The organism is Mucilaginibacter sp. L196, assembly GCF_009765905.1.
Lineage (GTDB): Bacteria > Bacteroidota > Bacteroidia > Sphingobacteriales > Sphingobacteriaceae > Mucilaginibacter.
The window spans coordinates 288070-345740 of record NZ_LMUO01000011.1; the positions used below are offsets into that span (position 1 = coordinate 288070).

Annotated in this window: 49 protein-coding genes (2 of these 49 only partly in view); 24 read left to right on the forward strand and 25 right to left on the reverse strand. The window is 40.8% G+C overall.

Annotated features, from left to right (window positions below; genetic code table 11):
* Positions 1-374, forward strand: the 3' end of a protein-coding gene (gene lpxB / locus GSQ74_RS08795) for a lipid-A-disaccharide synthase (protein ID WP_158992283.1). The gene continues 739 nt to the left of window position 1, outside the view; 374 of the gene's 1113 nt are visible here — the last part of the coding sequence; its start codon lies beyond the left edge, outside the window; its stop codon occupies positions 372-374.
* Between the two features lie 74 nt (positions 375-448).
* On the opposite strand, the gene GSQ74_RS08800 is transcribed toward lpxB, so the two are convergent.
* The 13 genes from GSQ74_RS08800 to GSQ74_RS08860 all read right to left on the reverse strand — a co-directional run bounded on the left by GSQ74_RS08800 (position 449) and on the right by GSQ74_RS08860 (position 18158).
* Positions 449-610 (reverse strand): hypothetical protein, encoded by a 162-nt coding sequence (locus GSQ74_RS08800; RefSeq protein WP_158992285.1) that lies wholly within the window; start codon positions 608-610, stop codon positions 449-451.
* Positions 611-636: 26 nt separating this feature from the next.
* Positions 637-789: a hypothetical protein gene (locus tag GSQ74_RS08805; protein ID WP_158992287.1), complete on the reverse strand. Its 153-nt coding sequence runs from the start codon at positions 787-789 to the stop codon at positions 637-639.
* Between the two features lie 11 nt (positions 790-800).
* Positions 801-1037 (reverse strand): hypothetical protein, encoded by a 237-nt coding sequence (locus GSQ74_RS08810; protein WP_158992289.1) that lies wholly within the window; start codon positions 1035-1037, stop codon positions 801-803.
* 146 nt (positions 1038-1183) lie between these two features.
* Positions 1184-2389: an MFS transporter gene (locus tag GSQ74_RS08815; protein WP_216846708.1), complete on the reverse strand. Its 1206-nt coding sequence runs from the start codon at positions 2387-2389 to the stop codon at positions 1184-1186.
* A gap of 911 nt (positions 2390-3300) precedes the next feature.
* Positions 3301-4956 carry a SusD/RagB family nutrient-binding outer membrane lipoprotein gene (locus tag GSQ74_RS08820; protein WP_254060836.1) on the reverse strand — a complete coding sequence of 552 codons (1656 nt, stop codon included), beginning with the start codon at positions 4954-4956 and terminating at the stop codon, positions 3301-3303.
* Positions 4957-4978: 22 nt separating this feature from the next.
* Positions 4979-8140: a SusC/RagA family TonB-linked outer membrane protein gene (locus tag GSQ74_RS08825; RefSeq protein WP_158992291.1), complete on the reverse strand. Its 3162-nt coding sequence runs from the start codon at positions 8138-8140 to the stop codon at positions 4979-4981.
* A 40-nt stretch (positions 8141-8180) separates the two neighbouring features.
* Complete coding sequence (locus GSQ74_RS08830) at positions 8181-9428, reverse strand: ROK family transcriptional regulator (RefSeq protein WP_158992293.1); 1248 nt, start codon at positions 9426-9428, stop codon at positions 8181-8183.
* 370 nt (positions 9429-9798) lie between these two features.
* A complete protein-coding gene (locus GSQ74_RS08835) occupies positions 9799-11397 on the reverse strand; it encodes a SusD/RagB family nutrient-binding outer membrane lipoprotein (protein ID WP_158992295.1) in 1599 nt (532 codons plus the stop codon).
* A 23-nt stretch (positions 11398-11420) separates the two neighbouring features.
* Entirely contained in the window at positions 11421-14522 is a 3102-nt protein-coding gene (locus GSQ74_RS08840) for a SusC/RagA family TonB-linked outer membrane protein (protein WP_158992297.1), read from the reverse strand.
* A 39-nt stretch (positions 14523-14561) separates the two neighbouring features.
* Positions 14562-15809: an ROK family protein gene (locus GSQ74_RS08845; RefSeq protein ID WP_158992299.1), complete on the reverse strand. Its 1248-nt coding sequence runs from the start codon at positions 15807-15809 to the stop codon at positions 14562-14564.
* Positions 15810-15982: 173 nt separating this feature from the next.
* Complete coding sequence (gene dinB / locus GSQ74_RS08850) at positions 15983-17095, reverse strand: DNA polymerase IV (protein ID WP_158992301.1); 1113 nt, start codon at positions 17093-17095, stop codon at positions 15983-15985.
* A gap of 254 nt (positions 17096-17349) precedes the next feature.
* Positions 17350-17841: an SRPBCC domain-containing protein gene (locus tag GSQ74_RS08855; protein ID WP_158992303.1), complete on the reverse strand. Its 492-nt coding sequence runs from the start codon at positions 17839-17841 to the stop codon at positions 17350-17352.
* Between the two features lie 8 nt (positions 17842-17849).
* Positions 17850-18158 (reverse strand): helix-turn-helix transcriptional regulator, encoded by a 309-nt coding sequence (locus GSQ74_RS08860; protein WP_158992305.1) that lies wholly within the window; start codon positions 18156-18158, stop codon positions 17850-17852.
* Positions 18159-18250: 92 nt separating this feature from the next.
* On the opposite strand from GSQ74_RS08860, the gene GSQ74_RS08865 reads away from it, so the two are divergent.
* From GSQ74_RS08865 to GSQ74_RS08885, 5 genes are all read left to right on the forward strand, one after another.
* Complete coding sequence (locus tag GSQ74_RS08865; protein ID WP_158992307.1) at positions 18251-18586, forward strand: tRNA-binding protein; 336 nt, start codon at positions 18251-18253, stop codon at positions 18584-18586.
* Complete coding sequence (locus GSQ74_RS08870) at positions 18587-18979, forward strand: SdpI family protein (protein WP_158992309.1); 393 nt, start codon at positions 18587-18589, stop codon at positions 18977-18979. It abuts the gene before it with no gap.
* Positions 18976-19446 (forward strand): nucleoside deaminase, encoded by a 471-nt coding sequence (locus GSQ74_RS08875; protein ID WP_158992311.1) that lies wholly within the window; start codon positions 18976-18978, stop codon positions 19444-19446. Before GSQ74_RS08870 ends, GSQ74_RS08875 begins: the two co-directional genes overlap by 4 nt.
* A 1001-nt stretch (positions 19447-20447) precedes the next feature.
* Positions 20448-21053 carry a superoxide dismutase gene (locus GSQ74_RS08880; RefSeq protein WP_158992313.1) on the forward strand — a complete coding sequence of 202 codons (606 nt, stop codon included), beginning with the start codon at positions 20448-20450 and terminating at the stop codon, positions 21051-21053.
* Positions 21054-21148: 95 nt separating this feature from the next.
* The gene (locus GSQ74_RS08885; protein WP_158992315.1) at positions 21149-22144 is read left to right on the forward strand and encodes a zinc-binding dehydrogenase; all 996 of its coding nucleotides are present in this window, start codon (positions 21149-21151) and stop codon (positions 22142-22144) included.
* Between the two features lie 300 nt (positions 22145-22444).
* Here the strand turns inward: GSQ74_RS08885 and GSQ74_RS08890 are convergent, their stop codons facing one another.
* Positions 22445-22969: a hypothetical protein gene (locus GSQ74_RS08890; RefSeq protein ID WP_158992317.1), complete on the reverse strand. Its 525-nt coding sequence runs from the start codon at positions 22967-22969 to the stop codon at positions 22445-22447.
* Positions 22966-23547 (reverse strand): RNA polymerase sigma factor, encoded by a 582-nt coding sequence (locus GSQ74_RS08895; RefSeq protein WP_158992319.1) that lies wholly within the window; start codon positions 23545-23547, stop codon positions 22966-22968. The genes GSQ74_RS08890 and GSQ74_RS08895 overlap by 4 nt, the downstream gene beginning before the upstream one ends.
* Before the next feature lie 503 nt (positions 23548-24050).
* Between GSQ74_RS08895 and GSQ74_RS08900 the strand changes: the two genes are divergently transcribed.
* Positions 24051-24431: a DUF6249 domain-containing protein gene (locus GSQ74_RS08900; protein ID WP_158992321.1), complete on the forward strand. Its 381-nt coding sequence runs from the start codon at positions 24051-24053 to the stop codon at positions 24429-24431.
* 43 nt (positions 24432-24474) lie between these two features.
* Here GSQ74_RS08900 and GSQ74_RS08905 read toward each other — a convergent pair whose 3' ends face one another.
* On the reverse strand, positions 24475-24990 hold the full coding sequence (locus GSQ74_RS08905; protein WP_158992323.1) for a DinB family protein: 516 nt from the start codon (positions 24988-24990) through the stop codon (positions 24475-24477).
* The gene (locus GSQ74_RS08910) at positions 24980-26191 is read right to left on the reverse strand and encodes a HAMP domain-containing sensor histidine kinase (RefSeq protein WP_158992325.1); all 1212 of its coding nucleotides are present in this window, start codon (positions 26189-26191) and stop codon (positions 24980-24982) included. Before GSQ74_RS08910 ends, GSQ74_RS08905 begins: the two co-directional genes overlap by 11 nt.
* A 612-nt stretch (positions 26192-26803) precedes the next feature.
* Here GSQ74_RS08910 and gltX point away from each other — a divergent pair.
* Positions 26804-28324, forward strand: coding sequence for a glutamate--tRNA ligase (gltX, locus tag GSQ74_RS08915; RefSeq protein WP_158992327.1), 1521 nt, complete (start codon positions 26804-26806; stop codon positions 28322-28324).
* Between the two features lie 593 nt (positions 28325-28917).
* Here the strand turns inward: gltX and GSQ74_RS08920 are convergent.
* From GSQ74_RS08920 to GSQ74_RS08940, 5 genes are all read right to left on the reverse strand, one after another.
* Positions 28918-29547: a gliding motility lipoprotein GldD gene (locus tag GSQ74_RS08920; protein WP_158992329.1), complete on the reverse strand. Its 630-nt coding sequence runs from the start codon at positions 29545-29547 to the stop codon at positions 28918-28920.
* Positions 29520-30320, reverse strand: coding sequence for a shikimate dehydrogenase (locus GSQ74_RS08925; RefSeq protein ID WP_158992331.1), 801 nt, complete (start codon positions 30318-30320; stop codon positions 29520-29522). Before GSQ74_RS08925 ends, GSQ74_RS08920 begins: the two co-directional genes overlap by 28 nt.
* A 61-nt stretch (positions 30321-30381) precedes the next feature.
* On the reverse strand, positions 30382-30873 hold the full coding sequence (locus GSQ74_RS08930) for a hypothetical protein (RefSeq protein ID WP_158992333.1): 492 nt from the start codon (positions 30871-30873) through the stop codon (positions 30382-30384).
* A gap of 136 nt (positions 30874-31009) precedes the next feature.
* Positions 31010-31765 (reverse strand): phosphosulfolactate synthase, encoded by a 756-nt coding sequence (locus GSQ74_RS08935; protein WP_158992335.1) that lies wholly within the window; start codon positions 31763-31765, stop codon positions 31010-31012.
* 174 nt (positions 31766-31939) lie between these two features.
* Positions 31940-33343: a lipopolysaccharide assembly protein LapB gene (locus GSQ74_RS08940; RefSeq protein ID WP_158992336.1), complete on the reverse strand. Its 1404-nt coding sequence runs from the start codon at positions 33341-33343 to the stop codon at positions 31940-31942.
* A 304-nt stretch (positions 33344-33647) separates the two neighbouring features.
* On the opposite strand from GSQ74_RS08940, the gene GSQ74_RS08945 reads away from it, so the two are divergent.
* Both GSQ74_RS08945 and GSQ74_RS08950 read left to right on the forward strand, forming a co-directional pair.
* The gene (locus GSQ74_RS08945; protein ID WP_158992338.1) at positions 33648-35189 is read left to right on the forward strand and encodes an aldehyde dehydrogenase family protein; all 1542 of its coding nucleotides are present in this window, start codon (positions 33648-33650) and stop codon (positions 35187-35189) included.
* A gap of 100 nt (positions 35190-35289) precedes the next feature.
* Positions 35290-36936: a S8 family serine peptidase gene (locus tag GSQ74_RS08950; RefSeq protein WP_158992340.1), complete on the forward strand. Its 1647-nt coding sequence runs from the start codon at positions 35290-35292 to the stop codon at positions 36934-36936.
* A gap of 170 nt (positions 36937-37106) precedes the next feature.
* Here GSQ74_RS08950 and GSQ74_RS08955 read toward each other — a convergent pair whose 3' ends face one another.
* Positions 37107-37952: a capsular polysaccharide synthesis protein gene (locus tag GSQ74_RS08955; protein WP_256366287.1), complete on the reverse strand. Its 846-nt coding sequence runs from the start codon at positions 37950-37952 to the stop codon at positions 37107-37109.
* A gap of 183 nt (positions 37953-38135) precedes the next feature.
* Between GSQ74_RS08955 and GSQ74_RS08960 the strand changes: the two genes are divergently transcribed.
* Entirely contained in the window at positions 38136-39119 is a 984-nt protein-coding gene (locus GSQ74_RS08960) for a pyruvate dehydrogenase complex E1 component subunit beta (protein WP_158992344.1), read from the forward strand.
* Positions 39120-39313: 194 nt separating this feature from the next.
* Here the strand turns inward: GSQ74_RS08960 and GSQ74_RS08965 are convergent, their stop codons facing one another.
* Complete coding sequence (locus GSQ74_RS08965) at positions 39314-40171, reverse strand: transglutaminase-like domain-containing protein (RefSeq protein WP_158992346.1); 858 nt, start codon at positions 40169-40171, stop codon at positions 39314-39316.
* Positions 40172-40212: 41 nt separating this feature from the next.
* Here GSQ74_RS08965 and GSQ74_RS08970 point away from each other — a divergent pair, with 41 nt between their 5' ends.
* Complete coding sequence (locus GSQ74_RS08970) at positions 40213-41001, forward strand: O-methyltransferase (RefSeq protein ID WP_158992348.1); 789 nt, start codon at positions 40213-40215, stop codon at positions 40999-41001.
* Between the two features lie 48 nt (positions 41002-41049).
* Positions 41050-41388 (forward strand): GxxExxY protein, encoded by a 339-nt coding sequence (locus tag GSQ74_RS08975; RefSeq protein ID WP_254060837.1) that lies wholly within the window; start codon positions 41050-41052, stop codon positions 41386-41388.
* A 102-nt stretch (positions 41389-41490) separates the two neighbouring features.
* Here the strand turns inward: GSQ74_RS08975 and GSQ74_RS08980 are convergent, their stop codons facing one another.
* Complete coding sequence (locus GSQ74_RS08980; protein ID WP_158992350.1) at positions 41491-42642, reverse strand: polymerase; 1152 nt, start codon at positions 42640-42642, stop codon at positions 41491-41493.
* A gap of 158 nt (positions 42643-42800) precedes the next feature.
* Between GSQ74_RS08980 and GSQ74_RS08985 the strand changes: the two genes are divergently transcribed.
* The 11 genes from GSQ74_RS08985 to GSQ74_RS09035 all read left to right on the forward strand — a co-directional run.
* Positions 42801-44510, forward strand: coding sequence for a hypothetical protein (locus tag GSQ74_RS08985; protein ID WP_158992352.1), 1710 nt, complete (start codon positions 42801-42803; stop codon positions 44508-44510).
* A 132-nt stretch (positions 44511-44642) separates the two neighbouring features.
* Positions 44643-45623, forward strand: coding sequence for a deoxyhypusine synthase family protein (locus tag GSQ74_RS08990; protein ID WP_158992354.1), 981 nt, complete (start codon positions 44643-44645; stop codon positions 45621-45623).
* Positions 45624-45927: 304 nt separating this feature from the next.
* Entirely contained in the window at positions 45928-47229 is a 1302-nt protein-coding gene (locus GSQ74_RS08995) for a c-type cytochrome (RefSeq protein WP_158992356.1), read from the forward strand.
* 45 nt (positions 47230-47274) lie between these two features.
* Positions 47275-50316, forward strand: coding sequence for a TAT-variant-translocated molybdopterin oxidoreductase (locus GSQ74_RS09000; RefSeq protein ID WP_158992358.1), 3042 nt, complete (start codon positions 47275-47277; stop codon positions 50314-50316).
* A 21-nt stretch (positions 50317-50337) separates the two neighbouring features.
* Complete coding sequence (gene nrfD / locus GSQ74_RS09005; RefSeq protein ID WP_158992360.1) at positions 50338-51810, forward strand: NrfD/PsrC family molybdoenzyme membrane anchor subunit; 1473 nt, start codon at positions 50338-50340, stop codon at positions 51808-51810.
* A 4-nt stretch (positions 51811-51814) separates the two neighbouring features.
* Entirely contained in the window at positions 51815-52354 is a 540-nt protein-coding gene (locus GSQ74_RS09010) for a DUF3341 domain-containing protein (protein ID WP_158992362.1), read from the forward strand.
* The gene (locus GSQ74_RS09015) at positions 52338-52922 is read left to right on the forward strand and encodes a cytochrome c (RefSeq protein ID WP_158992364.1); all 585 of its coding nucleotides are present in this window, start codon (positions 52338-52340) and stop codon (positions 52920-52922) included. Before GSQ74_RS09010 ends, GSQ74_RS09015 begins: the two co-directional genes overlap by 17 nt.
* A 12-nt stretch (positions 52923-52934) precedes the next feature.
* Entirely contained in the window at positions 52935-54188 is a 1254-nt protein-coding gene (locus tag GSQ74_RS09020) for a quinol:cytochrome C oxidoreductase (protein ID WP_158992366.1), read from the forward strand.
* A 48-nt stretch (positions 54189-54236) separates the two neighbouring features.
* Positions 54237-55442, forward strand: a complete 1206-nt coding sequence (locus GSQ74_RS09025) for a cytochrome c oxidase subunit II (RefSeq protein WP_158992368.1) — start codon at positions 54237-54239, stop codon at positions 55440-55442.
* A 124-nt stretch (positions 55443-55566) separates the two neighbouring features.
* Complete coding sequence (locus GSQ74_RS09030; protein WP_371724293.1) at positions 55567-57339, forward strand: cbb3-type cytochrome c oxidase subunit I; 1773 nt, start codon at positions 55567-55569, stop codon at positions 57337-57339.
* A gap of 125 nt (positions 57340-57464) precedes the next feature.
* Positions 57465-57671, forward strand: the 5' portion of a protein-coding gene (locus tag GSQ74_RS09035) for a heme A synthase (protein ID WP_158992372.1). 855 nt of this gene lie beyond the right edge of the window; the window shows 207 of its 1062 coding nt (coding positions 1-207); its start codon is at positions 57465-57467; its stop codon lies beyond the right edge, outside the window.

The window sequence follows — 57671 nt, forward strand, 5'->3', positions numbered from 1 at the left end:
ATGATCTGTTGAAAAATGCGGATGCCGCGGTAGTAGCATCAGGTACAGCAACGCTGGAGACAGCTTTGTTTGATGTGCCGCAGGTTGTGGTTTATAAAGGCAATAACATATCAATCACTATAGCGCGCATGGTGGTGAAGATAAAATTCATCTCCTTAGTAAACCTGATTATGGATAAATTGGTGGTTAAGGAACTTATTCAACAGGATTGCACACCGCAAACGATTGCCGCGGAGCTCGACCTGATTGTTAATAATAATGATTACCGGAAAGAGATGCTCAATAACTATGATGAGCTTGATGACAGGATGGGCCATCCCGGTGCATCAGCCCAAACAGCGGCTTTAATTATAAAATACGCCGCAAAAAAATAAAGCCCTGCAAAAATGCGGGGCTTTATGGTTTTCATAGGTGGTGTAAATTTCGATAGGTAGATGTATATGATTGATCAGGCAGCTTTAAGATTGCGCTGTGCGGGTACCTGTTTGTTGCTTGTTGCAAATTGATCGTTGGTTCTGAAGGCTTTTAAGTCTTCTCTTAATATGTTTAGTAACTCCTCGTCAAAACGGGCAACTAATTTACTGGTGGCTATTTTGTTGTAAGTTTTCATAGGTAGATGTTTTAGGTAGTTTTATATTAAGCTGCAGGTAGTAGGTTGTTATTATTACGGTTGATAAATTGAACTTTAGCTTGTTTCATAGCTTTAAGATCTTCTCTCAATATGTTTAGCAATTCTTCATCAATGCGATTAACTAATTTGCTGGTGGCTATTTTATTGTAAATTTTCATGGTTAAGTAGGTTAAATGTTTTTAGTTTTTGTTGGTTTGTCGTTACCGCCTTCAGTTAAATTCTCTTTTATTCTTTTGGCCTCGTTCAACTGTCTTTGTAACTGCTCCTGGTCACGTTCATCACTTGGTTTTTCAGGGTTCGATGGGTCTTCCCATTGCTTCTGTTCCACTTGCTGATCTTTCTTTCCAATTACCATTTCAGTGTCATTTGATAGGTAGTGCACCAATACAGTGCCAAACTTTGGCATGCACTAAAAAATAATGCATTTTGAACTTAAATTATTTTTTAAAAGTTAAAAATAAAGCCAAAAAGGTACCCGTTGAGCCTGATTTCGCGTGACTTTATTTTGACCGATTGTGCGGAAGAGAACAGTGTGTACGGTATTTAGTAATCCTATGAGATATTGGCCTTTTTTTGCCTGCTACGATGATTTAGCAGATGTACTATAATGGCGATTGATGACAGGATAATTCCTGAAATACATACACCTAACCAGTGATAATTACCCCATAATGCAGTTACCATGAAAGTTCCGGCTGCACCGCCGATAAAATAGGACACCATGTATATGGTATTGATACGATTCCTAGCCTCGGCATTTAAAGAAAAGATGATGGACTGATTGGATATGTGCGTAGCCTGTACACCCATGTCCAGAATTATTACGCCTATAATAAGGCCTGCAATACTATGGGATGAAAAAATAAATACGATAAATGACACTAAAACCAACAGGAGGGTAAAGAAGGAAAGTTTAAATGGATCCATCTTATCACTTAACCTGCCCATTAGCCCGGCTGCTACTGCGCCAAAGGCTCCTACTAAACCAAACAAACCTGCTGCATCGCTACCCATGTTAAAGTTTTCTTTTAATAAAAATACAATGGTGGTCCAGAATGCGCTGAAGCAGGCAAAGCAAAGGGCCCCGCGTAAGGAAGCGAACCTCAGTTTAGGCTCGTTTTTAAAAAGATCAATAAGCGACCCCATTAGTTTTTTATAACTACCGGTATAGTCAGGCTCAACCTCGGGTAAAAATAAAAATATCACCACCCAGGTTATCAGCATTAAAGCTGCCGCGATATAAAACATGGCGCGCCAGCCCCAATGTGCGCCAACAAAACCGCTTAATGTACGTGATAGGAGTATGCCTATTAATAAACCACCCATAACCACACCGATTTTTTTACCCCGTTCGCTCGGATTGGCTAAATGCGCGGCCATTGGTATTAATAATTGCGGTATTAATGATGCTGCGCCAATTAAAAAGCTGGCGAGGATTAAAATATTGATGTTTGGTGCCATTGCTGCCCCTAATAATGCAATAACAACAATAGCTATAATGTATAGCATCATTCTTTTTCGTTTAAACATATCGGCCAGTGGCACAATAAAAAACATACCTACAGCGTATCCTATCTGTGTAATCATAGAAATGCGCCCGGCGGCGCCATTGCTTGCATTGTATGTATGGGCAATATCGCCCAGCAAAGGTTGGTTATAATATATATTTGCCACCACCAAACCGGTTGCAATGGTCATTATCCATAGGGTGAATGTTGTAAGATGAGGTTTTTTTGATGCGGCTGAAGATGTTGTCATTAACTTAATGTATAGTTTACACAAAGGTGATAAAGCTATTTTATGTTTGTTGTTTGCTTAACGTAATATTTTGAATTAGTAAAATACGCGTGACAAAGAGAAAAAAAATAATTAAAAGACAATTTTTTTCGAAATTTTAAGTTTTTAATTGTGAATTGATGTAAATGCTTAAAATTTTAAGTTTTTTTAATTGATTTTTTGGTGTTTTTGATATTATGTGTCAATGTTTTGTTCTTTTTGGAGATAAAAAGTAAAAATTTAGATTTTTAAATGCTGTTTTTTTAAATAATGCTAAAAAGCATTTAGCACTAAAAAAATTGCGATGTTGTTAATTAATTGTTTCATAACTGTCATTATTAATACATATATCTAACAAATGTTAAAAAAAATTAAAAAAAAGTTTTGACGGTATAAAACTTAGTGTTATCTTTACACCGTTGCAAAACATTAAAAAAGTCTTCTCATAATTTAGGTTTATAATTGGTTAGTAAAGGCCTCCTGCCCATCAGGAGGTCTTACTTGTTTTATAGGGTTTCGGTTTTGCCAAATTTCCAATAAGCTTTTTCGGATAGATGTTGCATAATAATTGGTTGGCTATGCATTCACAAGTGTTCGGACGATTAAAAAAAGATGTCATGCTGAGCTAAGTCGAAGCATGACATCCATCTTTTTTATATAAAAACCATTAGAAAAAAGCAAATATCATCTTCGGGACAACTATGGTTATATATTGTGCTATTGGTCATGAAATATATTACAATAAAAAAATCCCCGCTTTTGGCGGGGATTCAATCAACCTAATCAAACAGTGTTCAACCTGTAACCCTCTTTAGTATTATTGTACTGTATATCGTTTATGTAATTTGAGGATTGTTTTTATTGATTAGTTTATCACGATTTTACAGATTTAATTAAAAGTTTGCTTTCGCAACATCCCACCATACTCTTGTTCCACCATTATCCGGGCCACCCAATAATTGAACCGCGGCTTTTACCGCCGCGCCATTTGTGGTATATTCAGCTTGCGGATAAGCTAACCTGCGGATTTGAATTTGTGAGTCGATTGTACCGTTACTGTTATTAGTAACAACTGGAAACAATTTAGGATATCCGGTACGGCGGTATTCTGTCCATGCTTCTTCTCCTTCAGGGAACATGGCAAGCCATTTTTGAGTGATGATACGCTCAAGGTTCTGCTCGTTTGTAGCACCCGCATTCCATGCTATGGTAGCTGTTGATAACGCCGCAGAACTATTAGCGGAATTTGTTGGGTCTGTATAAGCAGCTTGTGTGCTGGTTGCATTTGTAATGTAGTTACCTGCTGATACACCCCATTGTGCCATGGAAGTTTGTATGCCTGTATTGTAATCAGTTTGTGCATCACCTGCGTTTGGCCAGCCGCGTAATGCTGCTTCGGCCTTTAAAAACCAAACTTCGGCAGCTGTCATCATAAGCATAGGCGATGAGGAGCTAACTGCTGTTGATGGGTTTAAGGTTGAATAACTATTATAACTTGGTTTAGCCGTTATTAATGAACCTATACGGATGCCAATATACTGGCCGGTATACGATGCCGGAAGTGCACCTGCTACTTTTGGGTCAGTAACTACAGGTGAAGCATATACCGGTAAACGCGGGTCGTTATAACCTGTAAGGTAAGTTTGTAATGGCGCGCCCAATGATATGTCTGTCCAGCTGGTTGTAATTACAAATAGTGGGTTATGGTATCCACCACCTGAAATGCCTGCATCATCAGACGGTACTGACATTAATCCGCCGTTGGTTGGATCTAATGCTTTCTCAGCTTGTGCTTGTGCGGTTACTGCATCAATTTTGGTTAAGTGCATTGCTAAACGAAGACGTAATGAGTTAGCGAACTTAAGCCATTTACTATAATCACCGCCATAAACCAAATCATATTTATAGAATGGGCTGGTAGAAGGTGTTTGCACAACGCCTGGATTGGCTGCAATGTATGTTTTAAGGCTTGTTACCGCTGTGTCCAACTCAAGAAAAAATTGGTTGTAAACACTTTGCTGGCTATCATAAGGGGTAGCAGTAACAGATTTTCCAACCGCGCTATAAGCAACCGGGCCATATTTATCGGTTACCCTGTGCATGGTTTCTACCTTTAATATTAACGCAATAGCCCAAAAGTCAGGTTGTGAGGCTTTGGTGCCAACACTGGCAATATAATTTATATCAAACATTGATATAGTATAGGCATCGCTAAAAACCTGTTGGTTCCACCCGTCAACCAAACTGTAAGTTAAGTTGTTGATGTTGCCTCTGAACGGATCGGGAGACATCATGTAGCCTGAATAACAATCAGCATTTAAATTCTCATTAAGCTGATAATTGCCTTCTTCGCCAAAAAGCGCTGTTTGTATCCCCTGGAATATTAGCGCTGCAGAAAATTGTGAAGGCTTTAAACCTGTATTATCTGTATTATATTTTTCAAAGTTTTTTGTACAACTGGTAACGGCCAGTAATACACATGCAAGCAAACCCGCAACGCTGAGCCTAAGCTTCATGGTATTGGTTAAATTATAATGTGTTTTCATCATTTTATATTTTAAAAGTGAATGTTTAGAAAGTAGCATTAAGGCTTAATCCGTAGTTACGTGTGGCCGGTTGGTTAAATACATCAACCCCCGATAAGCCATTGCCTGTTGACATGGTAACCTCAGGATCAAACGGTGCTTTCTTGTAGAAATAAATGAGATTTCTTCCTATTAATGAAAGCCTTAAGCTTTTAATCGCACCTGATGTAAACGGAACAGTATAACCTAATGATGCTTCGCGTAAACGAACAACTGTTGCGCTGTACATGTAATTTTCTGAAATACCGGCACGGCCGCCAACTGTACTGTACCAGGTGTAAGGGTCAACACTGGTAACAGGTACGCCTGTGGTGGCATTGACACCATTTATTTTTACACCACCTGCATTTCTGGCAGCGCCTGATGCTGCTGAAACACCGTACTGATCCATAACAGCTTGTGTAAGCGATAATACCTGACCGCCAAATTTTCCATCAACCAAAAATTCAAAATTGAAGTTTTTGTATTTGATGTTGTTTTGCCAACCTAACTGGAATTTAGGATCAGGATTGCCCAAATAGTTATATCCGTTATTGGTTTCCGGGGCACCACCGGCGCCTATTAATATTCTGCCTTGCGCGTCGCGTTTAAAGGTTACGCCATAGATGTCATCGTAAGAGCCACCTTTAGCTAATATTGATTCGTAGCTGTTATTGTTATTAGGTGTTAAAACAACTTGTGAAATGTCTAGTTTTGAGTCAACATCTAATATTTTGTTCCTGTTAGCAGATCCATTGAATGCGGTATTCCATGAAAAATCCGTGGTGTGTATCGCCTCGTATCCTAATGTGAATTCAACACCCGAGTTTTGTATGTTACCGGCGTTAAGGTATCCTTTAGAGAAAGAAGTTGTAAATGCTGGTAAAATAGCAATAGCCTGATCGGTAGTGTTTGATTTGTAGTAGGTAAAGCTTGCACTTAGTTTATCAGCAAAAAAGCGTAGATCGGTACCCAACTCAAATGAGTTAGTTCTTTCAGGCTTTAATAACGGAAATGGTGCTACTGAATTTAATGTAACGCCACCTGTTCCAAAGTGTGTTAATGGGTCTGTAGCATAGGGTATAGAAACAGTGTTACCAACCTGCGCATATGTTCCTCTTATTTTTGCATAGCTGATATCGGTAGGTAAAGCAAGCATTTGACTTAATATCAATGAAAGGCCTGCCGAAGGGTAGAAATAAGATTCATTTGGCGTATATGCCAGTTCTGACGACCAGTCGTTTCTGGCTGTAACTGTTAAATAAGCCCAGTTTTTGTAAGATAAGTTAGCGTTTGCAAATAAAGCCTGATCCTGACTGTGAACAGCTTGTAGGTTTTGTACAGGTGACCCATCAGCCGCAACATCTAAATTTTGCGGTACGAAAACATTAGGAACAATTAACCCATTACCATTGTAATTGTTATTTACATCAGGGCCAATGTTTGTTCCGTCAACATGATCATCAGTTATGCTGCCACCAAGTATACCATCTAATTTAAAATCTGATTTGCCCGGAACGGAAAACGTGATTAACATATCAGCATATTTATGCTCGTTCAGTTGGTTGGTCAACAAAAACTGTCCGTTTGATTTTGCCAATACGCCAATAGTCCCTGCGTATAAGTCCTGCTGGTAGGTGTCATAAGTACGATCGTCAATTCCCCTGGCTTGTATGCTTAACCAGCTGGTTATATCATATTTAGCAGTGGCGTTAATAATGGTACGGTTACGGTTACTGGTATTAGGGTCGCGGTTAGTTATCCACCAAGGGTTTTGCTGTACATCCTCATTAAAAGGCCAGTTTTGCGTTGGCGCGCCGTTGTAGCCTGGTGAACCAACCACAGGTGCTAACTCAAACTGATTTTTGTATGGAGTTATGCTTTGCCCCCTTGGAAATAAGTAAAGACCTGTAAGTGGGTTTAAATAAAAACCTAAGCCCGGACTATTGTCAACATTTTGAGCGATGTAGTTAACATTTGCATCAAGTGTTAACTTGTTGTTTAAGAAATGACCAGTTTCGCGTAAATTGATGTTATTGCGTGATAGTTTATTGCCTGGCTCAATACCTGCGGCAGTAGTATTTGCATAAGAGAAATAGGTTTGCGCTATATCTGATCCTCCGGAAATATTTATCGAGTTGGTATAGTTTGTTCCGGTTTGAAAAAACTGAGATAAGTTATTTGGCGCACCATCGGTTAACTTTGGTCCCCAGCTTTGTGTAGCAGCGGCTGGTGATTGGCCATAGCTGTTTTGGAATTGAGGCTCATAAGCAGCTTTATCAGCAGTAAATGATGATGAAAAGTTAATTACCGCTTTACCTGCTTTTCCTTTTTTGGTAGTGATCAATATAACACCATTTTGTGCCTGGCTACCATAAAGTGCCGCGGCAGAAGCTCCTTTTAAAACAGTAATGCTTTCGATATCATCAGGGTTTAGATTAGATATACCATCGCCACCATCCTGATTTGTGTTGGCAACGCCACCACCACCCTGACCTACAGCTGTACCGTAGGTGCTGTTTGGCTGGCCATTGGAGTTTGATCCGTTGGAAATTGGAATACCATCAATTACATATAATGGTTGATTGCCACCCGCAACTGATTTATTACCACGCAGGATAACTTTTGCCGAACCGCCCACACCTGAGGCGCTTGGGGTGATGGTTACACCAGAAAGCTTGCCATTCAGCGAGTTCATTAAGTTATCAGTAGGTACATCGGTAAGCTCTTTACCAGATACCTGATCTGTAGAGTAAGTAAGCGATTTCTCTGATTTTTTAATACCTAAAGCAGTTACTACAACTTCATTTAAGCTTTTAGAATCAGATGATAGTACTACAGTAAAGTTGGTTTGGTTAGCTACAATAATTTCTTTTTTAGTATAGCCTACATAGCTAAAAACAAGTACATCGCCGGGGTTTGCGCTTAGGCTAAATTTACCGTTTGCATCTGTTTGGGTGCCGGTTGTTGTTCCTTTTATAATTACAGAAACCCCGGGCAAGGTTATGCCTGTTTCATCTTTTACAACACCTTTTATTGGAGTCGCATTATTCACATTCTGGCTTATACCAGTGCTTGTGGGTCTAGTGTTGCTAAAGTTGATATGGTGGTAATTAGCCGCCAAAGCGAAGCAAGGCACTAGTAAGAATAGTGGTAATATTTTTTTCATTTTGTTTGAATTAGTTTAGTGTTAAAGTGTTGTTTGGTGTTTAGCTTTTGTTGTTTTTCTCCATGCTTAATTGTTTATTGGTGATTGAATGATTTTTATTTTCTTTATCAAAGTTTTCCATAACGAGCACAGCAGTACCGATGAGTTCGGCATTAAAACCGAGATCAGAGATAAGCAGTCCGGTGCTGCTGACGAGCCTTGGAATGCAATATTTATTTAAAGCCTGCTGCATCGGAGCCAGCAGTATTTTACCCACGATAGCGCCACGCCCGCTCAGCACGATACTTTCGGGGTTCATGATGTGAATGAGAATAGCTAAGGCCTTGCCTATTTTATACCCTGCATCGGATAAAAGCTCAATAGCGAACTGATCACCGTTATTGGCTGCCTCCATAATGGCGTTACCCACTAACTTAGACTGGTCCTTATCGGTATGCTTCAAACTGGAGATATGTCCCTTTTTAATTCCTTTAATGGCTTTCTCGGCCACTACGAGCATCGAAGCTTCCGCTTCCAGACAACCCCGCTTACCACAGGTACATAAAGCGCCATCCTCAGAAAGAGGGATATGACTAAACTCCCCCGCGAAACCATTGTGCCCGCGGTAGATCTCGCCATTAATGATCATGCCCAAACCAATCCCCCATCCCAGGTTAATGACCATGACATCTTTGTGATTTTTGGCGATCCCAAACTTCTGCTCAGCCAGGGCGATCAAACTGGAATCATTTTCGATATAAGCGGGCACACCGGTCTGTGCAGTAATCAGCTGGGTTAAGCTCTGCCCTGCGGAATCCAGGTAAGTATAGTTGATCCCTTCAGCGGCATCAATAAAACCAGGCATCCCAATACCGATCCCTGCAATTTTATCCTTAGGGATACCACAAGCAGCGATATAGTCATTAATATAATCAATCAGGGTAGAAAGGGCATGGGGGTTAGCGAAGAGCTTGAGTTCATTGAGTGCGATCTCGGCCACGGGATTATTGAGCAGGTCAACCATTTGTATGCGGGTAGAGAGCTGATCCATGGCCACGGTAACAATGTACAAGGCTGAAGGTAAAAGCGCATACATGAGCGGCCGGCGACCGCCGCTTGAAGGGGCATAACCCTGCTCGATAACAAAGCCTTCTTCGATGAGTTCGTTAACGGCTTTAGAAACAGAAGGAATACTTTTATCTAAAATCTCGCTCAGCTCGGCACAAGACAAAGCTTTGTCAAAATAAAGGCGCTTAATAATTATGTTCTTCAATTCGGCGCTTTTAACAATTTTAGTTCTAAGTTCCATTCAATTATTAAAATTATACATTGGTTAAAACAAACTTAAATAAAATAATATAAAATGTACAAATACTTTGTAATTATTTTTAATAAGTATTAAAAGTTAACTAGTTATGCTAAAAAGTGTTAAAACTTAATGTAGAATATAATTTATATTGTTTTAGATAAACAAAAACAATATAAAAGAAATGAATAGATAATAAAATAAATGAATAAGTTGTGTAGCCTTGGTGTTACGAAAGGATTTTCGGCCAAATTTTATATTGGAAATGCGTATTTATGGCAAATAAATGCTTTTGTTGAAAAAGTAGGTGAAAAAAGCAGGTAAAAAAAAATCCCCGCCTAAGCGAGGATTTTTTTTTGTAAATAATTAGATATTAATGGTTAGGGTTTTTATCCCACCATAATTTAGTACCACCGTTATCGGGGCCGCCAAGCGCAGCTACACCGGTAGCCACACCTTTTGGATTAACTTTATTTTCGTTAGTTGTATAAGGCAAACGGCGAACATAGCCTGTTGTGCTTATAGTACCACCACTGTCATTTTCTTTTACTTGAAATTGTTTAGGGTAGCCAGTACGCCTAAACTCAGACCAAGATTCTTCACCATCAGGGTATATGGCAAGCCATTTTTGAGTAATTATGCGTTGCAGGTTTTGCTCAAAGCTTGCTGTAGCATCATAATGTATGGTAATGTTATTTAAAGTTGGGTCGCCAGCAAGTATGTTGTTCGACGCATTAGTAGGGTCAATATAAGGGTTAGCCGTACTTGTAGTATTTGTAAGGTATCCTGCAGGCATAGTAACACCTCTTTCCTGAAATGAAGCAGTTACGCCAGCCTCATAAAAGGATTGCGCTGTACCACCTCCCATGTTCCAACCACGTAATGCACCTTCTGCCTTTAGAAAATAGCTTTCAGAAGAGGACATAATTTGCATTGGGGTAGTAGCAAGTACATTTAATAAAGAAAATTGGGTGTATTCAGCTGTGGTAATATTTAACCCACTGCGTATACCCTCAAATTTTGAATTGTATACAGATGGAAGAAAATATGCGCTTTCGCGAGGATCATTATAGCCCTCGATTATTGATTGCATTGGGGCTCCCATACAAATATCATTATAACCATTGGTAATGTTCCACAATGCATTTTGGTAGGATAGGCCATTTACCATGTTTAAAAGGGCCGGATCATTTTTCGGATCACTTAATAAACCATTAGGATCGGCAACAGCCTTTTCTGCCTGTGTTTTTGCCGTAGCGGCATCAGCATAAACTATACGCATTGCCAAACGTAACCTTAGGGTATTAGCAAATTTTAACCATTGTTTGTAATCGCCACCATAGATTAAATCGAAAGGTTTGAATGGCGTTGCGCCAGGGTTTGCTTTTACATAAGCGGTAAGTGTATTTACAGCTGTATCTAATTCGTTAAAAAAACGTGTGTAAATTGCTTGCTGACTATCATAAGGCACAAAGAAGTTACCGGTACCATATTGTGAGTAAGGGATAGGGCCGTATATATCAGTTACACGATGCATGCCTTCTACTTTAAGAATAAGCGCGATTGCAACAAAGTGCTGATCTTGTGGCCTGGCCAGTGCTTTTACCTGTTGCCAGTTATTCATTATGTGCTGATTGCCTGTATCAAATGCCTGGTTGTTCCAATCATAACGCATAAAATAAGTTGCATTATTCGGGCCAAAACCATAATCAGGAGATGACATATATCCACTAAAAATATCAGCATTTAAGTTTTGCTGTACCTGGTATGTATAATCTACCGGGCTGGCGATGTTTTCTTCCATATCTGGTAAAAATCCACCAATATATTGAAAATCTCCTGCAGCTTGTGCTTGTGTTACTTTGCTTGGGTTTGTGTTTAGCCCTTCAAAGTTTTTGGTGCAAGAGCTCGATAAAAGCAAGCCTAACAGGCCCACCCATAATATCCTGTTTTTTTTATATATCGTTTTCATATTTGCTATATTAATATGTGTTATTAAAATCGTGCTGAAACATTAAAACCTAATTGCCTTGTACTTGGTTGTCCAAATAAATCTAAGCCCTGTAACGTATTGTCGGTTGCCAAATCAGTTTCAGGATCGAAAGGTGCTTTTAGGTAGAAGAAGAACAAGTTACGACCAGTAAATGCCACGCGAACGCTGCTTATTTTATTGTTAAATACAGTGCCTGGAATAGTGTAACCTAATGATGCTTCTCTTAAACGGATATTTGTTGCTGAGTAAGCATATTCTGCTAATGCGCCAGAACGGCCACCTGCTGCTTCATAATATGTTTGAGCATACATTTTAGTTCCATTTACTAAAACACCTCCATTATCACGTGCCTCTCCCGAAGCTGCAGATACACCATATGCATCTAAGTATGCCTGGGTCATATCTATTACTTTGCCACCAAAACGGCCGTCAATAGTGAAAGCAAGGTCAAATTGTTTAAACTTAAAGTTGTTTGTCCAACCTAACATGAAGTTTGGATTTGAATTACCAACATCAACAAAGTCATTAGCATCAGTATTTACCTGTGGTTTGCCATTACTTACTACTATGTTGCCATTGGCATCTCTTAGCCAGTCACTTGCATAAATTTCACCAAATGGTTTTCCTACCCTTGCTTCAAGCGAATAGCTGTTGAATGAATTCGGGAATACAAATTGGGTTTGCGGGCCGGCAACCGGATCGGTGTATAACGAGATAACTTTATTTTTATTAAGTGAGAATGTGAAATTTGAGTTCCAGCTTAAATCATGATTAATATTGCCATGATAACCTAAGCTACCTTCAAAACCCTCGTTTTTAACGTTACCACCATTTATGTATTGGCTGGCATAACCACCTGATGCGGTTGATGTAGCCACATTAAATAGTTGGTTGTATGAGTTTGTATGGTAATAAGTCGCATCAAAACTAATGTGATCATTAATAAAACGCCATTCGGTACCAATTTCAAACGAGTGGGTAATTTCCGGTTTTAACGCAGCAAGTGGCTGGGTTAAATTTAAATTAAGGAAACCGCTGCTTAAAGTATACTGTGCAGGTGTACTTACAAAAGATGGGATACTGTTACCCACATCAGTATATGAAATACGTACTTTACTAAAGCTGATGAAGTCGGGCATTTTAAACATGCTGGTTAATACATCACTTAACCCTACTGATGGATAAAAGAATGAATCACTTGAAGTATAAGCTAATGCAGAAGACCAGTCGTTACGTGCGGTAACATCAAGGTATAAGAATTTCTTATAACCAAAATCAACGCTGGCGAAAAGTGATTGTGTTTGATTTTCTGTTTTATTAGTTTGGTTAAAAGGATTGCCGGCAGTAAGAATTACGTTGCCAACATTGAAATAGTTATCAATATTGCCAAGGTGTCCGTTAAATCCAAGTGAACTGTTTTGATTATCCTGTATACTTGCGCCTAATGTACCATTGATGTTAAAATCACTGGAAATATCCTTATTTGCATTCAGCAAGAAATCACTGTACACCTGGTTTGCACCACTTGAATTATAAGCATAATTACCGGCCATGCCCGCGAAAAGAGTGGCGGTACCGGCGTATAATTTTTGATCGCTTGTTTGCGTGGTTTTATCCAAATTTACACGGCCTTGAAAGTTAAGCCAGCTATTGATCTCGTATTTGGCTGAAACAGTTGCCAATAAACGGTTTAAACCTTGATCGTTAGGGTTACGGTATTGTACCCAGTAAGGGTTTTGTAAGTCATCACCCGAGCCGCCAATATAAGGTTGTATCCAGTTTGGCAGGTTGATATTACGTGTTGGATCAAATGACTCGTAATTTTTATACTGGTTAAAATCTACACCTCTGGGGAATAAATAAGTACTTGTTAAAGGGTTAAAATAAGTGCCCGAAGTTGGGCGGTCTATCGTATTTTGGAAAATATAGTTAGCACTTATATCCAATGTTAATTTATCATTTAACAGTTTGGATGTATTGCGTACGGTGATGTTATTTTTGTTGAAAATGTTTCCGGGTTCAATTCCGTCGGCATGGGTATTTGCGTACGAAACATAAGTTTGGTTTTTCTCGGTACCGGTGCTTAATGTAAATGCATTAATTGTGGTAACCCCGGTGTTAAAAAAGCTTGCAGGATCGGAGTTAACGGTGCCCGGCGCTTCTTTTGCTCCCCAGGAATTAAGGGAAGTTGTACTTGCAAGGGAACTATCCCCACGGCCATAAGTGTTTTGCAGTTTCGGCACTAATACAGCCTTATCAAAAGTTGTATTGGTGTTAAGTGTGATAGTAGTTTTACCTGCTTTGCCTTTTTTGGTGGTTATTAATATAACACCATTAGCCGCGGCGCTACCATATAAGGCCGATGCAGATGCACCTTTTAGCACGCTTATACTTTCAATATCATCCGGGTTAATGTTTGATATACCATCACCACCATCACCGCTGTAAGCGAATACGCCGTTGGGTTGCGCGCTGGTAAGTGGTTGAAGCGGGATACCATCAACAACGTATAAAACATTACTGCTTCCGTAAATTGATTTGTTTCCGCGTAAAATAACTTTGGTTGAACCGCCTGCACCGGATGAACTTTGGGTTATTTGTAAGCCTGATACTTTACCATCAAGACTGTTTACAAAGCTTGGGTCTTTTGATACTTCCAGCTCTTTGCCGCTTACGGTTTGTTGATCGTAGCTTAATGATGCTTGTGTTTTTGTGATACCTAAAGCGGTAACAACAACCTCATTAAGGGCTCTGGCATTCGGAGCAAGTGTTATATCAAAGTTAGTTCCATTAGCAATTGTTATTTGTTTGCTAATGTAGCCTACATAGCTAAATACCAGAACATCTCCCGTATTGGCATTAATGGTAAATTTACCATTAACATCCGTTTGGGTACCTATTTGTGTTCCTTTTATCGCTACGGTTACGCCCGGCAGGGCTGCACCTGTTTCGTCTTTCACAATACCCGTAATAGGGGCTTGTGCTTTCATGCTACGGCTTACGCCGGTGATGGTAATGTTTGCCTTGTTAACTGCATTTGGATGGCTGCTTGCCCCCATAGCAAAACATGGCACTAATAATATTAGTGGTAATATTTTTTTCATGTTGATTGAATTAGTTTAGTGTAAATGAGTTGGGTGGGTTTAGTTTTTGCTTGTTTTTTCCATGCTTAATTGTTTAGTGGTGAGTGATTGGTTTTTATTGTCTTTATCGAAGTTTTCCATAACCAGTACGGCCGTGCCAATGAGCTCGGCGTTAAAGCCCAGTGCGGAAATTAGTAGTTCGGTGCTGCTAACCAGCCTTGGTATACAATACTTGGTGAGTGCCTGCTGAATAGGGGCAAGCAATATTTTACCCACAATAGCCCCACGACCACTTAGTACAATACTTTCGGGGTTCATGATGTGGATGAGAATAGCCAGGGCTTTGCCAATTTTATACCCGGCGTCTGATAATAATTCAATAGCAAACTGGTCGCCGTTATTGGCGGCTTCCATAATGGCGTTGCCTACTACTTTATAAGGGTCTTTATCGGTATGTTTTAAACTGGATATGTGTCCGTCTTTTATTCCCTGAATGGCTTTTTCAGCCACTACCAACATGGATGCTTCGGCTTCCAGGCAACCGCGTTTGCCGCAGGTACACAAAGCGCCATCATCAAAAAGTGGGATATGGCTGAATTCTCCTGCAAAACCGCTGTGGCCGCTATATAATTCGCCATTTACGATCATACCAAGCCCGATACCCCAGCCTAAGTTTATCACCATTACATCCCTGTGGTTTTTAGCGATACCGAATTTTTGTTCGGCAATAGCTATTAAGCTGGAATCATTGGCGATGTAAACAGGTGCCCCGGTTTTCTCGGCGATTAATTCGGTTAAACTTTGCCCGGCGGAATCCAAATAAGTGTAGTTGAAGCCTTTTGCAGAATCAATAAAACCAGGCATCCCAATACCAATACCGACTATTTTATCCCTGGCTACGCCGGAGGCATCTATATAATCATTAATATATTCTATCAGTAAGGGCAGGGCCTTGGGGTTGTTGAATAACTTAAGCTCTGTCATCACCGTTTCTGCTATTGGGTTATTATGCAGATCGAGCATTTGGATGCGGGTAGACAGCTGATCCATAGCTACAGTAACAATATACATGGCCGAGGGCTGCAAACAATACATCAGCGGGCGGCGGCCACCGCTTGACGGCGCATAACCTTGCTCCATTACGAAACCTTCTTCAATTAGTTCAGTAATTGCTTTGGAAACAGATGGGACACTTTTCTCTAAAACTTCGCTCAGGTCGGCACAAGATAAAGCCTTATCAAAATAAAGACGCTTAATAATAGAGTTCTTTAATTCGGCGCTTTTGACGATCCTGGTTTTTAATTCCATGGTGAATAATAATAATTGGCAAGTCAGTAGAACAAACTTAATAAATTTCTGCCTGAAAAAACAAGCACTTATTAAAAAAATTTAAAAAGTATATTAGCTTAGTATAGATTTAACAGCATTTAAGTTACCACTATAATTATACTTTTATAAGTAAATAACTATTATATAGGAACTTATAAAATAAATAACTTTAATTGATCGCTTGATTTCTCAATAATTGGTTTATCAGGTATGTATCCGAAATTTGACAAAGAGATCCCCAGTAGCCTTATTTTTTTGTCATGTGGATTGGTGGCTGCTAATAACTGCTTTGCCGTAGTGCTTATAGTCTCTAAATCAGCAACAGGTGATAGAAATGATTTGTTGCGGGTAATTTGTTTAAAATCGTTGTATTTAATTTTTAGGGTGATGGTTCGGCCTTTCAGGTTATAGCGCTGCAAACGATCTGCAACGAGTTTTGCAATTTTACCCAGCTCTGTTTCCATCTCTTCAATGGTTGTAAGATCATAGGCAAAAGTGTCTTCCGCGCCGGATGATTTGGTTTCGCGATGGGGTTGTACCTCACGATCATCAATTCCTCTTACTATGTGGTAATAGAATTTGCCGGGTTTGCCAAAATGCCGCACTATTTCATCATGCGTTAATTTTTTAAGATCAGCACCCAGGTGAAGGCCCAGCTTCTTCATTTTTCCGGCAGTAACTTTACCTACACCATAAAACTTCTCAACCGGTAGTTGCTCCATGAATGATTCGATGGAGGACGGGCCGATGAAAGTTAATCCATCTGGTTTGTTAATATCCGAAGCAATTTTAGCCACAAATTTATTGATGGATACCCCGGCAGAGGCGGTTAGTTGTAACTCATCTTTAATGGCCTGTTTAATCTGTTTGGCAATTTCAATGGCTGAGCCGATGTTTAATTTATCGTTGGTTACATCAAGATAGGCTTCATCTAATGAGAGTGGTTCTATCAGATCGGTATACCTGCTGAATATTTCGCGGATGCGTTGCGAGGCTTCTTTATATGCCGGGAACCTGGGGCGGACAAATATAGCATGCGGGCAAAGTTGCAAAGCCTGTTTGGATGACATTGCCGAACGGATGCCAAACTTGCGAGCTTCATAACTGGCAGTTGCCACAACACCGCCACGGCCTTCGGGCAGGCCGCCAACTACTAGTGGTATGCCCCGAAGTTCCGGATTATCGCGCTGCTCAACCGATGCGTAGAACGCATCCATATCAATATGGATGATCTTTCGGTGGGATGGCTGCGGAGGCGTTTCCATATATACAAATATACTCTACCCAAAAACAAAAAGGATGTTACATTATGCATGTAGCATCCCTAAGTTAAACATATAAATAAGCTTATGCAAGTAAATTATCCAGGTTGATGCTTTTACATTATTAGATTGTCATTGCGAGAAGGAACGACGAAGCAACCTCGTCGTATGCAGATAAACGCGACGAGTTTGCTTCGCCGCGCAGTCCTTTCCGCAGCTCTGCTCACAATGACATGGTGGAGAGGTTGGTGAATTTATTATGCTTCCGCCAGTAATTCTTCCAGGTTGCCCAATCCCATGCTAAAGCCAGCTTCAAAGCCCATCGCAATGATTTTTTCAAAGATTGCTACATCCTCAAATGTGAGATCAACTTCAACCCTTGTACCATTTTCGGTGGCATAAAATTGATTGTGCCAGTGCATGCCGGTATAATCGCTGGGAGTATTTCCATCTTCATCACAAAACTTAGTGGTAAGTTTAAAGCTTTGCGTAGGTGTTATGGTTTCAAAGTCACACCTGCTCCAATGTTTTTCGCCTTCAGGCCCTGCCATATAATAAAGCCAGGTACCACCTTCAGTAAAACTGTATGATTTGGTTATGGCTTTCCATGGTTTTGGCGCCCACCATTTATCAAGTAAGTCGCTTTCTGTCCACGCTGCCCATACCTTTTCAACAGGTGCAGCAAATTCCCGGGTAACATGTAGCTTTTTGTTAGCTAAATCTTTGGTAAATACTGTTTTGTTAGTCATGATTAGTTTTATTTAAGGTTGTTTAATAAATCATCTAATTGGTTAAAGCGGTCATCCCACATTTTGCGGAAATCTTCAAGCCATTTGTCTATTTCTTTCATTTTTTCAAAGTTTATATGGTAATAGATCTCCCGTCCGGATTGTCGCTGCGTTACCGCTTCGCATTCCGTTAAAATTTGAATGTGTTTTGATACTGCCTGGCGTGTACTGTCGAAATGTTCGGCGATGGCATTGGGTGTCATGGCTTGTAAGGCTATCAGCGCGAGTATAGCCCGGCGGGTAGGATCGGCAATGGCCTGGAAAATGTCTCTTCTCATTTATTTGCAACTATATGGTTGCAAATATAAATGCAATTATTCGGTTGCGCAAATTTAATCTGATTTTTGTTGTAGGTTTTTATCTTTGCTATATGGAACCCATCACCTGGCATGATTTTGAAAAAGTGGAATTACGTGTAGGCACTATTTTAGAAGTTGCTGATTTTCCGGAAGCGCGCAAACCTGCTTATAAGGTAAAGGTCGACTTTGGTGAATTAGGCACTAAATGGTCGAGTGCGCAGATCACTAAGCATTATACTAAAGAGGAATTGGTAGGAAAACAGATTATGGGGGTGGTTAACTTCCCCAAAAAACAGATCGCGAATTTTATGTCGGAGTTTTTGGTAACCGGCCTGGCCGACGAAAATGGCGATATTGTATTAACCACAATTGATAAACCTGTGCCTAACGGCAGTAAATTAATTTAGATGAATTATTATTTGAGCTTTTTTATCGGTCCGCAATTAATTGGTGTGCTGTTTATTGTAATTGGTTGGTTGCAGCGTTTCCTGCCACCCAAAAAGATAAACCGTTGGTATGGTTACCGCACGCAAAACGCCCGTATTGACCAGGAAACCTGGGACGAAGGAAACAGATATTCGGCTATTTACATGATGAAGCTTGGTTTAATATATTACATCATTGGGTTTGTAATAAACGCGGTGACGGTGTTATATGTGGCCGATTATGATAAGCAAACCATGATAAAATATGTGGTATTATTTGGCGGTGCGATGGGGATAGGTATACTATCAACCATGGCAACTGAGAAATACCTGGCAAATAAATTCAAAAATAAGATTAAGAAGAGGCGGAAATGAGGTATGTAAGTTTTGAGAATGAGCCCGCGGCAATCTCGCCGGATGAGTTTTTTATGAATGAAGCGATAAAAGAGGCTAAATTGGCGCTGGCGGAGGATGAAATACCTATTGGTGCTATAGTTGTTTGCAAAGGCAAGATAATAGGCAGAGGGCATAATCTTACGGAGCGTTTGACCGATGTATCGGCCCATGCTGAAATGCAGGCGCTTACTGCCGCCGCTAATTATATGGGTGGTAAATATTTAAAGGAATGTATTTTATATGTAACCATGGAGCCCTGTGTAATGTGCGCAGGCGCAGCCTACTGGTTTCAGCTGGGCGGGATAGTTTTTGGCGCTTATGATACTAAGTTGGGCTTCGGCAGGTTGAACCAGAAGATCACCCATCCTAAAACGGTTATTACCGGTGGGATTAAAGAGAATGAATGCTCGGAGCTGGTAAAGGAGTTTTTCAGGAAGAAGAGGTAGGGATATAGTTGATGGTTCATAGTTCATAGATCTCAGAAAAAAGTGAGGGATAGTGCGATTCCTTCCTTGGGGAAGGAGGAGGAAGGGGTTAAAGTAGGCTTGGTTTTGTTGGTGACAACACCAACAAAGGCGAAAAAAATACTATCCTTGATCATCATTAAGTTATAATATTTTACAGGCATCCATTAGCGCGTCATGTCTGTATGGTCTTGCTAATCAGCATATTAAAACGAATTGTATCTTCGAAAAGCATAAAAAACTGAATTAATGTTAAAATGGACATTTTGGGTTAATAAATCATGGGCTAAAACTAATAATATTTGATATGAATATTTGGTATATACTTATCGGCATAGTTTGTGTAGGATTAGGAATCTATTTAACAATAAAGCAAGTTAAAATTTCCTTAAACGAGAACAAGATACTTTTGGGTGGGACATTAAAGGACTTGGGCTTGGCTTTATACTCATTATATGTGGAATAATAATGATTATACAAAATATATAGATAAATGTGCGGGGAAATCCGGTGATGTATTAAAGGAGTTGTTAATTCAATAACTAATTGAAAATTAAGCTATAAATTTTTTCAGCCTTTGTTGGTGTTGTCACCAACAAAAACGATGTTCTGCGTTCGATAGTAGTGGATACCGGCCTTGAGCATAATGCCTGAGGCGTATGAACAAATAGCGCGGGCTGGAGGTAACGCCCCAAATGCTTTTTGCGCTCCGTTTACTCACCCCGACTACGCTGCGCTGGTCGCCCCCTCTCTCCGCCGGCGCATAGAGGGGAACAAAGGTTTTTTGCCCTCTTTACCGCAAAGCGGAAGAGAGGGGAGGTTAAGCGGTTGAGCGAAAACCGGGTGAGTAATCTGCGTGAGATAAAGAGTACGTACACCAATCCACCACCTAACAAAAACATGACATTTATTTAGAACAAAAAACATGTTTCAAACCTTATATTTGTCTCGAACACTATCTTAAAAATTAAAAACTTAATATTATGGCATTCACACTACCGGCGTTACCTTACGCTACTGATGCGTTAGAACCGCACATTGATAAAGCTACTATGGAAATTCACCATGGCAAGCACCACCAGGCTTATGTTACCAACCTTAACAAAGCGTTAGAAGGCAAACCTGAGGCTGATAGCAGCATTGAAGACATCATTACTAATATTTCAAAATTCGCGCCGGCGGTACGTAACAATGGCGGTGGCCACTATAACCACAGCTTGTTCTGGACTTTACTTTCACCAAACGGTGGCGGCGAGCCAACAGGCGAATTAGCTGAAGCGATCAAATCAACTTTTGGTTCATTTGAAGATTTTAAAACTAAAGTATCTGAAGCTGGTGCTACCCGTTTCGGATCTGGCTGGGCATGGTTAATTGTTGCTGATGGAAAATTAGCGGTTACATCAACCCCTAACCAGGATAACCCTTTAATGGATATTGCTGAAGTAAAAGGTACCCCAATTTTAGGTATCGATGTTTGGGAACATGCTTATTATTTGAAATATCAAAACCGTCGCCCTGATTATTTGGCTGCGATCTGGAATGTGATCAACTGGGCTAAAGTTGCCGAGCTTTACGCGAAAGCAAAATAACCAGCCCCTCCCAACCCTCCCCGGTAGGGAGGGCTTTAAAATATTATGATATAAATTAAGTCTCCCCTACCGGGGGAGATTTAGAGGGGGCATCAATGAAAGCAATAGTATTAGAAGCCGCTGATAAACCATTAGTATACAAAGAAGTTGATAAGCCCACGTTACAACCGGGTGAAGCATTGGTAAAAATAAAAGCCGCGGCGCTTAACCGTCGTGATTATTGGATTACGGTGGGTAAATATGCGGGCATTAAGTATCCAACTATTTTGGGAAGCGACGGCGCTGGTATTGTTGCCGAAGTGGGCAGTGATGATGATAAACGTTGGCTGAATAAAGAAGTTGTTATTGACCCGGCTTCGGGATGGGGCGATAACCCGAATTTTCAATCGGATAATTTTAAGATATTAGGTTTACCTGCTGATGGTACTTTTGCGGAATATGTGAAAGTACCGGTAGAAAACCTGCATGCTAAACCGACTCATTTAAATTGGGAGCAGGCGGCGGCAATTCCGTTGGCGGGTATAACCACTTACCGCGCTTTATTTACTAAAGGCAAGGCTGTAAAAGGCAGTAAGGTTTTGGTAACGGGTGTTGGCGGTGGTACCGGTGCATTCGCTTTGCAATTGGCGGTGGCGGCAGGATGCCAGGTTTTTGTAACATCGGGTTCGGGTGATAAGCTTGATAGAGCAAAGCATTTGGGGGCAGCTGCAGGCGTAAACTACAAAGCGCAGGACTGGGCCGAGCAATTAGCGCAACTGTCAGGTGGTTTTGATGTAATTATTGATAGCGCCCTGGGCGATGGTTTCGCCAAATTGGTTGATTTGTGTAACCCCGGAGGCAGAATTGTAATTTTTGGCGGTACAGCCGGAAATATCCCTGAATTAAACGGCCGCAAAATATTTTGGCGACAAATACAAATATTAGGCACTATGATGGGCAACCCCGATGATTTTAAAGGGATGCTTGCTTTGGTGAACGAACATCAAATTATACCTGCAATAGACGAAGTGTTCCCATTAAACGAGGCTAATGCGGCGGTTAAGAAACTGGAGCATTCATCGCAGTTTGGGAAGATTGTGCTGAGAACTTAATATTATGCTATATATAATATGGGGTATTATGCTGAAAGTATGACACCTTTTTTTGTGCGTAGATTTTCCTCTTAAAAAGAAAAAGCCTCCCAACCTTGCGTCGGGAGACTTTCAACCTAAACCTTATCACAATTAAACTGGCAAGGATGCCAGTTCACTTATTATATATCAATTACTATACCAAAGTGATACTATAGAGTAGTATTTTTTTACTTAAGGTTAAAATCAGGTTATTATATTATGATATGATGACTATTCATTTTTAGTCAGCAGTAGATTATATTTTAGTAGCTGCCTATATTACTTTTGTTGTCCACCCGATTGAACACTTGTGTATGTTTTTGTGAGGTTTTTTTTGCGTAGATAGACGTCTAAAATATACAGTGCAAGCACAATGTCAAAAAACATGAAGCTTTCCATTATCGGGCTGCTTAGGAATTTGGTGATATTGGGGATCACAAAATGCGTTGTATTTCCGCCTGATACTGGGGCAGACCAGTGGACACTGGCTAATGCAAAAATTAGAATCGCAGAAATAATTAACCCGAAAAACAACCCTATACCCTTAACAATACGCTGATCAACGCGTGCTTTTAACGGCTGCATCGCATGCTCGTTACGGATGCTCTCCATCACATTGTAGGTGAAAGCCATAGGCGGCTCATCCAGTTCCATTGCTGAAAACTCTGCATTTAGCGCGAGTAATTCTTTATATTTTTTACGATATACTTCGTCCTGCTCAATAAGCAGGCTAATGGCCTTTTGCTCCTCGGGGTTGCTGGTGCCATCAATATAGTTCCAAAGTTGTTCTTCTATGCTGTTCATATCAGTTCTTTAGCTTCATGTTTTAAATTACGCTCCAGCTTGTCTTTCAAACGCTGGCGCGCCCTAAATAGTTTAACCTTTACGGTATTGGCCTCGATACCCATGGTTTGGGCGATCTCTTCCAATGATTGCTCGCCTTTGTAAAACAGGGTGATGATGGTCGCGTCATCAGGTAGTAATTGATCAATGGCCTGGTTTAAATAAAACGAGCGTGATTTATTTTCCACGTTGTTTTCGTCATAGCCGCTTGGTTTATTTTCAACCTGTATAAAAGTTTCTTCATCATCTATCGAATCAGTAGCTATCCTTTTTTTACGCAGGGTAGTCATGGCGGTGGTATAAACTATACTATACAGCCATGTGGTGAATTTTGCTTGCCGCTGGAAAGATTCCAGCGAGCGGTAAGCTTTTATAAAGCAATCCTGGGCAATCTCTTCAGCATCTTCCCTGCTTTTAGCAAAGCGCATAGCCAACGTGAATACGAAACGCTGGTGCCGTTTAATCAAAGCAGCATAAGCCGACTGATCGCCTGCCAGTGTTTGTTCAATTAAGTCGGTATCCGAAAGCTTGCTTTGCATTTATGTGGTTATGACTACATGGTTGAGGTGGAGGTTACAGTAGTAAAGATAAATTTTTATTTGATCGGATTGTCATTCTGAATGGAGCGAAGGATCTGGTCGCTTGTTTACTCTTGTATATATGCTTCGTTCCTCAGCTGAGATATTTTCGTTTTAATAAGATATTTTCGCCGCTCATTGCCGCTGGGCTAGTTCTTTTGTCTTTGACACAAAAGAACCAAAAAGTCAAGACGGAAAAAACCTTCTGCCCGCTAGGCAAACTCCCGGCCCGGTTTTCCGTCGGGCGTTTGCGCGCTTTTTTTCTTATTTTATTGTCATTCTGAGCGGAGCGAAGAATCTGTAAATTTGTTTACACTGTACAGATTCTTCGCTCCGCTCAGAATGACATGAATTTTTTTATCCTCCCCTGTAACCTCATCAAAAAACAGGTAGTCATAGCTTACAAATACACCAGTGTGGTGCATGAAACAAAAAATGATTTATCAAATTAATAATTAAATATTATGGACTCAGATTCAATAGGGGTATTAGTACCGATTTTCGTTCCCATCAGCATGTTTGCAATGGTTTTTGGTATAGTGTATTTACACAAACGCGAACGTATGGCGATGATTGAGCGTGGCATGGATCCCCGCAGTTACAAGCCTCGTTCACAAACTTATAATACCTTAAAATGGGGCTTACTGTTAATAGGTGCAGGTTTAGGTTTGTTTTTGGCTTATATATTGGATCATACCTGCCTGGCTTTCGCTAATACCGGCAGAGACCAAAATCCGGCCATTTACTTCGCGCTAATTGCCATATTTGGTGGAGCAGGCCTATTCATTTCTTATCTTATCGAGAAAAAAGACGAGAATAAAGCGACAAATAAGGAATTGGATTAAAAAGAGGTAAGCGAAGGTAATTTTTACCTTCGCCTGCCTTTTTTTATTTTATATAAAGTTCTTTTATCAAATCAAGATGGTATAGCTCGTGACCAGCGGTCATGTATACTAATGCCCTAACTGAAACGGGGTGGTTACTGGCAATGCCCATCATCTGGCTCTGTTCGTCGGTAAACGAGCTGTATAAGTATACATTGGCTTCGCGCAGGGCTTTAAATTCATTGGCCAAATCCTGTATAGTGCGGATATCAAAGGTTGAAGCAGATACATATTCTTCCTGATCGAAACCGGGTAGCGGGTTTTTATCTCCGCGAGAAAAGCATAAGGCACGGAATGAGAATACCCTTTCGGTGTCAATCATGTGGCCTAAAACCTGTTTTAGCGTCCACTTACCTTCTGCATAGGCATAATCAGCCTGCTCGGTTGTTATCCGCGAAAAAAAATTATAGGTGCTTTGTTTTAAATACTCCAATATCTCTATCACGGGGCCGTTAGGCACTTTGGCTACGTATGCTGCCGCGTATGAGGCGTATTCACCGGGCTGCGGTTTATTTATCATTTTTTGAGTTTTTTAGGGTGATGCGGAATGTTGTGCCCTTGCCAATTTCTGATTCGCGCACAGCAATAGTACCGTTATGGTAGTTGTTTATAATACGTTTTGTTAACGAAAGCCCCAATCCCCAGCCACGTTTACGGGTGGTATACCCCGGCTGAAATACGGTATCGAATTTTGAACGCGGAATGCCTTTTCCGGTATCGGTAACATCAATCAGTATCAGGTTCTTTTTAGTTTTGCTGGCGTTTATTTCTACTTTGATCTTGCCTCGGCCTTCTATGGCGTTTACGGCATTTTTTAGCAGGTTTTCCAGTACCCAGTCAAATAAAGGCACATTTAACCCAGCTTGCAAGTAGGGGTTGCCGGTAATTTCAAAACTAATATTATTGCTTACCCGCACACTGAAATAATCAACAAAATCTTTAACTACATAATAAACCGAACGATTTTCCAGCTTTGGTTTTGAACCGATCTTAGAGAACCTGTCGGCGATGATTTCCAGTCGTTTAATATCGTTTTCCATCTCCGCCATTAATGGATCTTTTTCGGCATGGAATTTATCTTTTATCAGCTCAACCCATGCCATTAATGATGATATGGGCGTACCTAACTGGTGCGCTGTTTCCTTAGCCAAACCTACCCAAACCTGGTTCTGTTCGGATTTGCGGGATGAGTTGAACGCCGTATAGGCCACTAACAAAAATATAGCGATAACGAGTAATTGTATGTATGGGAAAATTTTAAGCTCATGCAATAATGCCGAATCCTTGTAATAGATAAGGTATTTGGTATTTAACATGGTTAGCTCAATTGGGGCGTGCTGTTTTTTCATGTATTCCAGCTCATGCTGAAAATAAGCAGGATCGTATATTGGCGCTCCCCTAACCTTGTCGTTACCCGGTATTTTTATAAAAGTTTTGGTTGAGTCAAGGCCACGTACATATTTAATATCCCCCTTTTCATCAACACCAATAGCCGGCACCAACGAGCTATCGCGTACAGCAAAAACATATTGTAAAAAGTCGTTATCGTCTGATGTAGTGGTTTGCCGCATACTCATTGCCCAAACCTGCGCGCGGGTGCGCTCGGACTTGGAAATGTTTTTAACCAGGTGATTGGTGTATAATAATGATCCGCTTGCAATAATTATTGCGAAGGTGATAAGTATGTATTTCCAGCGTTTTTTCTGTTCGTATGGGTTCATTTATTATAAAAGTCAGCAAGTCGGAAAAGACCGTAAGTCTGTATTTTGCCAAATTACATAAATACTCCGAAAACTGATGAAGAACGGATAATTTGAAATGTAAGTATCCTATTTTGGAATTAAAAGTGCTTTGATAATTATTGCTGGTTAGCACAAAACATCTTTCACTAGGTTAGTTCAATATCATTGAAATATTTTCACCCTCTTTCCGGCTTGCCGGCAATGTCATTAAGTTAAGCCCCACCTAAATCCTCCCCGGTAGGGAGGACTTAAAAAAACAAACGCGGGCGAAGCTAAAGTCTCCCCTTCCGGGGGAGATTTAGAGGGGGCTAAATTAAATGCGGCTTAACTTAATGACATTGGGCTTGCCGCAGAGAGGGTCGAACAGCGTAGCGCATTCGGGGTGAGTTAACTGTGCGCCAGGCATTCGTGCTAATGTCGCTTGTATACTCTACTCATCCGGTCTTTGCTTCGCTCGACCACCCTCTCTTTTGCAAGCAAAGAAGAGGGTAAAAAAGCATTGAATTACTTCCCATGCTTTAAATCATTCATTTAGACCTCCCTTGTGGGGAGGGTTGGGTGGGGCTAATATTTGATTATCTTTGCGGCATAATGGCAGATAAAAAAGTTAGAGTTCGTTTTGCACCAAGCCCTACGGGTGGTTTACATTTAGGCGGTGTTCGTACCGTATTGTTCAATTATCTTTTCGCCAAAAAGCATGGCGGCGATTTTGTTTTACGTATTGAAGATACCGACCAAAACCGTTATGTAGAAGGCGCAGAACAATATATTTTAGATTGCCTTAAATGGTGTGGCTTAACACCAGATGAAAGCCCTGTAGTGGGTGGCCAATATGCGCCATACCGCCAAAGCGAGCGTAAAGCCCTTTACCGCCAATATGCTGAAAAGCTGGTGATGGAAGGCCATGCTTATTACGCCTTTGACACACCAGAAGAGCTGGATGCCAAGCGTAAAGAGATACCGAACTTTCAATATGGCCAGGCTCATCGCGATGAACTGCGTAACTCCTTATCGTTATCTGAACATGAGGTAGATGCTTTATTAGACGCGCATACACCGCATGTTATCCGTATAAAAATGCCGACTGATGAAACCATCAGTTTTAATGATATGATACGCGGCCATGTTAGTTTTGAAACTAACCAGGTTGATGATAAGGTTTTATTAAAGGCCGACGGTATGCCAACCTACCACTTAGCGGTGGTGGTTGATGATTACCTGATGAAAATATCGCATGCCTTTAGGGGCGAAGAATGGTTGCCATCGGCACCTGTACATTTGCTGCTTTGGGAGTATTTAGGCTGGAAAGCTGATATGCCACAATGGGCACATTTGCCATTGATCTTAAAACCGGATGGGCACGGTAAACTAAGCAAGCGCGATGGCGCAAGGTTAGGTTTCCCGGTTTATGCTATGGAATGGTATGATGCTAAAGCTGATGAGTTTACCCCCGGTTTCCGCGAGCTTGGATTTTTACCTGAAGCATTCCTGAACTTGTTAGCCATGTTAGGCTGGAACGATGGCGGCGACCAGGAAATATTTACCCTGGATGAATTGATAGAAAAATTCTCGATAGACCGTGTAAGTAAAGCAGGCGCAAAATTCGATTACGAAAAAGCGAAATGGTATAATGCTGAGTGGATCAAAAGGGAGTCAGCTGAAAGTTTAAAGTCGAAAGTTAAAAGTGTGCTTACAGATAAAGGTGTAACTGTTAAGGAAGATGAATATCTATTAAAAATTATCGACGCGGTTAAGGAACGCTGTATTTTGTTACCTGATTTTTACCAGCAGTCGGCTTACTTTTTTGAAGTGCCTAAGGAGCTTGACGTTAACTCCGTTAAACCTAAATGGAACGAAGCCAAGAACGATTTTTTTAATGTGCTGATAGGCCTGTTGAAGGATGAAGCATCTATTGATGCGGTTGCATTTGAGGCACAGTTTAAAGCCCTGATGGAAGAGAAAGCTTTAAAAGCAGGTGATGTGATGCTGCCGTTCCGTATTATGCTGGTGGGCGGTAAGTTTGGTCCGCATGTGTTTGATATTGCTGCTTTGTTGGGTAAGGATGAGACGATTAACAGGATTGAGAAAGCTTTGATTGTGTTTAATTCGTAAGGCCACTTTGTGATTCTGAACGGAGTGAAGAATCTTCTTCGATTTGTAAAGTGAACAATGCAGGTTTAGAAGATTCTTCGTTCCTCAGAATGAACAAATTTCATCTCTAATAAAATATTCTGTCCGCTCATTGCCGCGGGGCTACTACTTTTTTCTTGATAAAAAAGTAGCAAAAAATCAAGACGGAAAAAACCTTCTGCCCGCAGGGCCAGCTCCCGGCCCGGTTTTCCGTCAGGCTTTTGCGCTTTTTTTGACTTTAAATTGTGATTCTGAACGGAGTGAAGAATCTTCTTCGATTTGCAAAGCGAACAATGCAATTTTTAGAAAGTTATTCGTTCCAGAATGACAAAAAACCCTTAAATTTTCATTGAAATAACAGCGAAACGTGTTTGAAAATATGCTTTTTTTGGCAATTTTAGTCGCTATTTAGGCTTTTTTAGCCTGAAAAGTAGTAAACCGAGTATGTAAAAACAGCCTTTTTAGGGTGTTGTTGGCCGCTTTTTGGCTAAAAAGTGTACCGGCTGTACCATTTGTTTCACTTGTACCGTGGTACAGATAACTCTGAAATCGTAAATCCGAAATCTAAAATCGAGCTACTTCCACCTGAAGCTTTTGATCATCACATTCATATCCTTCTTTACAAAATCAAGTACGGGTTGGATGGAATCAAGCTTTGGTTCGGAGTTAAAATATAGCGCTCCGCGGATGTAGTTGCGGGTGCTGTCAGTCAGGAAGAACTGTGCGGATGAGGCGGCATTACCGTTGATGGTATAATAGATGCCGAAGATTTTTTTATCAGGGTAATAGATCAGCGCCTGGTCGATACCGGTAGATTTTACCGTATGCTTAAAGGCGAAGGAGTGCGCGTCCTCAATCAGTTCATCAAATACTTTGCGCGAGGTAATGCTCTCATAGCTTAAATGCAGCGTACCATTAAACTGCGGGAATTGCATGTTTAACAGGTATTTCATATTGATCAGCTTTTTATTGCCGTTAGGTGCTGTATTTGAATCAGGTACGATGTTGGCATAGGCCGGATACAAAAAAGTAAATGGGTATGGCCCGTTATATTCAACGTATTGCTTTTGGGGGAAAACGATGCGGTAATATCCACGGGGCTTTGGCGAATAATCGTGGTTGTTATTGCTGCAGGCGCTAAAAAGTAAAGTTGTAATCAGCAATAAGCCTAATATCCTCATAAAGTCATTGTTTGTGAGTTCCATATCTCCCACGATTTTTCAGCCTGCAAGGTAAGCATTTCGTAGCCATTTTTAATCCGGGCGCCTCGTTCTTCGCCTTTCTTTAAAAACAGGGTTTTTTCGGGATTATAGATCAGGTCGTACAACAAATGCTGCGGTGTGATCAGCTCATAAGGGATATCCGGGCATTCATCAAAATTAGGGGCTGTGCCCAATGGCGTAGTATTGATGATGAGTTTGTTCTTTTCAAAGTGATGCGGTTTCAAATCCTTAAACAGAATGTTGCCGGGATGTGGTTTACGGGTAACCGTTGTAATGTTGATGTTTAGGTTATCCAGCACACATTTTACCGCTTTGGCGGCGCCACCATCGCCTAAAATCAAAGCATCTTCCATGCCTTCCCTCAACAATGGTTTTAACGACATTTCGAAACCGTAAATATCCGTGTTAAAACCCTCCAACCTAAAGTCGTGTCCCTTTACGCCAACTTCGCCTAAAAACGAAGCCAGTATCGGACTTTCGGCAACCACTCGAATACAATTTACAGCGCCTGCGTTTTTGGCATCATGCTCAATCCAGTCGAGGTATTTAATAACATTTACTTTATGGGGGATGGTCACATTCAAACCGCACATGTCGGGGTGCAGGTCGAGCATGTCCTGCAAGTCTTTAATATGTTCAATAGGATAAAGATCATATTGAGCATCCTTGATGTGTAGTTTCTCAAATTTCTCGGTAAAATATTTTTTTGAAAACGAATGTGTAAGCGGAAAACCTATTAGCCCGTATTTTTTCATGATGCAATGTTAAAATAACAACTGAATATTTCTTTACGTTGTTTAATAAATATTGAAAATATTACAGATTCAGAAAGTTTTCCAGGTTGCCTTTGTCGTTTGCATCGGAAAGCTTTTTCAGGGTTTTGTCCTTTTTTACATTGCTTATGGGGCTATTTACATAGGCCAATAATATTTTAACGCCATTAATGGTGATTGCTTTAACATCGGTAGACTTGGTTTCCAATGCATATTTGGCCATCGACGTCATGTAAAGCAACATCAGATCAACATTGCCTGAGAGGTATTTGATCGCGTTTTGTTCCAGCGAAAATGTATAATCTGGGGTGCCTTCCATCCATCGCATTACAAACTGCCCGGCTTTAATACGGGTATGGGTATTTTGGTCGCTAGGGGTTGATAGCAGGAAATTCGCGGTTTGCAATACAGCGCTATCTGCCAATGTATAATCGCTGGTTTGCTTAAATTTATACTGGTCGAACTTCGGCAGATTTTGGGCAAAGCCTGTACCGACAGAAATGATGAGCAGAAAAAATATGAATAGCTTTTTCATGCGAAAATCGGTTTAATTCGATGCGAAAAGTGGCTTTTTAAAGTCAATTACGGGGTAAAAAGGAGCTTTTTTAATGTTAAAAGCGTCAATATTCCTCGTTTTCTATCACAAAGATGCCTTAAAAGTATCGTTTTTTCTACAAAAAATGATCAAAAGTATCACTTCTGATACCCAGGCGTAAAGTCTCTAACGGTATTACATCGGCAGGCGCAATATTGCCTAAACTTACATTGGCGCCAATTAATTTAATAAACCAAACCTGCTGCGCTTTTTGCGGCGCTTCCCAAATAATGGTTTCTTCGGGTATCTGGGTTAATATTTCATCCACCAATCCCTGCCTTACTTCTCCTGAATCACGATAGATGCCCACGTTACCACTTTCGCGGGCTTCGGCAATTACTTTCCATGAGCCTGCCTCAATTTCGGCCTGCATCAGCTTGATCCATTTATAAGGGGCAAATATTTTCTGTACATCTTTGGAGCCTACTTCAGATATTACTGTGAAGTTTTCGCTCAGCTTCCGAATGTATTCGCATTTGATGTCATGCTCAATAGTTATAGAGCCATCAGATACTTCCACATATTGCATTTTGTATTTATCCAGTATTTTGCAATAATCATCAAACTGGTTACGGATGATAAATGCCTCGAATAAAGTACCTCCGAAGTATACCGGCAAGCCCGCTTCGCGGTACAAAGCCAGTTTTTCATCAAGCTTAGGGGTAACGTATGATGTAGCCCAGCCTAATTTAATAATATCGCTATGTACACCGCCAACCTCTATAAAATCCTCGGCCTGGCGTACGCTAAGGCCTTTGTCCATAACCATGGTGATGCCACTGTTTCGGGGTTTAACAGTACGCTCGGGGATATTATTGATGTGGTAATTCATAAAAACAAAGTAGGTAGCCTGATGCTAATAAATATTCGGCCGCAAAGTTCAAAAAAAAAACCAAAAAGCAAGGTAAGTTTTTGGTTATAATCAGCCCCCTCTAAATCTCCCCCGGAAGGGGAGACTTTTTTGCAGGCTAAGCCCTCCCTTCCGGGGAGGGTTTGGGTGGGGCAGCTATCTGGTGTAGCGATTAATAATATCTACAATCACTTTATTTTTTTGTAACTGCGGCAGGTAATCGTACAAAATGTAATGCTTTTCCGGGTCTGATGTCAAGGCCAATTCCAGATGGTTCAATGCTTCATTATAATCGCCTTTGGCAAATAAATAGGCCACCATGCGGTAGTATAATTCTGCCGCCTCCGGATTATTCTTTATCGCTTGCGACATCACTTCAATAGCATCAACCAACCTCTCCTGCTCGTATAATATAGATGAGTAGTCCAACCATGCATCTACATCAAGCGGGTTAAGCTCCACTACTTTTTCGTAGGCTTGCTCAGATTCCGCCAGGTGCTTCAATTTGTATTCAGCATCAGCAATGGCAAACCAGTAATCAGCATTGGCTATATCAAGGTCAAGCGCTTTTTTGTAGAAATGTAGTGCTTCAAAATAACGCTCTTCAAAATCAAGGGTTACGCCTATACCAAACCAGGCATCAGCCAGTTTTGGATCCATTTTAACAGATTTTTTGTAGAAGGCCCGCGCATCATCCATTTGCTCCAATTTCTCGTAGCATTCACCAATAGCGCAATAGGTATCGGCATTAGGTTGTTCGTACTCGAAGGTCTGACGGTAAACTTCTATGGCCTCTGCATATTTCTCTAAATTAACCAGGGCGTTACCTTTGTTAAAGTAGGCTGATGCAAAGCTATCCTTAATCAGTATGGCATAATCATAAGCATCTATTGCTTTCTCAAATAAGCTAAGCTTAGTAAACGCGTTACCCAAATTATACCAAGCAGCATAACTATACGGCTCGTTATCAATATATTGCTGGTAAAATTGTACGCTTTCTTCCTGGTTATCCATTACATCGTAACAAAAAGCCAGTTCGTATAAAGCGTCCTGGTTTTCCATATTCTGTTTCAGGCATTCCTTCAGGAAACCGATAGCAGTATTGTAATCGCCCATATTCTGATGAACGTAGGCAATATGCAGCAATATCTCGTCGGTTTCTTCGGCAAGGCTTAAAGCTTTTTCGTAGTTCTCCAGCGCTTCGTCAAAACGCTCCATGCTCTCGTATAGATTGCCGCGGATGAGGTATATATCCGGGTCAGAAGCCTCCAGCATGGCAGCTTTATCCAAAGCATCAAATGCTTCTACGGAGCGATTGGTTACCACTAGAAGCTGGGCTTGTTTTATTAAAAATACAGCGGCAAACGGGTGTTGGTTGCGCGCATACTCAGATACTTGCAGGGCTTTTGCCGGATCATTTTTTTCGATGTAGTAGTCGATAATGTTCTCAAACGCCTGGGCATCAAAAAAGTACTGGTCGTGATTCCGAATCATTTCCTCGTACCGTTCTACCGAAAATTTTGGGTCTTCGGTAAAACCAAATTCAAATTCTTCTTCCATTCAATTAGGTTTGCAGAACACGTTTCAGTTAAAATTAAGCCCCCTCTAATCTCCCCCGGCAGGGGAGACTTTTCTCTCAAACGCCCTTCCTACCGGGGAGGGTTGGGTGGGGCTATTAATCCTTAACCGAGATTAAATTACAAATAATAAAGATCTTAAGATGCATTTAAGTTTTCAACATACACACATTATTTAACAGCGGACTATACAAGTGCCTGATAATAAATGTAAACCATTTTGTGGCAAGCGGTGAGTTGATAATAAATTGCCTTAAAGATTTTTACCTTTGACAAAAGTAACCATTATGAGCATCGATATAACAAAAATTCTGAACCATTTACATATAAACGACATTAATGAGGCGTTTAGTACGGGCAGTAATTGGGGAAGTAGTGCCAATTCAGCTGTAAAAGATGTGTTATCGCCGGTTGACGGTAAAAAGATCGCATCGGTAAAATTCGCTACGGATAGCGATTATAACCACGTTGTTGAAACCGCCGCAAAAGCCTTCAAAAGCTGGCGTACTGTACCCGCGCCAAAGCGTGGCGAAATAGTTAGGGAGATAGGCGAATCGTTACGTGCTAATAAGCATGAATTAGGCGCGTTGGTATCTTACGAGATGGGCAAAAGCTTACAGGAAGGTTACGGCGAAGTACAGGAAATGATTGATATTGCCGATTTCGCCGTAGGCCAGAGTCGCCAGTTATATGGTTTGACCATGCACTCCGAAAGACCGGAGCATCGCATGTATGAGCAATACCATCCACTTGGGATTGTAGGGATCATCTCAGCATTCAACTTCCCGGTTGCAGTTTGGAGCTGGAATGCCATGCTGGCTTGGGTTTGTGGTGATGTTTGTATCTGGAAACCATCTGAAAAAACACCATTAACGGCTATTGCCTGCCAGCATATAGCGCAAGCGGTATTTAAAAAACATAATATAGAAGAAGGTGTGTCATGCCTGGTTATCGGCGACCGCAATATCGGCGAACTGATGGCTAACGATACCCGTGTACCATTGATTTCAGCAACGGGCTCAACCCGCATGGGTAAAGCCGTAGGCGCTGCTGTAGGAGCTAGGTTAGGTAAAAGCTTACTGGAGCTTGGCGGCAATAATGCCATCATCATCAGTGAAAATGCTGATCTGGATACTTCATTAGTTGGCGCTGTATTTGGCGCAGTGGGTACTGCAGGCCAGCGGTGTACAAGTACACGCAGGCTCATCATCCACGAAAGTGTTTATGAGGCCTTTAAACAAAAATTGGTGAATGCTTACAAACAGATTCGCATTGGTGATCCGTTAGACGAAAACAATCATATGGGCCCGCTGATCGATCAGGACGCGGTGGCTTTATACTTGGATTCTATCGAAAAATGTAAGGCAGAAGGTGGTAAGTTTGCAGTAGAAGGCGGTAAGCTGGAAGGCGCGCAATATGCATCTGGCTGTTATGTAAAGCCTTGTATTGCCGAAGTGGAGAACAATTTTAAAATTGTGCAGCATGAAACATTTGCCCCGATACTTTATCTAATCAGGTATACAACATTAGATGAGGCTATAGCGTTACAAAACGGTGTTCCGCAGGGATTATCATCATCCATAATGACACTTAATTTGCGCGAGGCAGAACAATTTTTATCAAGCAGAGGTTCTGATTGCGGAATTGCTAACGTGAATATTGGTACATCGGGAGCAGAAATAGGCGGCGCTTTCGGTGGCGAAAAGGACACTGGTGGTGGTCGTGAGTCGGGCTCTGATGCATGGAAAGTTTATATGAGGCGACAAACCAACACCATAAACTATTCTGTTAAAGCGCCATTGGCACAGGGAATTAAATTTGATTTGTAAGCCCCCTCTAAATCTCCCCCGGAAGGGGAGACTTTATCTTAAGCCCTCCCTTCCGGGGAGGGTTTGGGTGGGGCTTGAACTAATAAACTATATATATTATATGCAGAAATTTAGCAAGTATGTTTTTGGCGCTACGCTTTGCGGCGCTTTGTTAATGAGTTTTGGGTCTATGGCGCAAATAGCACCGCCAACACCTCCTGCGGATCCGCCAAAAAACTGGCATACGATGGATTTGAGTACCGATGGTTTTTTCGGTATCAGTTTAAACCAGGCCTACATATTTGTTAAAGGCAAAAAAAGCAAAACTGTAGTGGTTGCTACCATTGATAGTGGTATTGATACCGCGCAAAAAGACCTACAGGGTATATTGTGGGTAAATCCAAAAGAGATCCCGGGCAATGGTATTGATGATGATGGCGATGGTTATGTAGATGATGTACATGGCTGGAACTTTTTAGGCGGTAAAAATGGTAAATGCGATTATACCGAAACAACCGAAGAGGTACGTGAATATGCTAAACTTCAAGGCAAGTATGCCAATTTAACTTCAGCACCTGCCGGGGATGAAAAAGGATATAATTACTGGTTGGTTGTTAAAGCTACACATGATTCAACCGTTAATAAATCATCTACAGAATTAAGTGAATTAAAACCGGAAATGAATGTACTGATGATTACCAATGGGTACATCAAAAGCGCGCTTAAATTAGGCACGGATGCTACGTTTGATATTCATGATCTGGACAAGGTACAAAGTAATAATGATACTGTTAACCGCAGTAAGTATGTTTGGAACATGGTTCTAACCCAGGAGGGCGGCGGCGCTACCACCAATGCGAAAGTATTAAAGGACCTGAGTGAATATTTAGAGAAATTAAACAACGATGTTAACCCTGATTTAAACTCCCGTAAGGAAATAGTAGGCGATAACCCAGATGTAATGGATGGCAAGCCTTATGGTAACAACATCCTGAAATATCCTGATGCTTCCCACGGTACAGGAGTAGCGGGGTTGATTGGCGCTAAACGTAATAATGGCTATGGTATTGATGGCGTGGCGGATAATGTGCGCATTATGTCGATAAAAGCCGTTCCTAATGGCGATGAGTATGATAAGGATATTGCCAATGCTATCCGTTTCGCGGTAGATCATGGTGCTAAGGTGATCAACATGAGTTTCGGTAAAAAAATATCACCCCATAAAGATTGGGTTGATGCGGCTATGAAATATGCCGCTGACAAAGATGTGTTACTGGTACAGGCATCTGGTAATGATAACCAAAACATTGATGATAAACCGGAGTTCCCTAATAACCATTTCCTGGATGGAACGACCAGCGATAATTTAATCAGTGTTGATGCTTCTGCATGGAAACAGGACACTACCCTAGCTGCAAACTTTACTAATTATGGAAAAAATACCGACCTGTTTGCTCCTGGTGTTAAAGTGACTTCAATTGATGAAGACGCAGAATTCAACACCGCCGACGGTACCAGCTTTGCCTCGCCAATAACAGCAGGTATTGCAGCGTTGATATTAGAGTACTATCCAAAATTAACAGCAGCTCAGGTGAAAGAAGCGATTTTGGCTTCGGCAACTCCGTTAAAAGGTGTTATGGTTTACAAACCGGGTACACATGATCTGGTTGATTTTACAACCCTGTCAAAAACCGGCGGTGTGGTAAATGCATACAAAGCCTTAGAAATAGCCTCAAAAATGAAGGGCGAGCGCAAAAAGAATGATTAAATAGTTTATTTAAACTTCGTAAGTTTCTTATTGAAGATAAAAGAAGCCTGCAGGTATCACTTTGCGGGCTTTGTTTTTTTGTCATTCTGAGCGGAGCGAAGAATCTATCCGTTATACATGGCGCAAATGCCTATCGATAGATTCTTCGCTTCGCTCAGAATGACAGAGAATTATTGATTGTTAAAAAGATAATCCAACACAGTACCTGGCTTATGTGCCGCTTCTGTATCATATCTCCAGGTGAGTTTATAAAGTGGGGATATTTTGTTATCTATTTCCTGTTTAACTTCAGCACTCATGGGTGCCAATAAACCAGTCATCTGTATCCGGTGTGGTATATCGGCGCTAATTTTAGGGGTGATGTCCCATAAATCACGAAACTCTTTTATCCGCAAGTAAAGGTTTGTAAACATGTAATGAAACCAGAAATAAGGGTACACCTTTAATGTATTAGTTACAAAAGCGCTGAACCATACCTGTGTATTTAATTTTTGCAGTCTCTTGTTCAAAAACTTCCAACCCGAATTTTCAATAAATTTAAGGTGAGGGTTTTCCTGCCAATATAAATTTACCATGTTTTGGTACGTGCTGGCTATGTAATTATACTTGTTGCAGGCAATAAACCAGCTCGATAGCATTCTGTCGGCCCCCGGTCTGTCAAAAGCAAAAAAACCGGATTGCATATTATCATACAACCACTCATCTAAGGGCTTCATACAAAAACAGGTAGCATCAACCCATATGCCACCGTGTTTAGCAAGTAAATTTATTCGTAATATATCCGATAAGGCTTGTTTGGTTATCCCATCAGTAAATGCAGGAATATATTCGCCGATACTCTGCTCATCCAATAAGATAAGTTCCCAGTCAGGGTTATGTTTAATCCAGGAATCATAACATTTTTTTACTACTAAAGGTGCGTTATCAAGCCCTTGCAGCCACAAAAACCATATTTTTTTAGGTAGATTATTGTCCAATTGAGGTAAAATTTTGTGTGCTAATATATAAAAAATCAAGTCGCTGTCATTGTGGGTAATGAAGTAATCGCAGGGGAAAATAGCCGTCTTATATGATTCGTAATTGCTTCGTTACACAGAACAGCATAATGGGGATTAAATAAAAAAATCAATACCCATCGCCACTAATTGTTTTTAACGCATCATTCCCTATATTTGCGCGGTTAAATTTTTTTTAATACGATGAGAGAAATACAATTCAGAGAAGCGCTTCGTGAAGCAATGCAAGAAGAGATGCGCAACGATCAAAACATATACCTTATGGGTGAAGAGGTTGCCGAATACAATGGCGCCTATAAAGTGAGCCAGGGTATGCTGGATGAATTTGGCGCTAAACGCGTTATTGATACTCCTATCTCTGAATTAGGTTTCGCGGGTATCGGTATAGGTTCAGCTATGAATGGCCTGCGTCCTATCATCGAGTTCATGACCTTTAACTTTTCACTGGTAGCTATCGATCAGATCATTAACGGCGCGGCTAAAATCATGTCGATGAGTGGTGGCCAGTTCTCTGTGCCTATCGTGTTCCGTGGCCCAACAGGTAATGCGGGTATGCTAAGCTCACAGCACAGCCAGTGTTTCGAGAACTGGTATGCTAACTGCCCGGGATTGAAAGTGGTTGTACCATCAAACCCTGCAGATGCAAAAGGTTTACTAAAATCAGCTATTATTGATCCAGATCCGGTTATTTTCATGGAGTCAGAATTAATGTATGGTGATAAAGGCGAAGTTCCTGAAGAAACTTATTATATACCATTGGGTAAAGCTAAAGTAGTATCTGAAGGTACCGATGTAACTTTAGTAGGCTTTGGTAAAATAATGAAAGTGGTTATTGCCGCTGCTGCCGAATTGGCAAAAGAAGGTATCCATGCAGAAGTAATTGACTTACGTACAGTTCGCCCTATCGATTACGAAACGGTGATCAATTCAGTTAAAAAAACTAACCGTTTGGTAATAGTTGAAGAAAGCTGGCCTTTAGGTTCAATTGCTACCGAGGTTGCGTTCAAAGTACAGAAAGACGCGTTTGATTATCTTGATGCTCCAGTATTGCGCATCATGGGTGGCGACGTTCCATTGCCGTATGCTCCAACTTTGATCCAGGAATACCTGCCAAACCCTGAAAGGGTGATCAAAGCGGTAAAAGAAGTTATGTATGTAACTAAATAGTTTGCCCTAATACAAACTCTCCCGCAAGGGAGAAAATATATACAAAACGAAGCCTGCTATATGCAGGCTTTATTATTTTATAGATGTTTTTTACCGCTTGTCATTCTGAGCGGAGCGAAGAATCTAATAACTTTGCTCAACACTTTGCACAACGGATAGATTCTTCGCTGCGCTCAGAATGACAAGGTTGAAGACTAATCAAGAATTTCCAGCAACTCATTCAACTCCGCAACCTTTTCCGGTGAGCCTAAATGCTCATAAGCGCTAATGAGATTACGTAATACCCTTTTGATGATCTCGGTATTAGAGCAAGGTTCATAAAATTGCTTGTCATACTTCACATTCAGCTGTTTTAAAAACATGTCCACATCCCGGCGACCGAATATTAAACCTTTGTTAAAGGCATTAATATAAAACAGTACCCCCCCTTCAAACTCGCTTTGTCGACTTTCATCCATATAGGCCAAAATAAAATGCTGCGGCAGGTTTACACCATAAACTGGTATATCCAGTTTTTGGGCGATGATGGAATAGATAATAGCCAACGAAATCTGGTTGCCTTTTTTTGTTTCTAAAACCTGACTCAAATAGCTGTTTTGCGGGTCGAGGTGATTAGCGGTATTGCCACTGAACCCATAAATACTATAAAATACGTGGTTGATCAGTTTGATTTGCTCAGGCGGGCTGGACTCGTTCATCATCTGTATCCAAATATCCCGCTTAATAGCTTCTATCTGGTTAATTACCTTCTGCTCGTCCAGATCGGGGTATTGATAACGGTTCATGATGAGTATACCTTGTAGCAAGTCAAAAGCGCCGCTATGCTGCCAAAGCCGCAGATCGTTTTTTAAAATATCAAATTGAATCTCATGTACCAGGTTAGCTATGCGTTCCTGCTGTATAGGGTCAAAAGCTTCGCCGAATGCTGTTTCCAGGTAATCGATCACTTCACTCCCATACGACAACAATTTTTCGTGTACATGGTTGTATATTTCCTGGTCGGGGTCGTCCAGCAAGCGTATTAGTGAATTTACCTCTGTTTCATTTATCATGCTTAATGCTAAAATACTAAAGTTTATATATTTTTACAACCATGTTCAATATAAGGTTTGCTAAAGATTACCTTTCGCATCGTTTCCACGCTAAAAGCCGTCACGGCACCCATTCTCCCTTTGTATACCGACTGGTTGATACTATTATTTACGATAAATCACCTAAAAAAGTATATACCGAAGTGGAAAGCATCCGCCAAGATTTACTTACTAATGACAACACCATTACCATACTGGATTTAGGTGCTGGTTCGCATGTAAATAATAATCGCCAGAAGAAAATAAGTAATATAGCCGCTCATGCGCTTAAACCACCTAAGATGGCGCAGCTACTCTATCGCCTGGTAGCTGATCTGCAACCGGAAAATATTATAGAACTGGGTACTTGTCTTGGTGTAACCAGCATCTACCTGCAAAAAGCTGCGCCGCAGGCAAAAGTATATACATTGGAAGGTTCACCCGAAACTGCCGCGGTTGCACAGGCGACATTTGATAAAGCCAATTTAAATAACATTGAACTGATTATAGGCAATTTTGATGATACGCTGCCGGGTATTATTAACAGCTTAGATAAACTGGATTTTATGTTTGTAGATGGCAACCATCAAAAGGATGCTACCCTAAAATACTTCAATTGGTGCCTGCCGAAAGTACACGAAGATACTATGCTGATCTTCGATGATATTTATTGGAGCGAGGGCATGAAAGAAGCCTGGGACGAGATAAAAGCCCATCCGCAGGTAAAAGTAACTATTGATCTGTTTTGGATAGGATTAGTATTCTTTAAATCAGGGCAGGCGAAGGAAGATTTTTTGATAAAGACTGTCTGAACTAGGATTAAACGGATTTATACGATTAACAGGATAAGATTCTAACAAATGATTAACGATGCGCTGACACATAAAATTATTAGCTGTGCAATGCAAGTGCATTCTACATTAGGGAATGGCTTTCAGGAGGTGATATATCAAAGAGCATTAGAGATTGAGTTTGCACAGCAAGGTGTTTTATTTGAAAGAGAAAAAGATATGCTTATTTTTTATCGTCAAATAGAAATTGGTACTCGCAGGGTAGACTTTTTCGTGGAAAACTTAATTATGGTTGAACTTAAAGCTATAATTAATCTTGAAGATGTGCATTTAGCTCAGGCAATAAATTATCTTGAAGCCTATAATATGCAAATAGGATTATTAATTAATTCGGAAGCCAATCTTTAACATTTAAACGGCTATACAATAAAAAATACAATCCTATCTAAACCGGGGTAAATCAAACATCCTGAAAATTCTATAAATCCGTTTAATCCCGGTTCAGACAACTTAGAATGCTTCCCCCAGAGCTATATAAAATCCTTGCTCCCTTGGCTCACCCGCAGGTTTTTCGCCGAAACCGTAATCAGCACGTATACTTAAGCCTTTTTGCAGGTCAAAAAAGTAGCGTAAGCCACCACCATAGTTTGGCTTTAACTGACTTGCGCTAAACGAGCTATTTGCTACTTCACCTGTGCCTAAAAATCCAACCAGGCCAAAGCGTTCATCAATACGGTAGCGTAGTTCTGCTTGTCCGGCTATTAGGTTACGGTCGCGGTAGCGGCCGGTATAGTAACCACGCATCAGCGCATCATTACCAAGTTGTGGTAATAAATAAAAAGGAGATGCGCCGCCAATTAAGCTTTGCTCTTTAACATCCAACCCTAAAACCAGCTTCTTTTGCAGCAAAAAGAATTGCGAATAATCAAAGTTGAAAAATCCACCGGTATAACCGCTGTTACTATAAACCCCTTGTGTTAAATTTAAATAAGTATTTACAATAATACCCTTAGTAGTATAGGTATTGTTATTACGGCTGTCGAAAGTTAAAACCGGGCCGGTAGTAAGGTTTGAGCCACCGCTTGGATCTTGAATTGCAGGATCGTTTTTTAATATTGTGTTTTCGTTCTGTGGGTCGGAATGGTAATAATATTTAAAGCCACCGGCATTAAAACCCGCGTAAAAATACTTTGCAATTAATGCTTGCGCGGTAATAATAACCCGTGTGCGTTTTTCATCAACCAGTTCCTCATTAGCTTTTTTTGTGTTGTTGCCTATTCCGTAAAAATCAAAAGGGAAATTGTAAAAGCTCATATTGGCAGTGTAATGCCAGGTGTTTTGTGGTTCCCAATAACTGGCATTAAGGCTTACCTTTTCCTGCGCTTTGGTAGTCAGGCTGGCATAACCATATATACTGGATACCCGCGTAATACTATGCTTTACCGTATCGGTATAAAAAGAAAATAAGGACGCTCCGCCAAATTCAAACCCCGTTTCGGGTGACGAAGCAATCGCAGGAACGACAACAAAATTGCTTTTTTTAGTACTATCCTTATCCAGATACATCTTCCGGAAGAATTTCTTGGCAAAACTTTCCTGGGCAAATAGGGGTTGGTAAGTACTTAAAGTGAGTATAAATAGAAGTGCAAGATATTTCTTCATAGAGGGTTTTCAAAGATAGAATTTTTTTCATCCCGACCCCTTTGCAGCATATTAGAAAATTGTTAAAAGTATTAACCGTTGCACGATTTACCTGCAATTATTAAAAATTAATATCTTCATCACCATAAACCGGTATAAGCCAATACAATTTAATAACAATGGGTAATAAACAATCAGCACCGAAAGCTGCGCCTGAAAATAATCAGCCTGGTGGTAAAAAGCTGCTTCTTTTTAAATGGCTATCGATTCTGACACCCTTCCTTTTTTTGATTTTGTTGGAAATCGTACTCCAGATATTCGAGTACGGCCATAACACCGACCTGTTTGTTAAATATCCGCCAAATGGGAATTACATGGTGATGAATTACTATGCGTCCGACAAGTTTTTTCCCGATACACTGGATGCAACCAAAGGTAATCAGGAGATTTTCGCTATTAATAAAGCACCTAATACTTTCCGGATATTTGTACTGGGTGAGTCGACTACACTAGGGTTTCCTTTCCGTCCTAATGGCTCATTCCATCGCTGGCTGCAATATAGGTTGATGCATATGTACCCGGATAAGAATTTTGAGATTATCAATTTGTCGTTAACCGCGGTTAACTCCTATACAGTACTCGATTTTGGTAAGCAGCTGGCACAATATCAACCTGATGCAGTACTAATTTATACAGGCCATAACGAATATTACGGGGCATTGGGTGTAGGGTCAACCACGTATGTAGGTAGTAACCGTTTCTTGCTGCAAACGCTTGTTAAATTGCGGGAACTTAAAGTGGTGCAGCTATTTAATAACTTCATTAAAAAGGTAGTTGCGGTATTCGCCAAAAAGCCAACCGGTGATCGCCAATCGCTAATGGAAGATATGGCCGCGCGCCAGCATATTAAATATGGCTCGGCCGATTACCAGGCAGGTATTAATCAGTTTGATGAAAATATGACTGAATTGTGCCGCACGCTAAATGATGAAAAGATCCACGTGTTTTTAAGTAACGTTGTGAGCAATGAAAAAGATCTGCCACCCTTTATTTCCGAAGGTAATGGTCCCGGATCAGCAAACTGGAATTATGCGCAAGGTCAGCTTGCTTATAAGGACTCAAGCTTTGATAAGGCCAAACAATATTTTGATAAAGCACGGGAGCTGGATGAACTACGTTTCCGTGCGCCGGAAGCGATCAATACTTCCATAAGTAAAATTACCTCCCAATTTCCCTACGTTCATTTGGTTGATTCTAAAAGCATATTTGAGAAATACTCTCCGCATGGCATATTAGGTTCAGAAACTATCGAGGAGCATGTGCATCCTGATCTATTAGGTTATGCAATCATGTCCGAAGCATTTTATCAGGCCATGCAAAAACAAAAACTCATCAAATTTAAGCCTGAACGCGAAATTACCTTTGAGCAATTACAACAGGAAATGCCCATTACCAAACTTGATACCTTAAACGGCAAGTATCAAATGATCATGCTGAAAACCCAATGGCCGTTTAACCAACCAATATCAAAACAATTTAAGGTTGAAAACAGCATTGAAGGTACATTAGCTACCAAAGTAGCACTAGGCCATACCGGGTGGACAAATGCCATGGGCGCATTATTTCGATACGATCAAAAAAACAATTACAATGCAGGCGCTTTAAAGGTTGCGGAAGCGATGGTGCTGCAATATCCGGTTGACGAAGATTTTTACAATTATGCCGGTAATCTAAATGAAGTAATGAAAAATTACGGGCAAGCAGCATTTTACTATCGCAAACTATTTATGCTGAATAATAATCCGCAGGTTGCGCAACAAGTATACCAGCTTTATCTGAAAGCGGGCGATTCTGCTAATGCCGCTAAGTTTAAGCAATACGTGCAATAAAATATACATCGTCATTGCGAGGAACGAAGCAATGACGATGTGGAAGAAGATATCCCAGCCCTTAATTTTTTCTTTTCAAACACTTAATTCCCTTATTTCCCTACTTTTGCAGCTCGACAACAAAAAATAACTATGAGCACTACAAGAGGACCTATATCTCAGTTTATTGAAAGAAATTACCTGCATTTTAACGCAGCCGCGTTGATGGATGCAGCCAAAGGCTACGAAACGCATTTGCTTGAAGGCGGCAAAATGATGGTAACCTTAGCCGGAGCCATGAGTACCGCCGAATTGGGTATTTCGCTTGCCGAGATGATCCGCGAAGGTAAGATTGACATTATTTCCTGCACCGGTGCCAACCTGGAAGAGGACATCATGAATCTGGTAGCGCATTCGCATTATAAACGCGTACCGCATTACCGTGATCTGAGCCCGCAGGATGAATGGGATTTGTTAGAGAATCACTATAACCGTGTAACAGATACTTGTATCCCGGAGGAAGAAGCATTCCGTCGTTTACAAAAACACATCCATAAATTATGGAAAGATGCTGATACCGCAGGTGAGCGTTATTTTCCACATGAGTACATGTACAAAATGTTGCTAAGTGGCGATTTGGAGCAATACTACGAGATTGATCCAAAAAACTCATGGATGCTGGCTGCTGCCGAAAAGAATTTACCGATTGTTGTACCGGGATGGGAAGACTCAACCATGGGTAACATCTTCGCGTCATACCTTATAAAAGGTGAGCTTAAAGCTACTACCATGAAGAGTGGTATTGAATACATGGCATGGCTTGCTGATTGGTATGTGAAAAACTCATCAGGTAAAGGAATCGGTTTCTTCCAGATAGGTGGGGGGATTGCCGGTGATTTCCCGATTTGTGTTGTGCCGATGCTGTATCAGGATATGGAAATGCCTGAGATCCCATTCTGGAGTTACTTCTGCCAAATATCTGATTCAACAACCTCTTACGGTTCATACTCAGGGGCGGTACCAAACGAGAAGATTACCTGGGGTAAATTAGATATTGATACACCAAAATTTATTGTGGAATCTGACGCGACTATAGTTGCGCCTTTGATTTTCGCCTGGTTATTAAAACAATAATCTTTTTTAGGATTTGTTGCGTTGAGGATGCTGAATTAAATGTTTATTTATAAATAATTGATATTTAATAGCATCCTCAACTTTTTTGAAGCGAAAATCCCCCGTTTTTTTCACCCTGTTTTTATTAAGTTTTTACAGTAAAAATTATTTATTTAGAATAATTATAAATTAAGTTTTACTGTCATTTATTTGTCAGCCATTGTTTAATAAATTATACTTTTGTGGCTGAAAATGTGGAACTGACAACCTGTCCACCTTTTGTTTAATACATTAAATAAAGAATTATTCAGCATAAATACACCTTATGAGAAATATCTCATTGATTTTCAAGCAATTTTCAAAAGCGGTATTGTTAACTGCCGGTTTTGCAATTTTGGGATTTTCTGCTCACGCACAAGGAGACGCTACTAAAGGCGAGGCCCTATTTAAGGCCAATTGTACAACGTGTCACAAAATCGAGTCGCAATTAATAGGCCCTGCATTGGGTCCGTTGGTTACTGCCGAAACTGATGACAAGTGGCTAATCAAGTGGGTGCAGAACAATCAGGCTTTAATTGCAGCCAAAGACCCAAAAGCATTAAAAATTTATAACCAGTTTAACCAACAGGGCATGACCGTTTTCGGTAGCCTTAGCGATGCCGATGTAACTAACATCTTAGCTTATATCCGCGCTGATTGGAAAACTCAACAAGCTGCTGCTCCTGCGGCAGGTGCACCCGGTGCATCCGGAGCAACTGCCGATTCAGGCCCAAGTAGTTTGGTGATCTGGGGTTTGTTAGGCGTTATCGTTGTAGCTTTTATAGTTATAATGGTGTTAAACAAAGTAATAGGCACCTTAGAGCGCCTGTTATTAAGAGGCAAAGGAATTATACTTGAGGACGAAGTTGAAACTGAAGACGGTGTAGCGAAAGTTCCTGTTGATAAAATGGCGGGCCTTAAACACCTTGCTAAAAACAAGAAGTTTATATTCTTCGTGATCCTTTGTGGTACTATCGCTTGTGGAAGCTGGACATGGGTTACACTTTGGAATACCAACGTTCATACAGGTTATCAGCCAGAGCAACCAATCCATTTCCCGCATGACTTGCATGCCGGCGTTATGAAAATTGACTGCCAGTACTGTCACTCAGGTGCGTACAAGTCTAAAAACGCCACTATCCCATCGTTAAATATCTGTATGAACTGTCATAAAGTAGTTAAACAGGATTCTAAGGAGATACAAAAAATATATGCTGCTTTAGGTTACGATCCTAAAACACAGAAATATGACAGTACCAAATCAAGGCCAATTCAATGGGTAAGGGTACACAACTTGCCTGACTTGGTATACTTCAACCACTCACAACACGTGAAGGTTGGTGGTATCAAATGCCAAACTTGCCATGGCCCGGTACAAACTATGAAAGAAATTTACCAATACTCACCGCTTACTATGAAATGGTGTGTACAATGCCACAAACGTACAGAGGTTGACTTTAGTAAAGCCGGACACAAAGGAAATGCTTACTATGATAACATGATAGCTGTTCACGATCGCATCAAACGCGGCGAGAAAGTTACCGAGGCATCAATGGGTGGTATTGAGTGCGGTAAGTGTCACTACTAATATTTAGAGATTAAGAACTTAGCAATTACAGTTTATATAGCTTAAATGGACAGCAATAAAAAATACTGGAAAGGTTTAGAAGAACTGAACAAAACGCCAGAATTTGTTGAGAAAAATAAACATGAATTCGCAGAGCCGATTCCGGTGGAAGAGGTTTTAGAAGGCGGTAGTTTATTTGGTAAAACTCCCCGTCGCGACTTTTTAAAGGCCCTTGGCTTTGGAGTAGGTGCGGTTACCCTGGCCGCTTGTCAAAAAGTGCCGGTTCATAAATCAATTCCTTACTTAATTAAACCTGAGGAGATAACTCCGGGTGTGGCAAACTACTATTCATCATCTTATGATGGCCATGCTATTTTGGTTAAAACACGTGAAGGTCGCCCTATCAAAATTGAAGGTAACCCTAACGATCTTTTGTCAAAAGGTGGTTTAAGTGGGCAGGCACAGGCATCGGTATTGGATCTTTATGATTCAAACCGCACCCAGAACCCGAAACAAGATGGCGCAGAGGTTGATTGGGATAGCATCGACTCCTTTATTAAAGGTGAGCTTTCTGCAATTAAAGCAGGTGGCAAAAAAATCGCTATCGTTACATCAACTATCAATAGCCCTTCAACATTAGCAGTAATTGCTGATTTTATCGCGGCTTACCCAACAGCAAAACACATTACTTATGATGCGGTATCATATACCGGTATCATCCAGGCAAATCAAAATAGTTTTGGTAAAGCAGTATTGCCTCACTACAACTTTGATCAGGCTGATGTAATTGTAAGCTTTGGCGCCGATTTCTTAGGTACATGGATCTCTCCAACCGAGTTTATCGGTCAGTACGTTAAAAATCGGAACAACAAATCGCTGCAAAGCAAAAAAATGTCTCGCCACATTCAGTTTGAAAGCGGAATGAGCAACACCGGTTCAAACGCCGATGTTCGCATCCCTATCAAACCATCTGAAGAAGGCATTGCGTTAATCAACTTATACAATGCTATCTCTGGTACTACCTTACCGGGATCAAAAAAATTAGATAATCTTCCTGCTGAAAACGCTATCGCGGTAGCAGCAGCAGAATTGAAAGCCGCTAAAGGTAAAGCTTTGGTAGTTGCAGGATCTAACGATGTTGCGATTCAAACTTTAGTTAACAGCATTAACAGCTTGTTAGGTGCTTATGGTACTATTATTGATTTGGATAACGCTTCAAATCAGTTTGCTGGTAACGATGCTGAGTTTGTTGAATTGGTAAGCGATATGAACAATGGCGCGGTTGACGCGGTATTCTTCCTGGATGCTAACCCTGCTTACGATTATCATAACCCGAATGCGATTAAAGCTGCTTTGAAAAAAGTTCGTTTAAGAGTATCATTCGCAAGAAATAACGAAGAAACTGCTGCACTTTGTAACATCATCGCACCAAACCATTACTATTTAGAGTCATGGGGTGATAGCAATTCATTGGCCGGTTACTACACTGTAGTACAGCCAACCATTAACCCGGTTTACAACACCCGCCAGGCTGAAACTAGCTTATTGGCATGGAGTAATGGTACATTTAAAGAATATTACGCTTACGTAAGAGATAATTGGGATAAAAAATTACTTGCCTTAGGTGGCCTAACAGGCTTAAAAGGTTGGGAAACTTTATTACAAACTGGTTATGTTAAAGGTGCTGATAAAACAGCCACTGCATACACAACCAACCATGATCTTACTGCAGCGGCTCAGATCATATTAGCACACAGCGCCGAACTTGCAGCCGGTAAAGTTGAATTACAGCTTTATCAATCAATAGCGATGCGTGATGGTAAACGTGCCAACAATCCTTGGTTACAAGAGTTGCCTGATCCGGTTTCTAAAGTTACCTGGGAAAACTTCGCGGCTTTATCACCGGTATACGCTAAGAGCTTAGGCTTGGAGCAAGGTGATGTGATTAAGATCACTGCAAATGGTTACACTATTGCTTTACCTGTGTTATTGCAACCAGGCCAGGCGCAAGGTACTATATCAGTAGCAGTAGGTTATGGTCGTACATTAGCAGGCCCGGTAGGTGAGAATGTTGGACAGAACGCGTTTCCGTTCAATACCTTCCGTAACGGTGCTTTCATCGGCACAGCGGTAGCTACGATTGAAAAAACAGATGATCAGTCTGAATTAGCTCAAACACAAACACACCATTCATACGAAGGTCGTAACAGCATCATTCGCGAAACTACTTTCACTGAATACAAAAAGAATCCATACGCAGCGAGCGGACATTTTGATGAGCATAAAACCTACTCAATGTGGGACGAATATGATCATCCTACTTTCAACTGGGTAATGGCTATCGACCTTAATGCTTGTACCGGTTGCGGTGCCTGCGTTGTAGCTTGTAGCGCTGAAAATAATATCCCGGTTGTTGGTAAAGACGAAGTTCGCCGCCGCCGTGAAATGCACTGGATCCGTATTGATCGTTATTACAGCTTTAACAAAGGTGGTGATTTGATAACTAAGGAAAGTGAAATTAACCAGTTATCTGATGCTAATATGGACAATGTATCGGTTGTTTACCAACCAATGCTTTGCCAACACTGTGACCATGCGCCTTGCGAAACTGTTTGCCCGGTATTAGCTACCGTTCACTCATCAGAGGGTTTAAATATGATGGCTTACAATCGTTGCATCGGTACACGTTACTGCGCTAACAACTGCCCTTACAAAGTACGTCGCTTTAACTGGTTTAACTACTGGAATGATGCACGTTTTGATAACTACCTGCAAGGTGAGCATACACAATTAGTACTTAACCCTGATGTGGTAACACGTTTCCGTGGTGTTATGGAAAAATGTTCAATGTGTATACAACGTATACAAGCAGGTAAGCTGAAAGCTAAAATGGAAAAACGTTCTGTAAAAGACGGTGACATTAAAGTTGCTTGCCAGCAAACTTGCCCTGCTAACGCTATTATATTTGGTAACGTTAATGATCCAAACTCGGAAGTTGCGCAAGCATTGAAGAGCGAACGTACTTACTACGTATTGGAAGAGTTAAACACTCAACCAGGTGTAGGTTACCAGGTAAAAGTTAGAAACAGAACTGAATTAGAGGCTTAATTTAAAATAGAGATTTAATATATGTCATCTCATAATGAATCAATAATCAGGGAACCGTTAATTACGGGTAACAACATCACGTATGCTCAGATCACTGAGGATATATTGCGCCCTGTTGAAAAATTGCCCGGAAGAGCCTGGTGGATAGGATTTAGCGTTGCATCTATGGGTGCTACCCTATGGTTATTCGCGGTAAGTTATACTTTTTGGTATGGTATCGGATCATGGGGATTAAATAAAACAGTAGGCTGGGCCTGGGATATCACCGGTTTCGTGTGGTGGGTAGGTATTGGTCACGCTGGTACGCTTATCTCGGCAATCTTGTTGCTGTTCCGTCAAAAATGGCGTAACTCCATCAACCGGTCTGCCGAAGCGATGACCATCTTCGCGGTAATTTGCGCCGCCAGTTACATCGTGGCTCACATGGGCCGCCCTTGGATGGCAGTTTACTCATTACCATTACCAAACCAGTACGGTTCACTTTGGGTTAACTTTAACTCACCGCTGATCTGGGACGTATTCGCGATCTCCACATACTTTACGGTATCATTAGTATTCTGGTACACAGGTTTATTGCCTGATATCGCTACCATTCGTGATCGTGCTACCGGTCTTCGTCGTAAAATATATTCATTTATGTCTTTCGGCTGGACGGGCTCAGTAAAAACCTGGCAGCGTTTCGAAACCGTATCACTGATATTAGCAGGTATATCTACACCGCTGGTACTTTCGGTTCACTCCATCGTATCAATGGACTTTGCTACATCCCTTGAACCGGGATGGCATACAACCATTTTTCCTCCATACTTCGTTGCTGGTGCGATCTTCTCGGGTTTCGCCATGGTGCAAACGCTATTATTAATAGCGCGTAAAGTATTAGGGTTAGAGAACTACATCACCATGTTCCATATTGAGGCGATGAATAAGATCATCATCTTAACAGGATCAATAGTAATGGTGGCTTACTGTACTGAGTTCTTTATTGCTTACTACTCACAAGTAGAGTATGAGCAATACGCTTTCATTAACCGTTACTTCGGTCCGTATTGGTGGGCTAGTTGGTCAATGTTTTGCTGTAACTGTATTATCCCGCAAGTATTGTGGTTTAAAAAGGTTAGAACCAGCATCGCGGCAACATGGTTCCTGTCAATCATTATCAATATAGGTATGTGGTTTGAGCGTTTCGTAATTATCGTAACCTCATTACACCGCGACTTCCTGCCATCAAGCTGGGCAATGTTCTATCCAACATGGATCGACGTGAGCGTGTTTGTTGGATCGATAGGTGTGTTCTTTACCTTGTTCCTTTTATTCCTGCGGGTATTGCCTTCAATAGCAATCGCCGAAGTTAAATTGTTACTGAAAGGTTCAAGCGAGCAAGAGAAGAAGAAAATATTACAGAGCGGTCATATAGATGCCACACAAGGCGCATTCTATAAAGACGCGTTAACGAAGTTTGATGCAATTGATATTGCTGAATACGAAAAAGTATAAGTAAATGAGCAGCACTAAATTTATACTGGGACTTTTCGAAGATCCCGATGAAATGATGGACGGAATAACTGCACTTCAACAGAACAGTGTTCCTATTTACGACGTGTACACTCCAATGCCTATTCACGGTATTGAAGCAAAATTGGGTATAAAAGATTCACGCCTGGGTTATGCAGCCTTTATGTTTGGTTGCCTTGGCGGAACTGTTATCTTCAGCATAATTTATTTTGCCATGGTACACGATTGGCCGATGAATATTGGTGGTAAGCCGGCATTCGCGGTGCCCGATTTTATTCCAATTACTTTTGAGTGGACGGTACTTTACACCGCTTTGGGTACAGTTGCAACCTTCTTTTTCGCTACTCACCTTTTCCCGGGCCGTACGCCAAGGGTTATGGATTACAGGGCTACTAACGACCGGTTTGTGATTGCCATTGATGTTAAAAAGAACAATATTCCGCACGAGGATATAAACAATTTGTTAAAAGAGGCGGGAGCTGTAGAAGTTAAGCATAACGACAGAAAATATGTTAGCTATGAATAAATTTAGAATATTAGGTGTATTAATTATCGCAATAGCTGCCACGGTTGTAATATCATCGTGCAAAGATAAAAGAAGCACCGGTTGGGAATACGCTCCTAACATGTACGAACACCTTGCGTATGACCCGGATCAACCGAATACCAATTTTAAGGATGGTAAAACAGCACAGGTTCCGCCGGCTGGTACTATACCTATTGGTTGGGTTAAATTTGATTACCCTAATACCCATGATGGATATGAACTAGCAAGTACCGAAGTAAAAAGCCCACTGCCACAAACAGCTGCTAACTTTGCTGATGGAAAAGTATTGTTCCTGCACTTCTGCTCTCCTTGCCACGGTCAAAATGGCCAGGGTGATGGTTTAGTGGTTCAACACGGGTTTCCACCACCGCCGTCTTATTCAAAAGGTCAATCATCACGTGGTGGTGCAATGAAAGATTTAACAGACGGTAAAATATACCACACCATTACTTACGGATTGAATGCAATGGGTTCTTATGCTTCACAGCTTGACCCAAGCGAACGCTGGAAAGTAATCATGTATGTTCACCATTTACAAACCTTATAAGCTGATTTTTTAATGAAAACTCATAATAATTTAGACGATCAATTTGTATTTGAAGGCCGGGCAAAAACCTGGAGCCTGATTGCAATTGTTATAGGTGTTATCAGCATTATAGCCGGTCTTGTTTTCAATGCTGACCGCGAATTTTCGAATTTGTTGTTAATGGCCTACTATCTTACTTGCGTATGCTGCGCAGGTGCTGTTTTTTGCGCTATACAATATGCTGCACAAGCAGGTTGGTCGGCTTCGATGATCCGTATACCACAGGCATTTGCTAAATTAATTCCTTACGCATCCTTAATATTACTTGTTGTAATAGCAGCAGGTATACACTTTACACACAATGTAATAGTTAACGATAGAGTAGTAGCACAACCTTATTTATATGCGCAATGGGCAACCTCTGGTATGTCTGATGTTCATAGCCCGAATTATGATTCAACTGTAGCAGGCAAAGCGGGTTTCTTAAATATTCCTTTCTTCTTTATCCGTTTAATCGTGTTTTTAGGTTTATATTCATTATTAGCAGGAATGCTGGTAAAATACTCTGAGAACGAGGATGAAATCGGTGGAATGGTTAATTACAAAAAGAGCTTTAATATCGCTTGTGTATTCCTGCTTGTTTTTGGTATGACCGATCCGGTTTTTGGTTTCGATGCGATCATGTCGTTAGAAGCTCGCTGGTACTCTACCATGTTTGGTTGGTATAACTTAGCCGCCCTTTGGGTTAGCGGTTTAGCAGTTATCACTCTTACGATAATCTTATTACGTGAAAAAGGATATTTCTCATGGTTAAATGAGAACCACATGCATAACATGGGCTTATTCATGTTTGCCTTCTCAATATTCTGGACTTACATCTGGTTTGCACAGTTCTTATTAAACTACTATGCCAACTTACCTGAAGAAGTTGTTTATTTCTACAAAAGATGGGAGCCTGAATTTAAACCGTGGTTCTGGTTAAATATCGTGATCAACTTTATGGCGCCATTCCTGATCATAATGTCTCGTGATGCCAAACGTAAAACAAAAGTATTAAAGGTAGTATGTATCATATTGATATTAGGCCATTGGCTTGATTATTATGTGATGATTATGCCTGAAACAGTAGGCCCTAACGGTAGAGGTTTCTCATACGAAGAAGTAGGTACATTTATTGGATTTGCAGGTTTATTTGCTTACATGGTGTCAACAGCACTAAGTAAATTTAAATCTCTTGTTCCAAAAAATCACCCATTTTTGGAAGAGAGCCTTCACCATCACGTATAATAATTGTTAAATTCGCAACCAAATACAGAATACCAAACGAACAACAAAATGGGATTCAAAAAATTAATAAAGTCTAAAAAAATACTTTCCCTATTAGCGGTGTTTATGCTTACAGGCACAAACCTGGTAATGGCGCAAACTGCCGCCGCTGCTACCCCTGCGGCAACTGATGATAAATCAGTTATGTGGATGGGTGCCGGTTACTATGTGTTGCTTTTCCTTTTACTATGTGTGGTTATTGCCATCGTGGGTAAAATTTTGAAAGTATACGATTTAACCCGCCAGATGCAGGGTAAAAAAGAACTGAACTGGAATAACCTGATGGCAGTGATTTGCCTTGTGTTCCTTTTATTTGGATTATATGGTGCTTATTGGTCATTCACTGTTCAAGGCAGCATGACTTTACCTGAGGCCGCATCAGCAAACGGTGTTAAAATCGACGAGATGTTCACGGTTACCACTGTGATCACCATGTTCGTGTTTTTTGTTACCCAGATATTGTTGTTCACCTTCTTATTCAGGTATAAACATTCTGACAAGCGCAGAGCATTCTTTTTACCACATAACAACACCATCGAAAAAATCTGGACAATATTACCTGCTATGGTTTTAACCATATTGGTAGTATTCGGTTTCTTCACCTGGCAGGAAATTACCAATAGCGCTGATGCTAAAGGAGATCGTCCTTCATTAAATATTGAAGTAACCGGTCACCAGTTTGCATGGGAGTTACGTTACCCTGGTAAAGATTTGAAACTAGGTGCTGTTAACTACAAATTAGTAACTGGTGACAACAAATTAGGTATTGATTTTAAAGACAGGAATAGCTTTGACGATTTGGAGGCCGATACTATGTATCTACCGGTAAACAGATCAGTAAGGTTGAATATACGTGCGCAGGATGTGATCCACAGCTGTTACATGCCACACTTCCGTGTGCAATTGAACGCTGTACCGGGTTTACCTACCTTCTTTAAATTTACACCTACTATTACCACAGCCGATATGCGTAACAGGCTGAATAATCCTGATTTTGAATATTTGCTTTATTGCAACAAAATATGTGGCGGTATTCACTACAACATGAAAAAAGTAGTACGTGTGGTAACAGAAGCTGAATATCAGCAATGGATAGCAAAACAAAAACCTTACTTAACCGACGCGTTAAGAAAAGAATGGAATATGCCCGTAGCACCAGCAGCCGCACCGCAGGATACTACAACAGCAAAGAACAGATTAGCGTTAAATAATTAATATAAGATTAGCGAGTATGTCAACATTAGCAGTTCACGATCACGGAGTAGTACATCACGAAGAAGGTCACGAACACCATCATGATACTTTTATAACAAAATACATATTTAGCCAGGATCACAAAATGATCGCTAAGCAATTCCTGATTACAGGCATTACTATGGCGGTTATCGCGATGACCTTGTCTATCTTGTTCAGGATCCAGTTAGCATATCCTGATAAAGCATTTCCTTTATTGGAAACTTTATTAGGTCGTTTTGCACCTGGTGGCCGTTTAGATCCAAACTTTTACCTGTCGTTGGTTACCATTCACGGTACCATTATGGTATTCTTTGTACTAACAGCAGGATTGAGCGGTACTTTTAGTAACTTATTGATACCTCTTCAGGTAGGTGCCCGCGATATGGCATCTCCGTTCATGAACATGTTATCATACTGGTTCTTCTTCTTAGCGTGTGTTATCATGTTAAGTTCATTCTTTGTACAAAAAGGCCCTGCTAGCGGTGGCTGGACAGTATATCCGCCGTTATCAGCTTTACCAAAAGCAATGCCGGGATCTGAAATGGGTATGACTTTATGGCTAGCCAGTATGATCTGCTTCGTAGCATCATCATTAATGGGAGGTATTAACTACGTAAGTACTGTATTAAACATGCGTACAAAAGGTATGGACCTTTGGAAAATGCCTTTATCTATCTGGGCATTCTTCTTAACCGCTGTATTGGGTGTATTATCATTCCCTGTATTGGTTGCAGGTGTTGTACTATTGATATTTGACCGCAGCATGGGTACAAGTTTCTATCTTTCAGACATCGTTTTGAATGGTAAAGTAATGCCTTTTGAAGGTGGTAGCCCGATATTATTTGAACACTTATTTTGGTTCTTAGGTCACCCTGAGGTATACATCGTAATTATGCCTGCAATGGGTATATCTTCTGAAATTATGTCAGTAAACTCACGTAAACCGATCTTCGGTTACCATGCGATGGTTTACTCATTAATCGGTATTACTGTATTATCATTCATTGTATGGGGGCACCATATGTTCGTTACGGGTATGAATCCGTTCCTTGGTGGTGTGTTCATGATCACTACGCTGATCATCGCTGTACCATCCGCAGTAAAAACATTCAACTGGCTGGCTACACTGTGGCGCGGTAACATCAGGTTTAAACCTGCTATGCTATTCGCTATCGGTATGGTATCTTTCTTTATCTCTGGTGGTTTAACAGGTATCTTCTTAGGTAACGCAGCGTTAGATATAAACTTACACGATACTTACTTTGTTGTTGCCCACTTCCACCTGGTAATGGGTTCGGCAGCTATATTTGGTATGCTTGCCGGTGTATATCACTGGTTCCCTAAAATGTTTGGCCGTTTAATGGACGAGAAGCTTGGCTTCCTGCACTTCTGGTTAACATTCATAGGTGCTTACCTGGTATTCTTCCCAATGCACTTTATGGGCTTGGATGGTGTGCCACGTCGTTACTACGCGTTTACTGAGTTTGAATCAATGAAACAGTGGTTATCAGTAAATACATTCATTACTTGGGCTGCTATCATGTCTGCATTAGCACAAGTAGCATTCTTGTATAACTTTATTACCTCTATATTCTGGGGTAAAAAGACAACACAAAACCCATGGCAAGCCAATACATTGGAGTGGACTACACCTATTGAGCGTATACATGGTAACTGGCCGGGCGAAATCCCAACTGTTTACCGTTGGCCATATGATTACAGCAAACCAGGTGCAGAGCAAGATTATATCTTGCAAACTACACCATTGTCTGAAACTATGAGTTCAAATTTGCCGCATGATTTTGAAGATAATCCTGTTGGTTTAGAAGAACATACTAAATGGGTAAATACCCATAGTAATCAAGAAGTAAAATAGTATACGGAATGGCGGTCGAGCCGCTTTATCCATGTACTAATAAATACATACCGATCTGATCTTTTAGGGTATCTGTACCGGAAATATTTTCCTAAAACAGATACCCTAATTTTTTAGCACATTAAATGAGTATATCCGCATCAAAAAACAGATTCCAGAAGATTAACCTCTTAACTATTATTCTGCTTTTTGTTTTAATATTAGCTGGTGGCGTGGTACGTAGTTCAGGCTCAGGCATGGGCTGCCCCGATTGGCCTAAGTGCTTCGGCGGTTATATTCCCCCAACGGATATTAGCCAGCTGCCAAAAGATTACAAAGAGAAGTACGTTGCT

What these genes read in the sequence shown, in the direction of transcription:
- GSQ74_RS08800 (WP_158992285.1), bottom strand. Translation starts at nt 610, where the DNA reads ATGAAAACTTACAACAAAATAGCCACCAGTAAATTAGTTGCCCGTTTT.
- GSQ74_RS08805 (WP_158992287.1), bottom strand. Translation starts at nt 789, where the DNA reads ATGAAAATTTACAATAAAATAGCCACCAGCAAATTAGTTAATCGCATT.
- GSQ74_RS08810 (WP_158992289.1), bottom strand. Translation starts at nt 1,037, where the DNA reads ATGCCAAAGTTTGGCACTGTATTGGTGCACTACCTATCAAATGACACT.
- GSQ74_RS08815 (WP_216846708.1), bottom strand. Translation starts at nt 2,389, where the DNA reads ATGACAACATCTTCAGCCGCATCAAAAAAACCTCATCTTACAACATTC.
- GSQ74_RS08820 (WP_254060836.1), bottom strand. Translation starts at nt 4,956, where the DNA reads ATGATGAAAACACATTATAATTTAACCAATACCATGAAGCTTAGGCTC.
- GSQ74_RS08825 (WP_158992291.1), bottom strand. Translation starts at nt 8,140, where the DNA reads ATGAAAAAAATATTACCACTATTCTTACTAGTGCCTTGCTTCGCTTTG.
- GSQ74_RS08830 (WP_158992293.1), bottom strand. Translation starts at nt 9,428, where the DNA reads ATGGAACTTAGAACTAAAATTGTTAAAAGCGCCGAATTGAAGAACATA.
- GSQ74_RS08835 (WP_158992295.1), bottom strand. Translation starts at nt 11,397, where the DNA reads ATGAAAACGATATATAAAAAAAACAGGATATTATGGGTGGGCCTGTTA.
- GSQ74_RS08840 (WP_158992297.1), bottom strand. Translation starts at nt 14,522, where the DNA reads ATGAAAAAAATATTACCACTAATATTATTAGTGCCATGTTTTGCTATG.
- GSQ74_RS08845 (WP_158992299.1), bottom strand. Translation starts at nt 15,809, where the DNA reads ATGGAATTAAAAACCAGGATCGTCAAAAGCGCCGAATTAAAGAACTCT.
- dinB (WP_158992301.1), bottom strand. Translation starts at nt 17,095, where the DNA reads ATGGAAACGCCTCCGCAGCCATCCCACCGAAAGATCATCCATATTGAT.
- GSQ74_RS08855 (WP_158992303.1), bottom strand. Translation starts at nt 17,841, where the DNA reads ATGACTAACAAAACAGTATTTACCAAAGATTTAGCTAACAAAAAGCTA.
- GSQ74_RS08860 (WP_158992305.1), bottom strand. Translation starts at nt 18,158, where the DNA reads ATGAGAAGAGACATTTTCCAGGCCATTGCCGATCCTACCCGCCGGGCT.
- GSQ74_RS08865 (WP_158992307.1), top strand. Translation starts at nt 18,251, where the DNA reads ATGGAACCCATCACCTGGCATGATTTTGAAAAAGTGGAATTACGTGTA.
- GSQ74_RS08870 (WP_158992309.1), top strand. Translation starts at nt 18,587, where the DNA reads ATGAATTATTATTTGAGCTTTTTTATCGGTCCGCAATTAATTGGTGTG.
- GSQ74_RS08875 (WP_158992311.1), top strand. Translation starts at nt 18,976, where the DNA reads ATGAGGTATGTAAGTTTTGAGAATGAGCCCGCGGCAATCTCGCCGGAT.
- GSQ74_RS08880 (WP_158992313.1), top strand. Translation starts at nt 20,448, where the DNA reads ATGGCATTCACACTACCGGCGTTACCTTACGCTACTGATGCGTTAGAA.
- GSQ74_RS08885 (WP_158992315.1), top strand. Translation starts at nt 21,149, where the DNA reads ATGAAAGCAATAGTATTAGAAGCCGCTGATAAACCATTAGTATACAAA.
- GSQ74_RS08890 (WP_158992317.1), bottom strand. Translation starts at nt 22,969, where the DNA reads ATGAACAGCATAGAAGAACAACTTTGGAACTATATTGATGGCACCAGC.
- GSQ74_RS08895 (WP_158992319.1), bottom strand. Translation starts at nt 23,547, where the DNA reads ATGCAAAGCAAGCTTTCGGATACCGACTTAATTGAACAAACACTGGCA.
- GSQ74_RS08900 (WP_158992321.1), top strand. Translation starts at nt 24,051, where the DNA reads ATGGACTCAGATTCAATAGGGGTATTAGTACCGATTTTCGTTCCCATC.
- GSQ74_RS08905 (WP_158992323.1), bottom strand. Translation starts at nt 24,990, where the DNA reads ATGATAAATAAACCGCAGCCCGGTGAATACGCCTCATACGCGGCAGCA.
- GSQ74_RS08910 (WP_158992325.1), bottom strand. Translation starts at nt 26,191, where the DNA reads ATGAACCCATACGAACAGAAAAAACGCTGGAAATACATACTTATCACC.
- gltX (WP_158992327.1), top strand. Translation starts at nt 26,804, where the DNA reads ATGGCAGATAAAAAAGTTAGAGTTCGTTTTGCACCAAGCCCTACGGGT.
- GSQ74_RS08920 (WP_158992329.1), bottom strand. Translation starts at nt 29,547, where the DNA reads ATGGAACTCACAAACAATGACTTTATGAGGATATTAGGCTTATTGCTG.
- GSQ74_RS08925 (WP_158992331.1), bottom strand. Translation starts at nt 30,320, where the DNA reads ATGAAAAAATACGGGCTAATAGGTTTTCCGCTTACACATTCGTTTTCA.
- GSQ74_RS08930 (WP_158992333.1), bottom strand. Translation starts at nt 30,873, where the DNA reads ATGAAAAAGCTATTCATATTTTTTCTGCTCATCATTTCTGTCGGTACA.
- GSQ74_RS08935 (WP_158992335.1), bottom strand. Translation starts at nt 31,765, where the DNA reads ATGAATTACCACATCAATAATATCCCCGAGCGTACTGTTAAACCCCGA.
- GSQ74_RS08940 (WP_158992336.1), bottom strand. Translation starts at nt 33,343, where the DNA reads ATGGAAGAAGAATTTGAATTTGGTTTTACCGAAGACCCAAAATTTTCG.
- GSQ74_RS08945 (WP_158992338.1), top strand. Translation starts at nt 33,648, where the DNA reads ATGAGCATCGATATAACAAAAATTCTGAACCATTTACATATAAACGAC.
- GSQ74_RS08950 (WP_158992340.1), top strand. Translation starts at nt 35,290, where the DNA reads ATGCAGAAATTTAGCAAGTATGTTTTTGGCGCTACGCTTTGCGGCGCT.
- GSQ74_RS08960 (WP_158992344.1), top strand. Translation starts at nt 38,136, where the DNA reads ATGAGAGAAATACAATTCAGAGAAGCGCTTCGTGAAGCAATGCAAGAA.
- GSQ74_RS08965 (WP_158992346.1), bottom strand. Translation starts at nt 40,171, where the DNA reads ATGATAAATGAAACAGAGGTAAATTCACTAATACGCTTGCTGGACGAC.
- GSQ74_RS08970 (WP_158992348.1), top strand. Translation starts at nt 40,213, where the DNA reads ATGTTCAATATAAGGTTTGCTAAAGATTACCTTTCGCATCGTTTCCAC.
- GSQ74_RS08975 (WP_254060837.1), top strand. Translation starts at nt 41,050, where the DNA reads ATGATTAACGATGCGCTGACACATAAAATTATTAGCTGTGCAATGCAA.
- GSQ74_RS08980 (WP_158992350.1), bottom strand. Translation starts at nt 42,642, where the DNA reads ATGAAGAAATATCTTGCACTTCTATTTATACTCACTTTAAGTACTTAC.
- GSQ74_RS08985 (WP_158992352.1), top strand. Translation starts at nt 42,801, where the DNA reads ATGGGTAATAAACAATCAGCACCGAAAGCTGCGCCTGAAAATAATCAG.
- GSQ74_RS08990 (WP_158992354.1), top strand. Translation starts at nt 44,643, where the DNA reads ATGAGCACTACAAGAGGACCTATATCTCAGTTTATTGAAAGAAATTAC.
- GSQ74_RS08995 (WP_158992356.1), top strand. Translation starts at nt 45,928, where the DNA reads ATGAGAAATATCTCATTGATTTTCAAGCAATTTTCAAAAGCGGTATTG.
- GSQ74_RS09000 (WP_158992358.1), top strand. Translation starts at nt 47,275, where the DNA reads ATGGACAGCAATAAAAAATACTGGAAAGGTTTAGAAGAACTGAACAAA.
- nrfD (WP_158992360.1), top strand. Translation starts at nt 50,338, where the DNA reads ATGTCATCTCATAATGAATCAATAATCAGGGAACCGTTAATTACGGGT.
- GSQ74_RS09010 (WP_158992362.1), top strand. Translation starts at nt 51,815, where the DNA reads ATGAGCAGCACTAAATTTATACTGGGACTTTTCGAAGATCCCGATGAA.
- GSQ74_RS09015 (WP_158992364.1), top strand. Translation starts at nt 52,338, where the DNA reads ATGTTAGCTATGAATAAATTTAGAATATTAGGTGTATTAATTATCGCA.
- GSQ74_RS09020 (WP_158992366.1), top strand. Translation starts at nt 52,935, where the DNA reads ATGAAAACTCATAATAATTTAGACGATCAATTTGTATTTGAAGGCCGG.
- GSQ74_RS09025 (WP_158992368.1), top strand. Translation starts at nt 54,237, where the DNA reads ATGGGATTCAAAAAATTAATAAAGTCTAAAAAAATACTTTCCCTATTA.
- GSQ74_RS09030 (WP_371724293.1), top strand. Translation starts at nt 55,567, where the DNA reads ATGATCGCTAAGCAATTCCTGATTACAGGCATTACTATGGCGGTTATC.